The sequence below is a fragment of the Rhodococcus sp. Leaf225 genome (assembly GCF_001426145.1).
GTDB lineage: Bacteria > Actinomycetota > Actinomycetes > Mycobacteriales > Mycobacteriaceae > Rhodococcoides.
On record NZ_LMRN01000009.1, the window covers coordinates 170,766 to 217,825 of the forward strand.

48 protein-coding genes (1 of these 48 only partly in view) are annotated in these 47,060 nt (G+C 68.3%); 16 read left to right on the plus strand and 32 right to left on the minus strand.

The window, feature by feature from the left end; translation table 11 throughout:
* On the minus strand, positions 1–476 hold the beginning of the coding sequence (locus ASG69_RS05150) for a glycosyltransferase 87 family protein (RefSeq protein ID WP_056440943.1). It extends 934 nt beyond the left edge of the window; only the first 476 of its 1,410 coding nucleotides appear in the window; the start codon lies at positions 474–476; the stop codon falls past the left edge of the window.
* A 171-nt stretch (positions 477–647) separates the two neighbouring features.
* On the opposite strand from ASG69_RS05150, the gene rpsF reads away from it, so the two are divergent.
* From rpsF to dnaB, 6 genes are all read left to right on the plus strand, one after another.
* Complete coding sequence (gene rpsF / locus ASG69_RS05155) at positions 648–935, plus strand: 30S ribosomal protein S6 (protein WP_027506019.1); 288 nt, start codon at positions 648–650, stop codon at positions 933–935.
* 79 nt (positions 936–1,014) lie between these two features.
* Positions 1,015–1,566 (plus strand): single-stranded DNA-binding protein, encoded by a 552-nt coding sequence (locus tag ASG69_RS05160; RefSeq protein ID WP_027506020.1) that lies wholly within the window; start codon positions 1,015–1,017, stop codon positions 1,564–1,566.
* Between the two features lie 47 nt (positions 1,567–1,613).
* A complete protein-coding gene (gene rpsR / locus ASG69_RS05165) occupies positions 1,614–1,856 on the plus strand; it encodes a 30S ribosomal protein S18 (protein WP_027506021.1) in 243 nt (80 codons plus the stop codon).
* Between the two features lie 14 nt (positions 1,857–1,870).
* Positions 1,871–2,323: a 50S ribosomal protein L9 gene (gene rplI / locus ASG69_RS05170; protein WP_027506022.1), complete on the plus strand. Its 453-nt coding sequence runs from the start codon at positions 1,871–1,873 to the stop codon at positions 2,321–2,323.
* 338 nt (positions 2,324–2,661) lie between these two features.
* Positions 2,662–4,935, plus strand: a complete 2,274-nt coding sequence (locus ASG69_RS05175) for a SulP family inorganic anion transporter (protein ID WP_056440945.1) — start codon at positions 2,662–2,664, stop codon at positions 4,933–4,935.
* A 570-nt stretch (positions 4,936–5,505) separates the two neighbouring features.
* Positions 5,506–6,894 carry a replicative DNA helicase gene (dnaB, locus tag ASG69_RS05180; RefSeq protein ID WP_056440948.1) on the plus strand — a complete coding sequence of 463 codons (1,389 nt, stop codon included), beginning with the start codon at positions 5,506–5,508 and terminating at the stop codon, positions 6,892–6,894.
* A gap of 51 nt (positions 6,895–6,945) precedes the next feature.
* On the opposite strand, the gene ASG69_RS05185 is transcribed toward dnaB, so the two are convergent.
* Positions 6,946–7,488 (minus strand): YceI family protein, encoded by a 543-nt coding sequence (locus tag ASG69_RS05185; protein WP_056440951.1) that lies wholly within the window; start codon positions 7,486–7,488, stop codon positions 6,946–6,948.
* A gap of 41 nt (positions 7,489–7,529) precedes the next feature.
* On the opposite strand from ASG69_RS05185, the gene ASG69_RS05190 reads away from it, so the two are divergent.
* Entirely contained in the window at positions 7,530–8,237 is a 708-nt protein-coding gene (locus ASG69_RS05190; protein WP_200933783.1) for a YoaK family protein, read from the plus strand.
* Between the two features lie 6 nt (positions 8,238–8,243).
* Here the strand turns inward: ASG69_RS05190 and ASG69_RS05195 are convergent, their stop codons facing one another.
* Positions 8,244–9,659: a GGDEF domain-containing protein gene (locus tag ASG69_RS05195; protein ID WP_162246738.1), complete on the minus strand. Its 1,416-nt coding sequence runs from the start codon at positions 9,657–9,659 to the stop codon at positions 8,244–8,246.
* Between the two features lie 242 nt (positions 9,660–9,901).
* Here ASG69_RS05195 and yczE point away from each other — a divergent pair, with 242 nt between their 5' ends.
* Positions 9,902–10,597, plus strand: a complete 696-nt coding sequence (gene yczE / locus ASG69_RS05200; protein ID WP_082544270.1) for a membrane protein YczE — start codon at positions 9,902–9,904, stop codon at positions 10,595–10,597.
* Here yczE and ASG69_RS05205 read toward each other — a convergent pair.
* Positions 10,540–10,932: a hypothetical protein gene (locus ASG69_RS05205; protein WP_027506026.1), complete on the minus strand. Its 393-nt coding sequence runs from the start codon at positions 10,930–10,932 to the stop codon at positions 10,540–10,542. The two genes, yczE and ASG69_RS05205, sit on opposite strands and share 58 nt — an antisense overlap.
* A 135-nt stretch (positions 10,933–11,067) precedes the next feature.
* Between ASG69_RS05205 and ASG69_RS05210 the strand changes: the two genes are divergently transcribed.
* Positions 11,068–11,769, plus strand: a complete 702-nt coding sequence (locus ASG69_RS05210) for a type 1 glutamine amidotransferase domain-containing protein (RefSeq protein WP_056440961.1) — start codon at positions 11,068–11,070, stop codon at positions 11,767–11,769.
* Between the two features lie 134 nt (positions 11,770–11,903).
* Here the strand turns inward: ASG69_RS05210 and nuoN are convergent, their stop codons facing one another.
* The 17 genes from nuoN to ASG69_RS05295 all read right to left on the minus strand — a co-directional run bounded on the left by nuoN (position 11,904) and on the right by ASG69_RS05295 (position 29,301).
* Positions 11,904–13,433: an NADH-quinone oxidoreductase subunit NuoN gene (nuoN, locus tag ASG69_RS05215; RefSeq protein ID WP_056440964.1), complete on the minus strand. Its 1,530-nt coding sequence runs from the start codon at positions 13,431–13,433 to the stop codon at positions 11,904–11,906.
* Positions 13,430–14,977: an NADH-quinone oxidoreductase subunit M gene (locus ASG69_RS05220; RefSeq protein ID WP_056440967.1), complete on the minus strand. Its 1,548-nt coding sequence runs from the start codon at positions 14,975–14,977 to the stop codon at positions 13,430–13,432. Before ASG69_RS05220 ends, nuoN begins: the two co-directional genes overlap by 4 nt.
* Positions 14,974–16,860 carry an NADH-quinone oxidoreductase subunit L gene (gene nuoL, locus ASG69_RS05225; protein WP_056440970.1) on the minus strand — a complete coding sequence of 629 codons (1,887 nt, stop codon included), beginning with the start codon at positions 16,858–16,860 and terminating at the stop codon, positions 14,974–14,976. The genes ASG69_RS05220 and nuoL overlap by 4 nt, the downstream gene beginning before the upstream one ends.
* A gap of 1 nt (position 16,861) precedes the next feature.
* Positions 16,862–17,161, minus strand: coding sequence for an NADH-quinone oxidoreductase subunit NuoK (gene nuoK, locus ASG69_RS05230; RefSeq protein ID WP_056440973.1), 300 nt, complete (start codon positions 17,159–17,161; stop codon positions 16,862–16,864).
* Positions 17,158–17,856, minus strand: coding sequence for an NADH-quinone oxidoreductase subunit J (locus ASG69_RS05235; RefSeq protein ID WP_051613412.1), 699 nt, complete (start codon positions 17,854–17,856; stop codon positions 17,158–17,160). The genes nuoK and ASG69_RS05235 overlap by 4 nt, the downstream gene beginning before the upstream one ends.
* Positions 17,853–18,377 carry an NADH-quinone oxidoreductase subunit NuoI gene (gene nuoI / locus ASG69_RS05240; protein ID WP_027506032.1) on the minus strand — a complete coding sequence of 175 codons (525 nt, stop codon included), beginning with the start codon at positions 18,375–18,377 and terminating at the stop codon, positions 17,853–17,855. Before nuoI ends, ASG69_RS05235 begins: the two co-directional genes overlap by 4 nt.
* Complete coding sequence (nuoH, locus tag ASG69_RS05245; RefSeq protein ID WP_056440976.1) at positions 18,370–19,644, minus strand: NADH-quinone oxidoreductase subunit NuoH; 1,275 nt, start codon at positions 19,642–19,644, stop codon at positions 18,370–18,372. The genes nuoI and nuoH overlap by 8 nt, the downstream gene beginning before the upstream one ends.
* Complete coding sequence (locus ASG69_RS05250) at positions 19,641–22,016, minus strand: NADH-quinone oxidoreductase subunit G (RefSeq protein ID WP_056440979.1); 2,376 nt, start codon at positions 22,014–22,016, stop codon at positions 19,641–19,643. Before ASG69_RS05250 ends, nuoH begins: the two co-directional genes overlap by 4 nt.
* Positions 22,013–23,329 carry an NADH-quinone oxidoreductase subunit NuoF gene (gene nuoF, locus ASG69_RS05255; protein ID WP_056440982.1) on the minus strand — a complete coding sequence of 439 codons (1,317 nt, stop codon included), beginning with the start codon at positions 23,327–23,329 and terminating at the stop codon, positions 22,013–22,015. Before nuoF ends, ASG69_RS05250 begins: the two co-directional genes overlap by 4 nt.
* Positions 23,326–24,174: an NADH-quinone oxidoreductase subunit NuoE gene (gene nuoE / locus ASG69_RS05260; RefSeq protein WP_082544271.1), complete on the minus strand. Its 849-nt coding sequence runs from the start codon at positions 24,172–24,174 to the stop codon at positions 23,326–23,328. Before nuoE ends, nuoF begins: the two co-directional genes overlap by 4 nt.
* Positions 24,171–25,481 carry an NADH dehydrogenase (quinone) subunit D gene (gene nuoD, locus ASG69_RS05265; RefSeq protein WP_056440985.1) on the minus strand — a complete coding sequence of 437 codons (1,311 nt, stop codon included), beginning with the start codon at positions 25,479–25,481 and terminating at the stop codon, positions 24,171–24,173. The genes nuoE and nuoD overlap by 4 nt, the downstream gene beginning before the upstream one ends.
* Positions 25,481–26,128 (minus strand): NADH-quinone oxidoreductase subunit C, encoded by a 648-nt coding sequence (locus ASG69_RS05270; RefSeq protein WP_056440988.1) that lies wholly within the window; start codon positions 26,126–26,128, stop codon positions 25,481–25,483. The genes nuoD and ASG69_RS05270 overlap by 1 nt, the downstream gene beginning before the upstream one ends.
* Entirely contained in the window at positions 26,125–26,679 is a 555-nt protein-coding gene (locus ASG69_RS05275) for a NuoB/complex I 20 kDa subunit family protein (protein ID WP_027506037.1), read from the minus strand. The genes ASG69_RS05270 and ASG69_RS05275 overlap by 4 nt, the downstream gene beginning before the upstream one ends.
* A 27-nt stretch (positions 26,680–26,706) precedes the next feature.
* Positions 26,707–27,066: an NADH-quinone oxidoreductase subunit A gene (locus ASG69_RS05280; RefSeq protein ID WP_027506038.1), complete on the minus strand. Its 360-nt coding sequence runs from the start codon at positions 27,064–27,066 to the stop codon at positions 26,707–26,709.
* 178 nt (positions 27,067–27,244) lie between these two features.
* Positions 27,245–27,637 (minus strand): Rv3143 family two-component system response regulator, encoded by a 393-nt coding sequence (locus tag ASG69_RS05285; protein WP_056440992.1) that lies wholly within the window; start codon positions 27,635–27,637, stop codon positions 27,245–27,247.
* Positions 27,638–27,724: 87 nt separating this feature from the next.
* Complete coding sequence (locus tag ASG69_RS05290) at positions 27,725–28,354, minus strand: MSMEG_1061 family FMN-dependent PPOX-type flavoprotein (RefSeq protein ID WP_027506040.1); 630 nt, start codon at positions 28,352–28,354, stop codon at positions 27,725–27,727.
* The gene (locus ASG69_RS05295) at positions 28,351–29,301 is read right to left on the minus strand and encodes a ring-cleaving dioxygenase (RefSeq protein ID WP_056440995.1); all 951 of its coding nucleotides are present in this window, start codon (positions 29,299–29,301) and stop codon (positions 28,351–28,353) included. The genes ASG69_RS05290 and ASG69_RS05295 overlap by 4 nt, the downstream gene beginning before the upstream one ends.
* Before the next feature lie 48 nt (positions 29,302–29,349).
* Here ASG69_RS05295 and ASG69_RS05300 point away from each other — a divergent pair, with 48 nt between their 5' ends.
* Positions 29,350–30,264, plus strand: coding sequence for a DUF5996 family protein (locus ASG69_RS05300; RefSeq protein ID WP_027506042.1), 915 nt, complete (start codon positions 29,350–29,352; stop codon positions 30,262–30,264).
* Here the strand turns inward: ASG69_RS05300 and ASG69_RS05305 are convergent.
* From ASG69_RS05305 to ASG69_RS05330, 6 genes are all read right to left on the minus strand, one after another.
* Positions 30,240–31,034: an SDR family NAD(P)-dependent oxidoreductase gene (locus ASG69_RS05305; protein WP_027506043.1), complete on the minus strand. Its 795-nt coding sequence runs from the start codon at positions 31,032–31,034 to the stop codon at positions 30,240–30,242. The genes ASG69_RS05300 and ASG69_RS05305 overlap by 25 nt on opposite strands.
* A gap of 14 nt (positions 31,035–31,048) precedes the next feature.
* Positions 31,049–31,486 carry a GNAT family N-acetyltransferase gene (locus ASG69_RS05310; protein WP_027506044.1) on the minus strand — a complete coding sequence of 146 codons (438 nt, stop codon included), beginning with the start codon at positions 31,484–31,486 and terminating at the stop codon, positions 31,049–31,051.
* A gap of 7 nt (positions 31,487–31,493) precedes the next feature.
* Entirely contained in the window at positions 31,494–32,735 is a 1,242-nt protein-coding gene (locus ASG69_RS05315; protein ID WP_056440998.1) for a dihydrolipoamide acetyltransferase family protein, read from the minus strand.
* A gap of 148 nt (positions 32,736–32,883) precedes the next feature.
* Positions 32,884–33,726: an SGNH/GDSL hydrolase family protein gene (locus ASG69_RS05320; RefSeq protein ID WP_082544272.1), complete on the minus strand. Its 843-nt coding sequence runs from the start codon at positions 33,724–33,726 to the stop codon at positions 32,884–32,886.
* Between the two features lie 10 nt (positions 33,727–33,736).
* Entirely contained in the window at positions 33,737–34,540 is an 804-nt protein-coding gene (locus ASG69_RS05325) for a hypothetical protein (RefSeq protein ID WP_200933801.1), read from the minus strand.
* Positions 34,540–35,625 (minus strand): PLP-dependent cysteine synthase family protein, encoded by a 1,086-nt coding sequence (locus ASG69_RS05330; protein ID WP_200933788.1) that lies wholly within the window; start codon positions 35,623–35,625, stop codon positions 34,540–34,542. Before ASG69_RS05330 ends, ASG69_RS05325 begins: the two co-directional genes overlap by 1 nt.
* A 90-nt stretch (positions 35,626–35,715) precedes the next feature.
* Between ASG69_RS05330 and ASG69_RS05335 the strand changes: the two genes are divergently transcribed.
* Positions 35,716–36,756, plus strand: a complete 1,041-nt coding sequence (locus ASG69_RS05335; RefSeq protein WP_056441001.1) for a type III polyketide synthase — start codon at positions 35,716–35,718, stop codon at positions 36,754–36,756.
* A gap of 34 nt (positions 36,757–36,790) precedes the next feature.
* Here ASG69_RS05335 and ASG69_RS05340 read toward each other — a convergent pair whose 3' ends face one another.
* Positions 36,791–38,410: an AMP-binding protein gene (locus ASG69_RS05340; RefSeq protein WP_056441004.1), complete on the minus strand. Its 1,620-nt coding sequence runs from the start codon at positions 38,408–38,410 to the stop codon at positions 36,791–36,793.
* Between the two features lie 146 nt (positions 38,411–38,556).
* Between ASG69_RS05340 and ASG69_RS05345 the strand changes: the two genes are divergently transcribed.
* Positions 38,557–39,795 carry an APC family permease gene (locus ASG69_RS05345; protein WP_056442162.1) on the plus strand — a complete coding sequence of 413 codons (1,239 nt, stop codon included), beginning with the start codon at positions 38,557–38,559 and terminating at the stop codon, positions 39,793–39,795.
* Between the two features lie 19 nt (positions 39,796–39,814).
* Here the strand turns inward: ASG69_RS05345 and ASG69_RS05350 are convergent, their stop codons facing one another.
* Positions 39,815–40,183, minus strand: coding sequence for a histone-like nucleoid-structuring protein Lsr2 (locus tag ASG69_RS05350; protein ID WP_027506050.1), 369 nt, complete (start codon positions 40,181–40,183; stop codon positions 39,815–39,817).
* A gap of 292 nt (positions 40,184–40,475) precedes the next feature.
* Here ASG69_RS05350 and ASG69_RS05355 point away from each other — a divergent pair, with 292 nt between their 5' ends.
* Both ASG69_RS05355 and ASG69_RS05360 read left to right on the plus strand, forming a co-directional pair.
* Positions 40,476–41,468, plus strand: coding sequence for an LLM class flavin-dependent oxidoreductase (locus ASG69_RS05355; protein WP_027506051.1), 993 nt, complete (start codon positions 40,476–40,478; stop codon positions 41,466–41,468).
* Positions 41,469–41,575: 107 nt separating this feature from the next.
* A complete protein-coding gene (locus ASG69_RS05360; RefSeq protein WP_027506052.1) occupies positions 41,576–42,001 on the plus strand; it encodes a VOC family protein in 426 nt (141 codons plus the stop codon).
* A gap of 21 nt (positions 42,002–42,022) precedes the next feature.
* On the opposite strand, the gene ASG69_RS05365 is transcribed toward ASG69_RS05360, so the two are convergent.
* A complete protein-coding gene (locus ASG69_RS05365) occupies positions 42,023–43,003 on the minus strand; it encodes a sigma-70 family RNA polymerase sigma factor (protein ID WP_056441007.1) in 981 nt (326 codons plus the stop codon).
* Between the two features lie 91 nt (positions 43,004–43,094).
* On the opposite strand from ASG69_RS05365, the gene ASG69_RS05370 reads away from it, so the two are divergent.
* Positions 43,095–43,505 (plus strand): DoxX family protein, encoded by a 411-nt coding sequence (locus ASG69_RS05370; RefSeq protein WP_027506054.1) that lies wholly within the window; start codon positions 43,095–43,097, stop codon positions 43,503–43,505.
* Position 43,506: 1 nt separating this feature from the next.
* On the opposite strand, the gene ASG69_RS05375 is transcribed toward ASG69_RS05370, so the two are convergent.
* Together ASG69_RS05375 and ASG69_RS05380 are read right to left on the minus strand one after the other, a co-directional pair.
* Positions 43,507–45,741, minus strand: a complete 2,235-nt coding sequence (locus ASG69_RS05375) for a heavy metal translocating P-type ATPase (protein WP_268788543.1) — start codon at positions 45,739–45,741, stop codon at positions 43,507–43,509.
* The gene (locus ASG69_RS05380) at positions 45,738–45,947 is read right to left on the minus strand and encodes a heavy-metal-associated domain-containing protein (RefSeq protein ID WP_027506056.1); all 210 of its coding nucleotides are present in this window, start codon (positions 45,945–45,947) and stop codon (positions 45,738–45,740) included. The genes ASG69_RS05375 and ASG69_RS05380 overlap by 4 nt, the downstream gene beginning before the upstream one ends.
* Positions 45,948–46,095: 148 nt before the next feature.
* Between ASG69_RS05380 and ASG69_RS05385 the strand changes: the two genes are divergently transcribed.
* Positions 46,096–47,019, plus strand: coding sequence for a phosphodiesterase (locus ASG69_RS05385; RefSeq protein WP_056441010.1), 924 nt, complete (start codon positions 46,096–46,098; stop codon positions 47,017–47,019).
* Positions 47,020–47,060 lie beyond the last annotated feature (41 nt).

Below are 47,060 nucleotides of genomic sequence, written 5' to 3' on the forward strand. Positions count from 1 at the left end.
TAGAGAACCAGCGCGGGGCCGGCCGACCAGAGCAGCGCGACGCGGCCGCCGAGGCGTCCGAGCATCCAGGCGGTCACCGCGCCGAACGGTGCGAGCAGGAGCGCCGAGTAGAGGAGGAACTGGGCGTCGGTGTGGCTCGCCAGACCGCCGACCCACATGAGGAGTCCGCTGAGCACCGGGTACTCGACGGTTCCGCCGGTGAGTGTGCCGTCGGCGGAGATTCCCCCGGTCAGGTAGGGGAACAGGTGCTGATCGATGCCGCGGTCGAGCCACAGGAACTGGATGTCGGAGTAGCAGACGGACGAGTCCTTGATGCGGTCGAACGCCAGACTGCGTCCGGTCTCGTCGAAGGGTGCTCCCGCGCACCGCGCCTTGTTGACGTAGCCGAGCACCATCGTGATCACCGAGATCGCGGTGACGGCGGCCGCCGTGGCGACCCCGGCGCGGCCGGAGATCGTCGCGCGGCCGGTGGTCATGAGGACAAGAGTAGGTGCCCCGGACCTCGCGCCGTGCTGTCCGCACCGTCGATCCGCCGATTTCGTGGTGAGCCGCGGTCCAGGTACCCTGGACCGGTTGCTGACGCAACGACCCTCCTGTCACGGATCGTCCGTGACCGTTTCACAGTCCATAGGAGGTGATGAGGTCTTATGCGTCATTACGAACTGATGGTCATCCTCGACCCCAATCTCGACGAGCGCACGGTCGCCCCGTCGCTGGATACGTTCCTGAACGTCATCCGCAAGGACGGCGGCAAGGTCGACAAGGTCGACGTGTGGGGAAAGCGCCGTCTCGCCTACGAGATCGAGAAGCACGCCGAAGGCATCTACGCGGTGATCGACATCAACGCGGAGCCCGCCACGGTGTCGGAGCTCGATCGCCAGCTCGGCCTGAACGAATCGGTGCTGCGCACCAAGGTTCTGCGCCGCGGCAAGTGATCCCTCGTGTCACCGTCTCGCCCTAGGCTGACGGCAACCGAGAAGATCATGCGCTGACAAGGCACGAGAAAGAGGAATCATGGCAGGCGAAACCGTCATCACCGTCGTCGGGAACCTGACGGCCGATCCCGAACTCCGATTCACCCCCGCAGGTGCAGCGGTCGCGAACTTCACCGTCGCGTCCACGCCCCGCACGTTCGATCGTCAGTCCAACGAATGGAAGGACGGCGACGCACTCTTCATGCGCTGCAACATCTGGCGCGAGGCTGCGGAGAACGTCGCGGAGTCGCTCACCCGCGGTGCGCGAGTCGTCGTGACGGGTCGGTTGCGGCAGCGTTCCTACGAGACGCGTGAAGGCGAGAAGCGCACTGTCGTCGAACTCGAGGTCGACGAGGTCGGTCCCTCCCTGCGGTACGCGACGGCCAAGGTCAACAAGGTCAGTCGTGGCAGCGGCGGAGGCGGCGGCAACAGCGGCGGCGGGTTCGGTGGTTCCTCCGGTGGATCGGGTGGCTCGTCGAGCCGTTCGTCCGGTGGCAGCTCGGGCGGTGACGATCCGTGGGGCAGTGCCCCGCAGGCATCGGGATCGTTCGGTGGCTCCCGTGGCGGCGGCGACGACGAACCGCCGTTCTGATCCGGTACGCACCACACATGCAGTGAATCAAGATTCGGAGATTGTCCATGCCTAAACCGCCGTTGCGCGACAAGGTGATCAAGAAGAAGGTCTGTGCCTTCTGCAAGGAAAAGAACACGTCCATCGACTACAAGGACACGACGTTGCTGCGTAAGTACGTCAGCGACCGCGGCAAGATCCGCGCTCGTCGTGTCACCGGCAACTGCGTCCAGCACCAGCGGGACATCGCCATCGCAGTCAAGAACTCGCGTGAGGTAGCACTGCTGCCCTACGCCGCGACTGCGCGATAAGGGGAAAGGTAACCATGAAGCTCATCCTCACCGCTGATGTCGACAACCTCGGCGCACCCGGAGACACCGTCGAGGTCAAGGACGGCTACGGACGTAACTTCCTGCTGCCCCGTGGACTGGCCATTGCGGCCACCCGCGGAGCACAGAAGCAGGTCGAGGGCATCCGTCGTGCCCAGGAAGCTCGCGCCGTGCGCGGGCTGGACCATGCCAACGAGCTCAAGCAGGCCATCGAGGGCCTGACGTCCGTGACGCTGTCGGTGCGAACCGGCGGCTCGGGCAAGCTCTTCGGTGCGGTCACCGCAGCCGACGTCGCCGCTGCCGTCAAGAGCGCCGGTGGCCCGGTGCTCGACAAGCGCAGCATCGAACTGCCGAAGTCGCACGTGAAGTCCACCGGAACGCACCGCATCACCGTGGCGCTGCACCCCGATGTGACGGCGTCGTTCGACCTCGAGGTCACCGCCTCGTAAGCATCACCGACACGCAGTACCGAATGCCCCGGCCGATTCTCGGCCGGGGCATTCTGCGTTTTCGTTCGTTCTTTTCCTGCCTGTCTCGGCCGTCCTCCGGCGTGGGCGAGGTGGTGATTCTGTACGCGGTGAGTGTTTCCGGGTGGGTCCACTGGCACCGTCCCCAAACCTCGGAGCAGACGCGGCCCGAGCACCGTCCGACGCCGAGGGTGCGCCGAAACCTTTACGTACTCTTCGAGATGTCTTGACCAACGATGCGCCCCGAGGAGAGACCGGGCGTTCTGCACCGACGAAACCGCACAGACCCACACCATCCGTGTCCGCCTGGAGGCTTCACCGTGACTGCACAACTCGATCGCTCGTCCCCCGCCGAACCACCCGTACCCGCCCCGAGCCCCACACCGCGCGACCGGCTGGCGAGCGTCGCCCGGTACGACGTGCCCGCGTCTCTGGTGGTGTTCCTGGTGGCGGTACCGCTCTCCATCGGAATCGCGGTGGCCTCCGGCGCTCCCGTCATGGCGGGCCTCATCGCGGCCGTCATCGGCGGCATCCTCGCCGGTGCGCTGGGTGGGTCCCCGCTGCAGGTGAGCGGGCCGGCCGCCGGCCTGACCGTGGTGGTGGCCGAGTTGGTGAACCAGTTCGGTTGGCGCATCACGTGTCTCATCACGGTGTTCGCCGGTGTGCTGCAGGTGGTGCTGGGTCTGAGCCGTATCGCCCGCCAGGCGCTCGCCATCTCGCCGGTGGTGGTGCACGCGATGCTGGCCGGTATCGGTATCACCATCGCGCTGCAGCAGATCCATGTGCTGCTCGGTGGGGAGAGCCGGAGTTCCGCCGTCGCCAACATCACGTCTCTGCCTTCGTCGATCCTGAACGCCGAGGCGGCGCCGGTCGCCATCGGCGGCGTGGTCGTTGCGCTGATGCTGCTGTGGCCGCGCATCACCGGCCCACTCGGTAAGGTCCCCGGCCCGCTGGTGGCCGTGGTCGCGGGAACCGGTCTCTCACTGGCCTTCTCGATGAACGTCGAACGAATCGATCTGCCCGGCAACCTGATCGAGGCCGTGGAGTTGCCGGCATTCCCGGACGGGCAGTGGGCAGCGTTCGCGACCGGTGTGCTGACCATCGCGTTGATCGCGAGCGTCGAGAGTCTGCTCTCCGCCGTCGCCATCGACAAGATGCACTCGGGCAGACGCACCAACTTCGATCGCGAACTCATGGGTCAGGGCGCCGCCAACATGGTGTCCGGTGTCGCCGGCGGACTGCCCGTCACCGGCGTCATCGTGCGCAGCGCCACCAACGTCCGATCCGGCGCCCGATCCCCCGCTTCGGCTGTGCTGCACGGTGTCTGGGTTCTCATCTTCTCGGTCCTGTTCATCGGTGTGGTCGAGCTGGTCCCCTACGCCGCACTGGCAGGTCTGCTCGTCATGATCGGTGTGCAGCTGGTCAAGCTCGCGGACATCCGCTCGGCGACGAGGACCGGCGACGTGGTGGTGTACGCGGCGACGGTCGTCGGTGTCGTCACCCTCAATCTGCTCGAGGGTGTGCTGATCGGGCTCGCCATCTCCGTCCTGCTGGTGTTGCGCCGCGTGCTGTGGGCACGGGTGCGTGCCGAGCAGCTCACCGAGGACTCCTGGCGCGTCGTGGTGGAGGGATCGCTCAGCTTCCTGTCGCTTCCTCGCCTCACGCGGGTTCTGCAGTCCGTTCCTGCCGGCCGATCCGTGACGATCGAGCTGACCGTCGACTTCCTCGACCACGCGGTGTACGACGCGCTGCACGAGTGGACGAAGCAGTACGAGGCGACGGGCGGCACCGTCGTCGTCGACGAGGTCGGCGCCGTGGACATGGCGTCGGCCACGGCCGGGCCACCGAGACGCATGCCCCACATGCTGTCCGCGCGCACGTTCATGCCGTGGTCGCAGTGGCAGACCGTCGACAGCCACTCCGGGCCGTTCACCGCCGATGCCGTCACCCCGGCGGCGCTCCGGCCGGTCCTGGCCGGTGTCGAGGAATACCACCGTCGCAGCGCGTCGTCCATGCGCCCGCACCTCGAGAAGCTGAGCGAGTTCCAGGACCCGGACACGTTCTTCCTGAGTTGTGTCGACTCGCGCGTGCTGCCGAACACGATCACCAGCGCCGGACCCGGAGACCTCTTCACCGTCCGCAACATGGGCAATCTGATCCCGGTCGGTGATCCGGACACGTCGCTCGAGGCCGCTCTGGAGTACGGCGTGAACACGCTCGCCATCAGTTCAGTCGTGGTCTGCGGCCACTCCGGCTGTGGAGCCATGCGGGGGCTGCTCGCGGACGCCCACGACGCCGACGGGGTGGTGGGTGAGTGGCTCTCGCACGGCCGGGCGAGCCTCAGTGCGTTCCGGAGTGGCCACCCCGTCGCGCGGGATGCCGCGGAGCTGGGGTTCTCGAAGATCGACCAGCTCGCCATGGTGAACGTGGCAGTACAACTGCAGACCCTGTCGCGTCACGCCGTGGTGGGCAAGGCGGTCGCCGAGGGGAGGCTCAAGGTGGTCGGACTCTTCTTCGACATTCCCACGGCGCGGGTCGTGCTCGTCGACGCGGCCTCGGTCACCGAGCTCGATCAGGAGCTTGCGCAGAACTGACCAGGGCTCCACGGGGCGCCGCGATGCACTGCATCGCGGCGCCCCGTCGCGTGTCCGGCGGCTGTTATCCGGACCGGATCAGAATTACTCGGCGGTTTCACCGGCGGATACCGACATGTGACCCAGGTCATGTTGATAACTCCAGCCACGGAGACCTGACACGCCCGACATGTCAAGTCGGCAGGACACGCCGAGTGCGGATTCATCCACAGAGAGAAAAATTGAGAAATCGCTCTGACGTGCACTGATGGGCTGTGTGATCTTGTTGCTGCACAGGTTCTGCACAGGTGGTCAACACGACTCGCCTGCGTTGTCCACACCCCGTCCACAGATTGCTCAACAGGCCCGTTTGGTGCTGGCGGACCGAGCACCTAACGTCCCTCCGGCACACCATCGACGGGCCTCGTCGACCGCCGGACAGCCGCTCGCGCACGCGCGTGCAGTCACGTGTTCGGACCGTGTCGGAGGCCGGGGGTACAACGTGGTGAGCACGGACTCGGCCGACACGGCCGAGGACGGACGAGATCTCCGGGGGCGAGCTTCGGTCGAGCGAGAGGGCGGCGAACTTCTGTGGCAGTCGTGGACGATCGGGGAACGAACGACTACCAGGGGCCGTCCGAGGCGCCCGGTGAGGACTTCGGTCGTCAGCCCCCTCAGGACATGGCTGCCGAGCAGTCCGTTCTGGGCGGCATGCTGCTCAGCAAGGACGCCATCGCGGACGTCCTGGAGGTTCTGCGTCCCGGCGACTTCTACCGCCCGGCCCACCAGATGGTCTACGACGCCATCCTCGATCTGTACGGCCGCGGCGACCCCGCCGACCCGGTCACCGTCTCCGCGGAGCTCGAACGGCGCGGCGAGCTCAAGCGCATCGGCGGCCCGCCCTACCTCGTCACGCTGACGCAGACGGTCCCCACGGCGGCCAACGCGTCGTTCTACGCCGAGATCGTCGTCGAGAAGGCGATCCTGCGTCGCCTCGTCGAGGCCGGTACGCGCATCGTCCAGTTCGGCTACGCGGGCGCGGACGGTCAGGACGTGTCCGAAGTCGTCGACCGGGCTCAGGCCGAGGTGTACGAGGTCACCGAGCGTCGTACCGCGGAGGACTTCGTCCAACTCGAAGAGCTGCTGCAGCCCACGATGGACGAGATCGACTCCATCGCCAGCCGCGGCGGCATGTCGAACGGTGTCCCCACCGGCTTCACCGAGCTCGACGAGGTGACCAACGGTCTGCACCCGGGCCAGATGATCATCGTCGCGGCGAGGCCTGGTGTCGGGAAATCAACTCTCGGAATGGATTTCATGCGCTCGTGCTCCATCAAGCACGGCATGGCCAGCGTCATGTTCTCGCTCGAGATGAGCCGCACCGAGATCGTCATGCGTCTCCTCTCCGCCGAGGCCAAGATCAAGCTCGGCGACATGCGCTCGGGAAAGATGACGGACGACGACTGGACCCGCCTCGCCCGCAGGATGAGCGAGATCAGCGAGGCACCACTCTTCGTCGACGACTCCCCCAACCTCACCATGATGGAGATCCGCGCCAAGGCGCGGCGACTCAAGCAGCGACACGATCTCAAGCTCATCGTCATCGACTACCTGCAGCTGATGTCGTCCGGCAAGAAGGTGGAGTCGCGTCAGCAGGAGGTCTCGGACTTCTCGCGATCGCTGAAGCTGTTGGCCAAGGAGCTCATGGTTCCGGTGGTCGCCATCTGTCAGCTCAACCGTGGTCCCGAGCAGCGCACGGACAAGAAGCCGATGGTCTCGGACCTTCGTGAGTCCGGCTCGCTCGAGCAGGACGCCGACATGGTCATCCTGCTCTACCGTCCGGATGCGACCGAGCGCGACGATCCCCGCGGCGGCGAAGCCGACCTGATCCTCGGCAAGCACCGCAACGGACCCACGGCCACCATCACTGTGGCGCACCAGCTGCACCTGTCGCGCTTCGTCGACATGGCGCGCGGCTAGTCCGCCGAGGCCGGCCAGGAGATCGAGGCCGGCTGGGAGATCGGGGCAGGGCTACGAGATCGAGGCGGAGAAGGACACGTCGACGTCGTCGACGACCTTCATCGATCCGAGCAGCTGGGAGTAGGGCTTCACGCCGAAGTCCGTCTGCGTCACCACCGCGTCGAAGGCGACGTGCGTGGTCCCGTCGGAGGTGGAGACCGAAAGGTCGACGGTGTGCTCGCGTGTCACGCCGTGGATCGTCAGCGTGCCGTCGAGACGGTAGCCGTCCTTCGTCGACTCGACGGTGGTCGCGTCGTAGCGGATCTCGGGATGGTCCGACGCGTCCAGCGTGCCGAGGGCGTTGGACCGCGCGAGCATCTTCTCGGGGCCGAACATCGGTGTGACGCCGCCCTCGCCACTGACGACCTCCATGGAGTCGACGCGCACCCGAACCGTGACGGCCATCGGAGCGCCGTCCGACTCGTCGACGGTGACGCTCCAGTCGCGGAACGCGATGGTCAGCCGGTGCCCCATCTTCGACGCTCGACCGGTCACCCCGGTGTGGACGTTCAGCGTGCCGTCCGCCGCGGTCAGGGTCCTGCTCGAGGTGGTCATCACCCGACTGTATCCGCGCTGCTGGGGCAGAATGCGTGGCCGTGACCACACATGGCTTCTCGGACTACGTCGCGCATCCCCGCCACGGGCCGCTACCGATGATCCTGCTGGCCGTCACGGTCGTCACCGGTGCGATCGACGCGCTCAGCCTGCTGGCTCTCGGTCGAGTGTTCGTGGCCAACATGACGGGCAACGTCGTGTTCATCGGTTTCGCACTGGGCGGGGCGCCCGGTTTCTCGTTGTGGGGCTCGGTGCTCGCCCTGGTCGGATTCCTGGTGGGCGCGATGGTCGGTGGAACACTGATCACGCGAGCCGGTGGTCGACGAGATCATCTGCTGCGCAACGCACTCGGGGTCGAGTTCGTCCTCGCGCTCACGTCGCTGATCGCTGCGATTCTCATGGTGGACGGTCCCGGCCGCGGATACGTCATCGTCGTGCTGCTCGCGCTGGGCCTGGGGCTGCAGAATGCGGCGGTGCGGCATCTCGCCGTCCCGGACATGACCACCACCGTGCTGACAATGGCCCTCACCGGCATCGGGTCCGATCTCCGGAAACGGGACGGGGCGGCTGTACTGCGTCGGCTCTCCTCCGTCGTCGCCATGTTCCTCGGTGCGATCCTGGGCACCGTGGTGGTGTTGCATTCGGGTGTGGTGGCGACACTGGTGCTCGTGGCCGCGTTGTTCGCGGTGATCCTCGTGGTCGTGTGGGCGGTGGGGCGCCGCGAGCAACCATGGCAGGTCGCCGCCTGACGTCGGTCAGTCGAGGCTGACCGCGACCACCGTGTTCCGGCCGCGTCGCTTCGCGTCGTACAGCGCATGATCCGCGGACACGAGCAGCGGCGAGACGGACTGCGGGGCGTAGCTCGTCCAGGCCAACCCGATGCTCACCGTCGCCGTGCGCGACGAGAGGACGTGCAGCCGTTCGTGATCGCGGCGGATCGAGTCGGCGATGGAGGCGGCGTCCTCCTGATCCGCGTGCGGGAGGAGGATCGCGAACTCCTCACCGCCCATGCGCCCGGCGATCGCGTCGTCCGGTAGGGCACCGAGGATGCAGGCGGCGCTGCGGACCAACGCGATGTCGCCCACGGCGTGGCCGAGCGTGTCGTTGATGGACTTGAAGTGGTCGAGGTCGAGCATGAGCAGCGCGACCGGCCGCGAGTCGGTGATCAGGGTGTCGAGGCGCTGCTGGCTCCGTCGCAGGAAGGCGGCGCGGGAGAGGACGCCGGTGAGACTGTCGTACTCGAGGGCCTCGCGGAGCTTGTTCTGCACGGCCATCCGGTCCAGCGACACGGCGGCGACCAGCAGCGGTCCGAGTGCGACCAACGCGACGGACAGCACCGCGGAGGCGCCGTCCTGGCCGTCCGCGCCCAGCAGCCCACCGGTCTGGAGTTCCCCGCGTCCGAGGAAGAGCAGCGTCCACGCGGACCACAGTGCGGTGAGCAGCGCGGTGCCGAAGATGGGGATGCGGGTGGCGCACCAGAGGAGCGCGGGCAGCGGCAGCGCGAGCAGCAACGGGCCCTGGACGATGAGACCGGCCAGCATCAGCAGGACGGTCAGCGCGATCGGTGCCGTCTCACCCGTGATCAGGCGCCGGAGCGAGGCGGGGCCGGTGCGGCGGCGCGGCGTCGACGCGCGGAAGGACAGTAGGACGGGGACGATCAGCAGGTAGCTCGTGAGCTCGGATCCGAACCAGCTCAGAGCCTCGACGGCGGGTGCGTGCGGTCCCAGCCGGCCGCTCGAGAGGGTGGCGACGGTCGTCGACAGGAGGGCGGCGGCGACGATGCCGAGGCACATTCTGGCGAAGTCCGCGGATCCCGCGAGGGTCATCGGCTCGGGGTGCCGCCGCCGGATCACCAGCGTGCCTCCGAGGACCCCGACGATGTTCGCGACATTGAACGCGAGCGCAGCGTAGACGTCGGTACCCGAGACGAGGTCCGCGGTGACGAGGGCGAGCAGCGCTGCGACGGCCGCCGGCGCGGTGAAGGTGCGGGGCCAGCGTACGAAGACGCTCAGCGCCACCGCGTTGGCCACCCACACCGAGGCGAGAAGTCCCGGTGGCCGCGAATGGATTCCGATGATCGCCGCGATAAGGACGGCGGCGGTCAGGAGGGCGATGTCGGTCGCGGCGCGCGCGGCCGGACTGCGCGTGTCCGGCTCGGGTGTCGCAGGCAAGGTCGTCCTTCGCATGGACGGGAACCCCCTGTGACATCTCAGTCGTCCCCAACGGCTTCGTTGTTATCGAGTGCAGTATCTACTACCGCAACCGCACGTGGCGACCGATGCGACAGACTGCTCACTCGCGCTGAGGCGCCGCGCTCGCCCACGTCTCCGGTTCCGGTACGGGGACCGATATTCAGTCCACTGCCGGTCGGTGGACTGGACTCGAGCAGCGGACGGGCGGACAGACTCGAGACATGAACGCCCGCGACCTCGCACTCCGGACCACCCTGCTCGTGGGTGGCCTCACGCTCTACGGCACGTCGATGGCCATGATGATCACCGGTGGTCTCGGGCTCAACCCGTGGGACGTGTTCCACCAGGGGCTGGCCGCACGGCTCCCGATCAGTTTCGGGGCGATCACGGCGGTGACCGGCGTGATGGTGCTGCTGCTGTGGATCCCGTTGCGTCAGCGGCCGGGCATCGGAACCGTCGCGAACATCGTCATCATCGCGGTGAGCGTCGACCTCGCGCTGGACTGGCTACCCGAAGTCGCCTCGATCCCGTCACGCGCAGCGCTGCTCACCGGAGGGATCGTCCTCAACGGTCTCGCCACGGCGGCCTACATCTCGGCCGGCCTGGGCGCGGGTCCGCGCGACGGCCTGATGACAGGACTCGTCGCGCGGACCGGACTGTCCGTGCGCCTGGTGCGCACGGCCATCGAACTGGCGGTGCTGGGAACCGGATGGCTCCTCGGCGGCACGGCCGGTGTGGGGACGGTGCTGTACGCGCTTTCGATCGGGCCGCTGGTGCACTTCTTCCTCGGCGTGATGCCCCAGAAGTTCACGGCCCAGAAGTTCACGGCCCGGAAGTGCGCGGTGCGAGCAGGAGGAGATCACTCCTCGGTGGAGAGCTCCGAACCGGCCGACAGGATCCCGACCGAGACACCGTAGGGAAGGAAGCGGACCTTGCGATTCGGATCCACGTTGTCCCGGTGGGCACGCAGAGCATCGAGTTCGGTCGCGAAGACCTGATCGACGCTCGCCGACCCGTCGGAGTCGACGGAGTAGACGGCCCACACCCCGTCGCCCTTCTGACCCGTGGTCTCCGGCTCCGGGGTGGACTTGGTAGCGGCGGGCGTGAACATGCCGACCCACGGAGCGCCTCCGCCCGACTGATCGGCCATCTTCATGGCCTGGCCCAGCATGTCCCGCAGGCCCTCGCCCGCTTCGCGAGCGACGCGCTCGAAGTCCTCGGGATCGAAACCGAACTGTCCTTTACCGCTCATGGTGTACCTCGCAGAGTGTGGTGTGACGGGCTTTACTCCCCCAACGACCGGTGAGCTTCATCCGTTCCCGGGTCAGTACGGCGCGGACGGGTACACCATGACAGCAAGTACCCCTCGACGAACGGACATCACCGCATGACGAAGCTTCTGTACGTGGTCACCGGATCGGATCACTGGACGCTGAAGGACGGAACCGCGCACCCCACCGGGTACTGGGCGGAGGAGCTCGTCGAGTCGCACCGGACCTTCACCGAGGCCGGCTGGGACATCGTCGTCGCGACGCCCGGTGGTGTGACCCCGACCGTCGACGAGGGATCGCTGGCCGTCGAGGCGAACGGCGGCGACGAGGCGAAGGTCGCCGATCTGAAGTCGTACCTGGAGTCGGTGAAGGACGTGCTCGCGTCACCCGCGCGCCTCGAGGACCAGACAGCGTCGTCCTTCGACGCGGTCTTCGTCCCCGGTGGCCACGGTCCGATGGAGGACCTCGCGGTGTCGGACGACTTCGGCGCCCTGGTCACCGAGTTCCTCGACTCGGGCAAGATCGTGTCGGCCGTGTGCCACGCACCCGCCGCGCTGCTGTCGGCGAAGCGCGACGACGGCAGCTGGCCCTTCTCCGGCTACCAGCTCACGGGCTTCACCAACCAGGAGGAGGAGCAGGCCGGACTGGCCGACAAGGCGCCCTGGCTGCTCGAGACCCGTCTGCGTGAGGGTGGAGCGAGCTTCTCGGCGGCGGATGCCTGGTCGCCCCACGTCATCGTCGATCGCACCGTCTACACCGGCCAGAACCCGGCATCGACCAAGGCATTGGCGGATCGGCTCGTCGCTGCTCTGAGCTGACGGCACCCTCGCTGACTCCCGGCGACCGCTGACCCTCCCTGCCGCCCCCGCGAGTACGTCCACACTGTCGCGATTCCACGCCGATTCACGACGCTTCGGACGTACTCGCCGGGAGCGGGCGGGGGGGAAGGGGGTCAGACCATCGCGGCTGCAGCCCGCTCGGCGAGGTCGAGCAGCGGTTGCGGGAAGACCCCGAGCACCACGGTGGCGACGGCCGAGACGGCGACGGCCACGGTCGCGCCCGTTCCGTGGGTGATCGTCGCCGAGGGTCCCTCCGGTTCGGTGAAGAACAGCACCACGATGACGCGGATGTAGAACGACGCGGCGATGGCACTGCTGACGACGCCGACGATCACCAGCACGGCACCGCCGTCCTCGAGTGCGGCCTGGAAGACGGCGAACTTGCTCGTGAAGCCGCTCGTCAGCGGGATGCCGGCGAAGGCGAGCAGGAACAGCGCGAAGGCCGCTGCGGTCAGGGGCGACGATCGTCCGAGGCCCGCCCACCGGGACAGTTCGGTGACCTCGCCGCCCTGATCCCGCACGAGGGACACCACGGCGAAGGCGCCGAGTGTGCTGAAGGCGTAGGCCGCGAGATAGAACAGCGTGGCGGACACGCCCGCAGCTCCCGAGGAGACACCCGTGAGGATGAAGCCCGCGTGGGCGATCGACGAGTACGCCAGCATCCGCGTGACGTCGGTCTGCGTCACCGCGATCACGGCTCCCACGAGCATGGTGACGATGGCGACGGCCCACAGCATCGGCCGCCACGCGTCCTGGAGATCGGGCACGCCCACGACGAGAATGCGCAGCAGCGCGCCGAAGGCCGCCACCTTCGTGGCCGAGGCCATGAACGCGGTCACGGGCGTGGGTGCGCCCTGGTACACGTCGGGGATCCACGAATGAAACGGCACCGCACCGACTTTGAACAGCAGGCCGACGGCCACGAGACCGACCCCCAGCACGCCGAGAACCTGGTCCCCGTCGGCCACGTCGGCGATGTCGTCGAGTCGGACGCTGCCCGCGTAGCCGTAGAGCAGCGCCGTGCCGAACAGGAAGAAGGCCGACGAGAACGCTCCGAGGAGGAAGTACTTGAGCGACGCCTCCTGGGACAGCAGACGCCGACGACGCGCGAGACCGCACAGCAGGTACAGCGGGAGCGAGAGCACCTCCAGCGCGACGAACATGCTCAGCAGATCGTTCGAGGCCGGCAACACCATCATGCCGCCGACGGCGAACAGGGTGAGCGGGTAGATCTCGGTACGGGTGACCCGGGCAGTGACGGCACGGGCCTCGGCGACCGTGCCCGGCACCGTGGACGCCGCGGGCGTGAAGGCATCGACCGCAGCCACTTCGGGATGGTCGGACGAGCGATGCGCCATCAGTACGACCGACGCCGCGGACACCGCGACGATGACCCCCTGCAGGAACAGTGTGGGCCCGTCCACGGCCACCGACCCCACCGCGGCGACGGTGCTGGTTCCGGCCAGCGCGACGACGGCGGCGAACGCTGCCGCGAGTGCGCCGAGGGCGAGCACGAGATGGATGACGCGGCGCCGATCGGCGGGAACGAACGCCTCGACCAGGACGCCGATCACCGCGGCCGCCAGCACGATGATCATGGGCGACAGCAGGCTGTACTCGAGGGACGGGGTGTCGATGGTCATGGCGCGGCCACTCCTGTCTCGAGTTGCTCGACCGATGTGCGTTCGACGGCCGGCGTGAGGATGTCCAGCGCGGGTCTCGGGTACACGCCCAGCGCGATGACGATCACGAGAAGTGGAGCGACGACGGCGATCTCGCGCGGCACGAGATCGCGGATCCGTTCCGAGCCGGCGGCGACGGGCCCGGTCATCACCCGTTGATACAGCCACAGCACGTAGATCGCCGAGAGCACCAGCGCCGATGCCGCGATCACCGCCGCGACGCCGTAGCGCGGGAACGTTCCCACGAGGACCAGAAATTCGCTGACGAACGGGGCGAGTCCGGGAAGCGACAGAGTGGCCAGTCCGGCGACGAGGAACGTGCCGGCGAGCACGGGCGCCACCTTCTGCACACCCCCGTGGTCGGCGATGAGCGCGCTCCCGCGCCGGGTGACGAGGAACCCTGCGACGAGGAACAGTGCGGCCGTAGCGATTCCGTGGTTCACCATGTACAGCGCGGACCCCGCCTGCGACTGGCTCGTCATGGCGAAGATGCCGAGGATGATGAACCCGAAGTGCGAGATGGAGGTGTACGCGATGAGGCGCATGATGTCGGTCGCGCCGATCGCCAGCACCGCGCCGTAGACGATCCCGACGACGGCGAGCGTGATCACCGCCGGCGCGAAGGTCGCCGACGACTCCGGGAACAGCTGCAGGCAGTACCGCAGCATCCCGAAGGTGCCCACCTTGTCGACGACGGCCATCATCAGCACCGCGGTCGCCGGGGTGCTCTCGGTCGCCGCGCCGGGCAACCAGGTGTGCAGCGGCCACAGCGGCGCCTTCACGGCGAAGGCCACGAGGAATCCCAGGAACAGCGCGTTCAGCACGCCGGGCGAGGCGCCGAGTTCGCCGGCCGCCGCGGCGTCCGCGATGGCGCGCAGGTCGAACGTGCCCGCCGAGAAGGGACTCGCATCCGAGGCGGTGACGACGTACAGGCCGATGACGGCCGCCAGCATGACGAGCCCGCCCGCGAGGTTGTAGAGCAGGAAGGTCACCGCGGCGGAACGCGCTCGTCCGGCATCACGGCCGAAGCCGCCGATGAGGAAGTACATCGGCACGAGCATGGCCTCGAAGAAGAGGTAGAAGAGCAGGATGTCGAGGGAGACGAACGAGACCATGACCATCGACTCGACGACGAGGATCAACGCGACGTAGGTGTGGGTGCGGCGTGAGCGCGACGCGGGCGGGGTGTCGTTCCACCCGGCCAGCAGGAGGATCGGGACCAGGACCGCGGTCAGCAGTACGAGAGTCAGTGCGATGCCGTCGATCCCGAGTGTGTAGCCCGCACCGAAGCTGGGGATCCACTCGCGCTCCTCCACGAACTGGTATCCCGGCGCGCCCGCCTCGAACCCGATCGCACACAGCACGGCGAGGATCAGCACGACGCACGATGTCGTGAGTCCCACCGCGCGGGCGGCCGGAGACCGGGTGGGCGGCACGGCGATCACTGCCAGCGCTCCGATCAGCGGGAGGAGCCAGAGCGCGCTCAGCACGGGAAGGTCGGTCATCGCGTCACTCCCAGTGCCACGGTCAGGGCGACGACCACCAGGACGGCCCCGGCGAACATCGAGAGGGCGTACGACCGGACGAACCCGTTCTGCCACCGGCGCAGTCGTGTGGAGGACTCCCGGACCGCGGTGGCAACGGCACTCACCACTCCCTCGACGCCGACGCGGTCGGCGGTGACCACCGCGGCGGTCGCCCGCTGACCCGGCCGCATGAAGACGGCCTCGTTCACCGAGTCCCCGTACAGATCTCGGCGGGCGGCCGCGGTGAGGACCGACCCCGTGGGTGCGGTCACCGGGATCGCCGATCGGCCGTACATGCGCACGGCCACGCCCACCCCCGAGGCGACGGTCACCAGCACCGCGAGGGTGACGGCCCACGCGGGTACGAGGTGTGCGGGGTCGTGTTCACCGACGACCGGGGCGAGCCATCCCTCCAATCGGGCGCCGATCGCGAGAAGCGCACCGGCACCGACGGATCCGACGGCCAGCACGATCATCGGGCCGGTCATGCTCGCGGGTGCCTCGTGCGGGTGGACTCCGCTCCGCCACCGCCGCTCGCCGAAGAACGTGAGGATCATGACCCGCGTCATGTAGAACGCTGTCAGTCCCGCGCCGACCAAGGTGGCCGCGCCGAGCGCCGCACCCTTCGCACCGCCGGCGTCGATCGCGGCCTCGATGATGCCGTCCTTCGAGAAGAACCCCGAGAACGGTGGGACACCGATGATGGCGAGATAGGCCAGCCCGAACGTCACGTAGGTGATCGGCAAGACGGTGCGCAGTCCGCCGTACCGCCGCATGTCCGTCTCGTCGTTCGTCGCGTGCATCACGGACCCCGCGCCGAGGAACAGGCCGGCCTTGAAGAATCCGTGCGTGAGCAGGTGCAGGATCGCGACCGCGTACCCGGCGGGGCCGAGACCGGCCGCGAGCACCATGTACCCGATCTGGCTCATCGTCGACGCTGCCAGAGCCTTCTTGATGTCGTCCTTCGCGCAGCCGATGACGGCCCCGAAGAGCAGCGTCACGGCGCCGACCAGCACGACGACGTTCTGGGCGGCCGGGGACGCCTCGAAGACGGGCCCGGACCGGACGATGAGGTACACACCGGCGGTGACCATCGTCGCGGCGTGGATGAGCGCCGAGACGGGCGTCGGGCCCTCCATCGCGTCGCCCAGCCACGATTGCAGCGGCACCTGCGCCGACTTGCCGCACGCGGCGAGCAGGAGGACGAGGCCGAGGGCGGTCGCGGTGCCATCGCCCATGCCGTCGACCCCGGCGAACACGTCGTCGTACGAGACGGATCCGACGGACGAGATCATGATCATCAGCGCGACGGCCAGTCCGATGTCGCCGACACGATTGACGACGAACGCCTTGCGTGCGGCCGAGGCCGCCGACGGCCGGGTGGACCAGAACCCGATCAACAGGTACGACGCGAGGCCCACGCCCTCCCATCCGACGTACAGGCCGAGGAAGTTGTCCGCCATGACCAGCAGCAGCATCGCGGCCACGAAGAGATTGAGGTACGCGAAGAATCGGCGGCGCGCGGGATCGTCCCGCATGTACCCGATCGAGTACACGTGGATGAGGGTTCCGACGCCGGTGATGAGCAGGACGAAGCACACCGACAGCTGGTCGAGGCGGAGACCGAACTCGATCTGCAGCGACTCGACCGGAACGTAGGTGAAGACCGTCTGCGAGAGCGCGCGGTCCTCCGCTGCCCGCCCGGCCATGTCGACCAAGGCGACGACGGCCAGCGCGAACGACGCGAGCATCGCCGCGCACGCGAGGAGGTGGCCCCACGCATCGCTCCGGCGTCCACCCAGCAGCAGCACGACGGCTCCGGCGAGGGGAATGAGCGGCAGCAGAACCAGAGTCGTCGCCATGTCAGTACTTCAACAGACTGTCGTCGTCGACCGAGACGGATCGACGAGAGCGGAAGATCGCCATGATGACGGCCAGACCCACCACCACCTCGGCGGCGGCGACAACCATCGTGAAGAACGCGAAGACCTGTCCGTCCAGTCCGCCGTGCATCCGCGAGAACGTCACGAAGGCCAGGTTCGCGGCGTTGAGCATCAGCTCGATGCACATGAAGACGACGATGGCGTTGCGGCGCAGGAGGACACCGGCGGCGCCGATGGTGAACAGGGCCGCGGACAGGTACAGGTAGTACTCCGGGTTCATCGGCTCGGCCCGTCGCGGAACTGCCGACTGACCGACGACTCGGCGTCGCTGCCGTCGGGGAGACGAGCGGGCCGGTCCACACCGTTGTGGCGTGCGTAGACACCCGGACTCGGCAGCGGTGTCACGCGGTCTCCGAAGCGGAACCTGTCCTGCGACAGCTCCTTCTGGGTTCTGGTCCGGCCGACGGCGTCCCGGTGGGTCAGCACCATGGCACCGATCGTGGCAGTGATGAGCAGCGCTCCGGTGAGCTCGAAGGCCCACACGTAGCGCACGAACACCAGCTCGGCGAGCCCCTCGACGTTCGCCGGCGACTGCGCGGTGAAGCCGCGGAAGTCGCTCAGCGCGGCATTGCCGAGCCCCCCGATCAGCAGGACACCGAATCCGAGACCCACGACGATGGCCGCGATGCGGTGCCCCCGTAGCGATTCGACGAGCGAGTCCGACGAGTCCACCCCCACGAGCATGAGTACGAAGAGGAAGAGCATCATTACGGCGCCGGTGTAGACCACGATCTGGACGACACCGAGGAAGACGGCACCCTGGACGATGTAGAAGATCGCGAGCACCACCATCGTCGATGCCAGGAACAGAGCCGAGTACACGGCTTTCGCCGACGCCACGACGCCCAGCGCGCCGATGAGAGCGAGCGGGGCGAGGATCCAGAAGGCGATGGCCTCGGAGGTCGAGACGATCATCGGTCCGCCTCCCGCCGGGCGATGACGGCCCCGCGGTAGTAGTCCTCGTCGGTGGCGCCGTCGGCCATGGCGTGCGGGGGCGCGTCCATCCCCTCGGCGAGCGAGGCCAACAGATCGGTCTTCTCGTAGATCAGATCGGCGCGGTTGTCGTCGGCCATCTCGTACTCGTTGGTCATGGTCAGGGCGCGGGTGGGGCACGCCTCGATGCACAGACCGCACCCGATGCACCGCAGGTAGTTGATCTGGTAGACGCGCCCGTACCGTTCGCCGGGCGAGTACCGCTCGGTCTCCGTGTTGTCGGCGCCCTCGACGTAGATGGCGTCGGCGGGGCACGCCCACGCGCACAGTTCGCAGCCGATGCACTTCTCCAGGCCGTCCGCGTAGCGATTCAGCTGGTGACGGCCGTGGTACCGCGTCGCCGTCGGTACCTTCTCCTCCGGATACGACTCGGTCTCCGGCTTCTTGAACATGGTGGCGAAGGTGACGCCGAAACCCGCGACAGGTCCCAGGAATTCAGGCATCGGTCGTCTCCTTGGTGATGGGTCGAGGGCGTGCCGGACCGGGTGAGCGGTCCGGCATCGGAGGCACGGGGAACCCGCCCGCCGCGGCATCGACCCCCTGCTGGTCCGCCGTCGCACCGGAGTGGGTCCGTTCCAGGCGCCCACGCCGTAGCGTCCGGGCGAGCACGGCGATCAGGGCGGCGGTGTAGACCAGTGACACCACCACGGTGACCGGCCGGACGTGCGGGGAGTCGAGGAGGAGGACGCGCACGGCCGCGATGACCATGATCCACAGCAGCGCAGCGGGAATGAGCACCTTCCACCCGAAGTTCATGAACTGGTCGTAGCGCAGGCGTGGCAGGGTGCTGCGGAGCCAGACGAAGACGAACAGGAAGCCCCACACCTTGATCGTGAACCAGAGAACGGGCCACCAGCCCTGATTGGCGCCGTCCCACAGGCTGATCGGGAAGGGGGCGCGCCAGCCGCCGAGAAAAAGCGTGGTCGCGAGCGCCGAGACGGTGACCATGTTCACGTACTCCGCGAGCATGAACATGGCGAACCGGAGCGAGGAGTACTCGGTGTGGAATCCGCCGACCAGTTCGCCCTCCGCCTCGGGGAGATCGAACGGCGCACGGTTGGTCTCGCCCACCATCGAGGTGATGTAGACGAGGAACGACGGCAGCAGCATCACGACGAACCACAGGCGCTCCTGCGAGGCGACGATGCCGGACGTCGACATGGTGCCCGCGTAGAGGAACACGGCCGCGAAGCTCAGGCCCATGGCCACCTCGTACGAGATCACCTGCGCGGTCGAGCGCAGTGCTCCCAGAAGCGGATACGTGGAACCGGACGACCACCCGGCCAGGACGATGCCGTACACACCGATCGAGGTCACGGCCAGGATGTAGAGCACCGCGACGGGCATGTCGGTCAGCTGGAGCGGGGTGATGTGCCCGAACACCGACACGGTGGGGCCGAACGGGATCACGGCGAAGGCCATGAAGGCGGGGACGACCGAGATGATCGGTGCCAGCAGGTAGATCGGACGGTCCACGCCCCTCGGGACGATCCCCTCCTTCAGGGCGAGCTTCACACCGTCGGCGAGGCTCTGCAGGATGCCCCACGGCCCGACCCTGTTGGGGCCGATGCGCATCTGCATCCAGGCCATGACCTTGCGCTCGGCGTAGATCGCGATGAGCGGTGTCAGCACGAGGAAGCCGAAGACGGCGAGCGACTTGGCGACGACCAGCCACAGTGGGTCGATCCCGAAGACGGAGAGGTCGGTCATGACGGTGCTCCTGCCGAGAGACGCACGGCGGCACCGGGTGCGACGTGGAGGGTCGCACTCACTCGGGACGGTGCCGAGTTCCACGGCAGCCACACCACGTGGTCCGGCATGGCGGTGACGCGGAGCGGCAGCGTGATCGACCCCGAGTCGGTGGAGACGGTCAGTGGCTCACCGTCGGACACCCCGGTGTCGGCCGCGGTCGCGGGCGACAGCCGGGCGACGGGGGTCCGCGCCGTGCCGGCGAGATCGGTCTCCCCGTCCTGCATCCGCCCGGCGTCGAGCAGCATCCGCCAGCCGGCCAGTACGGCGGTTCCTGCGCCGAGGGCGGTCGGTGCCGCGCTGCCGCGGTCCGGAACGTCGGGGGATCCGGGTGCCGACCCGGCCGCGTCGAGTTCGCGGCGTGCCGCGTCGGCGTCCGGCAGTCCGAGGCGGTGACCCATCTCGGTGGCGATCGCGTCGAGGACCCGCAGGTCGGCCATCATGGACGGCGTCGGGAGTGCTGCTCCGAACGTGCGCCGGCGGCCTTCCCAGGTGGTGAACGATCCGGCTTTCTGCGCGACGGCGGCGACCGGGAACACGACGTCGGCCCGGTCGGTCACCTCACTGCTGCGCAGGTCCAGTGCGACGACGAAGGGGGCTCGGTCGAGCGCGGCGCGGGCCGCGTCGGGATCGGTGAGGTCGTCGAGCTCGACACCTGCCACGACGAGCGCGCGGAGGTCGGCGCCGAGGATGCCGACCGTGTCCCGGCCCGGTGTCGCCGGCAGATCGTCGACACCCCACGCCGCGGCCACCGCGTGCCGAGCCGCGGAGTCGTCCACCCGGCGACCTCCGTGCAGGAGGGTGGGGAACGCACCCGAGTCGAGAGCGCCGCGGTCACCGGCACGGCGGGGGATCCACGCGACGCGGGCGCCGGTGGTGTCGGCGGTGCGCGCGACCGCGGCGAGGGTGCCGGGGCTCGACGCCGCCCGCTCGCCGACGAGGATCACCGCGCCCGGCACGCGCAGCTGCTCGAGCACGTCCGGGTCCGCCAGCCCCGCGGCCTCCGTCCCCGGCGCCGTGAGACGCACGTCGGCTCTCAGCTTCGTGCTGCCGGGCGACGCGAAGGGCGCCAGTGTCAGTACGCGAGTGTGTCCCCCGCGCACTGCCTTCCGCAGGCGGAGGAAGACGATGGGGCTCTCCTCCTCCGGTTCGAAGGACACGAGGACGACGATCGGTGCGGCCTCGAGTGCGGCGTACGTGACGTCGATCCCGCGGCCGGCCACCCGAGCGGACAGGAAGTCGGTCTCCTCCTCGGACGTCGGGCGGGCCCGGAAGTCGATGTCGTTCGTATCCAGCGCGATCCGCGCGAACTTGCTGTAGGCGTACGCGTCCTCGACGGTGAGACGGCCACCGGTGAGCACGCCGGCGTGTCCGCGAGCCTCCGCCAGACCGCGGGCGGCCACCGCCAGGGCCTCCGACCACGACGCGGGCTCGAGGGTGGTTCCGCGTCGGACCAGCGGGGTGTCGAGGCGATCGGGCAGCGTGCCGTACGCGAACGCCCAGCGGCCCTTGTCGCAGCTCCATTCCTCGTTGACCTCGGGATCGTCGCCGGCCAACCGACGCAACACCTTTCCGCGGCGATGGTCCGTGCGCTGGGCGCACCCACTGGAGCAGTGCTCGCAGACGCTGGGAGTCGACACTAGGTCGAAGGGCCGCGCGCGGAATCGGTAGGCGGTGTTGGTGAGTGCACCCACCGGGCAGATCTGCACGGTGTTGCCGGAGAAGTACGACTCGAACGGCTCGGCGCCGTAGATGCCGACCTGTTGCAGCGCACCGCGTTCGAGCAGATCGATGAACGGGTCACCGGCGATCTGCTCGGAGAAGCGCGTGCACCGGGCGCAGAGGACGCACCGCTCCCGGTCGAGCAGGACCTCGGTCGACAGGGGGATCGGCTTGGGATACGTGCGTTTGGTCTCCGTGAAGCGCGACTCGGTGCGGCCGGTGGACATGGCCTGGTTCTGCAGCGGGCACTCGCCACCCTTGTCGCACACCGGGCAGTCGAGCGGATGGTTGATCAGGAGCAGTTCCATCACTCCGCGCTGCGCCTTCTCGGCGATCTCCGAGCTGTGCTGCGTCCGGATCACCATGCCGTCGGACACCGTGGTGGTGCACGACGCCAAGGGCTTGCGTTGGCCCTCGACGTCGACCAGGCACTGCCGGCACGCGCCGACCGGGTCGAGCAGCGGGTGGTCGCAGAACCGCGGGATCTGCACACCGAGCATCTCGGCCGCCCGGATGACCAGGGTGCCTTTCGGGACCGACATCGGGACGCCGTCGAGGGTGATGCCCACCGTCGTCTCGGCGCGCGCGCCGTCGTTCTGCACCGCGGTCATGTCAGTTGTCCTGCCATCAGGGTGGAGAGGTGCGGATCGAAGGGGCATCCACCCTGCTCCACGTGCGCCACGTACTCGTCCCGGAAGTGGGCGATCGACGAGACGATGGGGCTGGCCGCCCCGTCTCCCAACGCGCAGAACGACTTTCCCAGGATGCTGTCGGCGACGTCGAGCAGCTTCTGCAGGTCACCCTCCGATCCGGTGCCGTTCTCGAGGCGCGCGAGTATCTGCACCAGCCAGTAGGTGCCCTCGCGGCACGGGGTGCACTTCCCGCACGATTCGTGCGCGTAGAACTCGCTCCAGCGACGGACCGCGCGGACCACGCACGTCGTCTCGTCGAAGATCTGGAGTGCTTTCGTGCCGAGCATCGATCCCGCGGCACTCACGCCCTCGTAGTCGAGCGGGACGTCGAGGTGCTCGGCCGTGAAGATCGGGGTGGAGGATCCGCCGGGTGTCCAGAACTTCAGCGTGTGCCCGGCGCGGACACCGCCCGCGTGCTCGAGCAACTCGCGCAACGTGATGCCGAGCGGCGCCTCGTACTGTCCGGGGCGGGTGACGTGGCCGGAGAGCGAGTACAGCGTGAAGCCGGGTGACTTCTCACTGCCCATCGAGCGGAACCATTGCGTCCCGCTCGCCAGGACCGTCGGCACACTCGCGATGGACTCGACGTTGTTGACGACGGTGGGGCTCGCGTAGAGGCCCGCCACGGCGGGGAACGGTGGCCGCAGCCGGGGCTGGCCGCGGCGCCCCTCGAGGGAGTCGAGCAGTGCGGTCTCCTCGCCGCAGATGTAGGCGCCCGCCCCCGCATGGACGACGAGGTCCAGATCGAACCCGGAGCCCTGGATGTCCGTGCCCAGATACCCCGCGGCGTAGGCCTCGGCGACCGCGGCCTGCAGCCGCCGCAGCACCGGCACCACCTCACCGCGGAGGTAGACGAACGCGTGCGACGAGCGGATGGCGTACGCCGCGATCACGATGCCCTCGACCAGCGCGTGGGGTGTGGCCATCAGCAGCGGCATGTCCTTGCACGTGCCCGGCTCCGACTCGTCGGCGTTCACCACCAGGTAGTGCGGCACGGTCTGGTTCGCGGGTGTCGGGCCGTCCTGGGGGATGAAGCTCCACTTCGTGCCGGTGGGGAAGCCGGCGCCGCCGCGACCACGCAGGCCGGAGTCCTTGACCGTGCCGATCACCTCGTCGGGTGTCATCGCCAGGGCTGCGGCGAGACCGTCGTACCCGCCGTGGCGGCGGTAGGTGTCCAGAGTCCAGGACTCGGGCTCGTCCCAGTAGCGGCTCAGAACCGGGGTGAGTGTCACGGCCGGGCCTCCTTCGCTGCAGTGCCGTCCGGGCGGGGCACATCGGCCGACGGGGCGGGCGCGGGCTTGTCCGGGGTGGAGTCCGTCGGTGGCTCGGCTGCCGCCGCCGCGTCGGGTTCCGCGTGATCGGGGGCGCGCATGTCCTTCTCCCGCGCGACACGCAGGCCTGCCAGCGTCGCCTCGCCTGCGGTCGGTGCGTCGAGCGCGCCGGGCCGGGTGTCAGGGAAGCCCGCCAGGATGCGCGAGGTCTCGCGGAAGGTGCACAGGGTCGCACCGCGCGTCGGGGTGACCGGGCGCCCGGCGCGGAGTTCGTCGACCAGCGTGCGCGCCGACTCGGGAGTCTGGTTGTCGAAGAACTCCCAGTTCACCATCACCACCGGTGCGTAGTCGCAGGCGGCGTTGCACTCGATGTGTTCGAGCGTCACGGTGCCGTCCGTGACGCCGTCGAGGTGGTCGACGAGGGCCTCGTGAATGGCGTCCCCGCCCATCACGGCGCAGAGAGTGTTGGTGCACACGCCGACGAGGTAGTCGCCTGTCGGCTCGCGGCGGTACATCGAGTAGAACGTCGCCACCGCCGCGACCTCGGCACCCGTGAGGTCGAGTGTGTGCGAACAGAAGTCGATCGCGGCGGGGGTGAGGTACCCGTCCTCGGCCTGGAGCAGATGAAGGATCGGGATGATCGCGGACCGGGCGCGCGGGTAGCGGGCCACGATGGTGGCGGCGTCCGCCTCGAGGCGAGCCAGCACGTCCTCGGGGTAGGTCCGCCGGGCGCCTGGTCGCACGAGTTGGACGCGTTCCTCCGGACGGGGTCCGAAGGGTATCGCCACCGGTTCCCGTGCGCTCATCGGTCCACCCCACCCATCACGGGATCGATGCTCGCCACGGACGCGATCACGTCGGACACCATGCCGCCCTCGCACATCGCCGCGACGGCCTGCAGATTGGTGAACGACGGGTCCCGGAAGTGCACACGGTAGGGCCGGGATCCACCGTCGGAGACCATGTGCACACCCAGCTCGCCGCGGGGTGACTCCACCGCGACGTAGACCTGTCCCTCGGGCACGCGGATGCCCTCGGTGACGAGCTTGAAATGGTGGATCAGCGATTCCATCGATCCGTCCATGATCTTCTGCACGTGCTCGCGGGAGTTGCCCAGTCCGTCGGGGCCCGAGACCAGGTCCGCAGGCCACGCGATCTTCTTGTCCGACACCATCACGGGCCCCGGCGCCAGTCGGTCGAGGCACTGTTCGACGATCTTCAGCGACTCGCTCATCTCGTCGACACGGATGAGATACCGCGCGTAGCAGTCACTCTCCTGTTCGGTGATCACGTCGAACTCGTAGGTCTCGTAGCCGCAGTAGGGCTCCGCGCGACGGAGATCGTGGGGCAAGCCCGTGGCACGCAGCACCGGACCGGTGATCCCGAGTGCCATGCACCCGGTGAGATCGAGGTACCCGATGCCGCGGGTCCGACCCTTCCAGATGGGGTTGTCGTCCAGCATCGCGCTCATGTCGCGCAGGCGGATCGGCAACAGGTGCAGCAGGTCCCGGATCTTCGGCACGGCGTCGTCGGGCAGGTCCATCGCCAGCCCGCCCGGCCGGACGAACGCGTGATTCATCCGCAGGCCCGTGATCGTCTCGAAGATGTCGAGGATCAGTTCACGTTCCCGGAATCCGAAGAGCATGGCGGTGACCGCGCCGAGCTCCATGCCGCCGGTGGCCAGAGCGACCAGGTGCGAGGAGATGCGGTTGAGTTCCATCAGCAACACCCGGATCACGGTCGCGCGTTCCGGCACGTCGTCGGTGATGCCGAGCAGCTTCTCCACGCCGAGGCAGTACGCCGTCTCGTTGAAGAAGGGCGACAGGTAGTCCATCCGCGTCACGTAGGTGACGCCCTGCGTCCAGTTCCGGTACTCGAGGTTCTTCTCGATACCGGTGTGCAGGTAGCCGATTCCGCACCGCGCCTCGGTGACGGTCTCCCCCTCGATCTCGAGGATGAGGCGGAGGACCCCGTGCGTGGAGGGGTGCTGCGGTCCCATGTTGACGACGATGCGCTCCTCACCGGCGGTGCCGGCCAGGTCGACGATCTCGTCCCAGTCCTGGCCCGACGCGGTGTAGACGGTCGGCGTGGTGTGATCCTTCTCGAGTGTCATCAGTTGTACGACCTGCGCTGATCGGGGGGCGCGATCCGCGCGCCCTTGAACTCCACCGGGATGCCGCCCAGCGGGTAGTCCTTGCGTTGCGGGTGCCCCACCCAGTCGTCGGGCATCTCGATGCGTGTCAGGGACGGGTGCCCGTCGAACTCGATGCCGAAGAAGTCGTACGTCTCGCGCTCGTGCCAGTCGGTGGTGGGGTAGATGCCGCACAGCGACGGAATGTGCGGGTCGGACTCCGGCACTGACACTTCGAGACGCAACCGACGACCGTGCGTGATGGACTGCAGATGGTAGACGGCGTGCAGCTCGCGTCCGGTCTCGCCGGGCTGGTGGACGCCACTGACGCCGAGACACAGTTCGAAGCGGAGTGCCTGATCGTCGCGTAGCGCGGACGCGACAGCGGGCAGGTGCGTACGCGCGATGTGCAGAGTCAGCTCACCGCGGTGGAGCACGGCACGCTCGACGGCGTCGTCCCAACGTTCGTCCCGAGCCGCGAGCGCCGACTCCAGTGCGTCCGCCACGACGTCGTGGTCCCCACCGAACGGTCGACTCGCGTTGTCGTGTCGGGGTTTCGGCGGCGCCAGTCGGCCGTAACCCGACGTGTCGCCCGAACCGCGCACTCCGAACATGCCCCGCGCTCTCATCGCAGCAGCGTCTTCGCGTCGATGACGGACGGAGAACTCAGCGCGGCCTTCTCGGTCTCGGCGATGGCCCTCTCGCGGTCGACGCCCAGCGGCATCGCCTGGATCGACGCGTGCAACTGCAGGATGGCGTTGATCAGCATCTCGGGCCGCGGCGGACAACCGGGCAGATAGATGTCGACCGGTACCACGTGGTCGACGCCCTGCACGATGGCGTAGTTGTTGAACATTCCTCCCGAGGACGCGCAGACACCCATCGCCAGAACCCATTTCGGCTCGGCCATCTGGTCGTACACCTGCCGGAGCACCGGTGCCATCTTCTGGCTCACCCGTCCCGCGACGATCATGAGATCGGCCTGGCGGGGGGAGGCGCGGAAGGCCTCCATACCGAACCGGGCGAGATCGAACCGGCCGGACGTCGTCGACATCATCTCGATCGCACAGCACGCCAGTCCGAAGGTCGCGGGCCACAGAGACCCCTTGCGGGCGAAGCCGGCGAGGCCTTCGACAGTGGTCAGCAGGAAGCCGCTCGGCAGCTTCTCTTCCAATCCCATGCGATCACTTCTTCCACGGCGAGTGGATCAGTCCCAGCTGAGACCTCCACGACGCCACTCGTATGCGTAGGCGACGGAAACGTTGACGATGAACAGGGCCATCGCGGCGAGACCGAACACACCCAGTGCCTCGAAGTGCACAGCCCACGGGTACAGGAACACGATCTCGATGTCGAAGATGATGAAAAGCATTGCGGTGAGGTAGAACTTGACCGGAAAGCGACCGCCGCCGATGTGCTGCGGGGTGGGCTCGACGCCACATTCGTACGCGTCGAGCTTGGCGCGGTTGTATCGCTTCGGTCCCACTTCCGATGCCACGAGGACCGAGAACAGCGCGAAGGCGACCGCGATCGCGCCGAGAACGAGGACCGGCACATATGCGTTCATGCCACTCGAACTCCTGCCCGTGTCGTGGGTTCCGACCGGAACCGCCCTACGCCTCGAGGTGATCTGTGCCACACAGTAGGACTTTTTCGTCGCGATGGGTCCGGTTTGGTGACTCGGGCTCACAATCGTCGCGAATCGGTGATCCCCCGGCGTCAGAGATCGGAGATCCGGCGGGGCCTCAGGCAGGGTCGCGGAGCAGTCCCACCACGGCGCGGCCGAGTTCGAGTGGGTCGATCGGGTGCGACACCGACGCGTCGGCACGCGACCAGGTGGCCAACCACGCGTCGTCGGGGCGGCCGGTGAGCACGAGAAGTGGTGGACACGGGTCGATCTCGTCGCGCAGTTGCTTCGCGAGGCCCATCCCGCCGACGGGAGCGCTCTCACCGTCGAGGATCACGAGATCGACACCGCCGCGATCCAGGTGCTCGATCACGACGGGCGCCGTCGCCACGTCGAGATACTCGATCTCGGGCAGGTCGGGGTGCGGGCGACGGCCCAGCGCCTGGTGGACGAGCGCCCGCGTGGACGCGTGGCTGCTGTAGATCAGCACCGACAACGTTGCGTCCGCCACGGGTGGGACGTTACCCAGTGCGCTTCGCGCCCGTGCGCCTTTTGCGTATGCCTGGATGCGCAAAAGACGCACAGGCGCGGAGCGCATCTACGACCGGTACAGCGACTCCTCGTATGCCGGCCCGTAGTACGCCCGCAGTTCCTCGAGCGATTCCGGCGAGTCGGGGATCAGCGTCTTGGAGATCTCTGCGACCGTCGGCAGCACCGACGGATTCCAGGTGTCCGGCTCCCACAGCCGTGACCGCAGGAACGCCTTGGCGCAGTGATGGAAGACCTGCTCGATGTCGACGACGAGCGCGAGGATCGGGCGGTGTCCCTTGACCACGAGGTCGTCGAAGAACGGCGCGTCGGAGATCAACCGCGCGCGGCCGTTGATGCGCAGCGTGTCCCCGCGTCCGGGAACCAGGAAGTCGAGACCCACGAACGGGTTGCTCAGCACGTTGCGGTACCCGTCCATCCGCTTGTTGCCGGGCCGTTCCGCCAGCGCGATGGTGGCGTCGTCGAGGACGTGCACCAGCGAGCCGGGCGGGTCTCCCTTCGGCGAGACGTCGCACCGTCCGGTCTCGTCGGCGGTGGCCACCAGGCAGAACGGCGAGGCCGCGAGGAAGTCGCGGTCGAGCGGATGCAGCCGGGGGCGATCCTTGTGGGCGGCGCGGAAGCTCGGCGTGCCGAACATCGCCGTCAGCGTCTCGCCGTCGGTCACCTGTGTCCACGTCACGACGCGTCACCCACCGGGAGTGCCGGGAGATTCTGCTCGATCTGCTCCCGCGTCGGCTCGAGCCACGGCGGCAGCTTCAACGAGCGCCCGAGTTCGAGCAGTGGCTCGTCGACGTCGAATCCCGGCGCCTCGGTCGCGATCTCGAACAGCACGCCGCCCGGCTCCCGGAAGTAGATCGACTGGAAGTACTGCCGGTCCAGGATCTCGGTGACGTGCGCTCCGCTGTCGACCAGCTCGGTGCGCCAGGCGGTGAGCGTCTCGTGGTCGGGCGCACGGAAGGCGACGTGGTGAACGGTGCCGCCTGCCTGCAGACCACGGTCGCTGCGGTCGGTGACGACGTCGACCAGCGCGCCCGCGCCGCCCGCGGCCATGGCGAACCGCGCGCTCGCGGCACCGTCCGCGGCGACGGTCATGCTCATCCGGTCGGTGAGCAGCTCGGCTGTCGCGTCGAGTGTCGTCTCGGTGAGGGTGACCGAGTGCAGTCCGCGCACCGCGTGTTCGGTGGGCACCGATGCCACGCCGTCCCAGCCGGAGCGGGTGTCCCCGTCGGAGGCGATCAGGTCGAGGACCATGCCGTCGTGGTCGTACAGGCGCAGGACCTCGTCGTCGCCGCGGGTCACCGGCGCCTCGACGCGCACGTTCAGCTCCCGGAGCCGGTCGTGCCAGAAGGACAGCGACGAGCCCGGAACGCTGAACGCTGTCGAGGTCGCGAGTCCGGTTCCCTGTCGTCCGCGCTCGACGTCCTTCCACGGGAAGAAGGTGATGAGCGACGACGGGCTACCGCGGAAGTCCCCGTAATACAGGTGGTAGGTGCCGGGGTCGTCGAAGTTGACGGTCTGCTTCACCAACCGCAGGCCGAGCACGCGCGTGTAGAACTCCACGTTCCGGCCGGGGTCCGACGCGATGGCGGTGACGTGGTGAAGACCGAGAGGGGCGAGTGTCGTCATGGGACCATCGTCCTACGTGTGCGCCGATATCTCCGTGAAAGGGATGCAGTGACCGATACGAACGATGCCTGGCCGGAACTCGTCGTGGACTCGTGGCAGGACACCCGCGACACCGTGCACATGTGGACGCAGATCGTCGGCAAGGTGCGCATGGCTCTGGCGCCACCGCTCAACCACTGGTGGGGCGTGACGTCCTACGTCGATGCGTCCGGACTCACCACCTCGCTCATGCCGTACCGCGGCGGCGGAGTCGAGATCCGCTTCGACTTCCTCCGACACCGGCTGACCATCGAGACCACGTGGGGCGACGCACGCGAGATGGAGTTGCGGCCGCGCACGGTCGCGGACTTCCACGACGAGTTCTTCGCCCACCTCGAGGCGCTCGGGGTCCACGTCTCGATCATGGGCTCCCCCGTCGAGGTCGACCCGTCGATTCCGTTCGCCGAGGACACCGTGCATGCCAGCTACGACGCCGAAGCGATGACGCGATACTGGCGCTCGCTGGTGTCGGCTCATCGGGTGTTCTCCGCGTTCCGCGGCGGGTTCCGCGGGAAGTCCAGTCCGTCCCACTTCTTCTGGGGGGCCTTCGACCTGGCGGTGACCCGGTTCTCGGGTCGCCCCGCGGCGCAGCATCCGGGCGGGGTGCCCAACTGCCCCGACTGGGTGATGCACGAGGCCTACAACGAGGAGGTGTCGAGCGCCGGGTACTGGCCCGGCGGGGCGTCGGAGGGCATCTTCTACTCGTACGCCTACCCGCAACCCGACGGCTTCGACACCGCGGTCGTCGAGCCGGCGCAGGCGTACTTCGATCGCGATCTCGGCGAGTTCGTGCTCCCCTACTCGGCGGTGCGTGAGGCCGAGGACGGCGATGCCCTGCTGCGGGAGTTCCTCGAGAGCACTGCACGCATCGCCGCGGACCTCGCGGAGTGGCCCGACGGTCAGGGCAGGATCGAGTCCACGTAGCCGCCGTCGACGCGCAGTGCGCCGCCCGTGGTGGCCGACGCGAGAGGTGAACTGAGGTAGACCACCATGTTGGCGATCTCCTCGGGCTCGATGAGTCGCTGGATCAGGCTCTGCGGGCGGTACTTCACCATGAACTCGTGCTGCGCCTCGTCCCACGGCAACTCGTCGCCCACCAGATCGCGGACGAAGGTCTCGACACCTCCCGTGTGTGTCGGTCCGGCGATGACGGAGTTGACGGTCACGCCCGAGCCGGCCGCCTCCTTCGCGAAGCCGCGCGACACCGCGAGCAGCGCGGTCTTGGACATGCCGTAGTGGATCATCTCGGCCGGAATCACGACGGCCGAGTCGCTGGCGATCGACAGGACCCGTCCCCAGCCCCGGTCCTTCATACCCGGAAGGTAGGCGCGGATCAGACGCACGGCGGCGAGGACGTTGACCTCGAAATAGCGGCGCCACTCGTCGTCGTCGATCTCCAGAGCCGGTGTGGCGCCGAAGATTCCGAGATTGTTCACCAGGACGTCGACATCGGGGTGTGCCTGCACCAGGGCGCGTGTGCCGTCCTCCGTGCTGACGTCCGCCGGGGCCGCGACGACCGTCGCGTCGGGTACCTCCGCGGTGAGACGGTCGAGTGCCGCACCGACGGACGCGTCGGACCGGCCGTTGATCAGCACGGTCGCTCCCGCTCGGGCGAGGCCGACGGCGATGGCGTAGCCGATGCCCTGCGTGGAACCCGTGACGAGGGCTGTCCGGCCGCTCAGATCGATCTGCATGTGTCCTCCTGGTGTCAGGTACGGGTCAGCAGCATCGGCAGGTGGTCTATTCCTGCCTCCAGATAGTTCGGCCCGGTGCGCACGAAGCCGAGGCGCACGTACCACTCCTCAAGGTAGGCCTGGGCGGAGATCGCGACGTCGGTGCCCGCGAACTCGATCGCCGCCCGCACCAGGTCGGCGGCCAGCCCGCGTCCGCGTGCCGCCGACGCCGTGGCGACGCGGCCGATGTGGGCCGGCACCTCGTCCTGCAACACCCGCAGTGTCGCGAGCACGTCGCCGTTCGGCTCCTCCGACCAGAACAAGGTGGTCGTGGGTTCGAGATCGCGCCCGTCGATCTCCTGCTCGCCGACGATGCCCTGCTCGTGAATGAACACCTCGGTGCGCAACTGCAGGACGCGGTACAGCGCAACGGGATCGACGTCTCGAACGGTGGCGTGATGGATGCTGGTCACCGCACCACTATCCCAGGGCCGCGAACCCCACCGGATCCGAGAGCAGGGTCGCGACGGTGGACAGGAACTTGGAGCCCTGTTCGCCGTCGACGAGCCGGTGGTCGAACGACAGACTGAGGGTCGTGACGTGTCGCAGCGCGATCTCCCCGCGGTACTCCCACGGCTGACGCCGGACGGCCCCGAAGCACAGGATGGCGGCCTCGCCGGGCGTGAGGATCGGGGTGCCCGAATCGATACCGAACACGCCGATGTTGGTGATCGTGATGGTCCCGTCGGCGAGCTCCGCCGGACCGGTCTTCCCCTCCTTGGCGACGGCGGTCAGCGCGGACAGTGACGAGCACAGGTCGCGGAATCCGAGGGTCTGCGCGTTCTTGATGTTGGGAACCATCAGCCCGCGCGGTGTCGCCGCGGCGATACCGAGGTTCACGTACTTCTTGGTGACGATCTCGTTCGCCGCCTCGTCCCACGACGAGTTGAGGCTCGGGTGCTCCCGGACGGCGATGAGCAGGGCCTTCGCGACGAGAGCGAGCGGCGTCACGCGGACACCGGCCAGCAGTGGGCTCGCCTTCAGCTCGTCGAGCAACTCCATCATCGGTGTGACGTCGACGGTGACGAACTCGGTGACGTGCGGCGCGGTGAACGCGCTGCGCACCATGGCCTCGGCGGTGTGCTTGCGGACGCCCTTGATCGGCGTGCGCTCCTCGTCCGCGTGCGGCGCGGAGGAGACGGCCAGGTCGTCGCGGGTCACGTTGCCGTGCGGTCCCGTCGGGGCCACGGTCGCGAGGTCGATACCGCGCTCACGCGCTTCCTTGCGTACCGGCGGCGCGGCCAGGGGCCGACGACTCGATGTCTCCTCCGCGACGCCGTAGCCGACGAGGACGGGCGTCCGCGTCGGCGCGGCCCCGACCGTCTCGGACTCCGTCTTCTCGACCGACGGCTCGGGACGCGCGTCGGCTGCCGCCTCGTCGGCGGTGTCGGGCGAGGCCGGACCGGTCGTCGACGGACCCGCCACCTCGATGTCGAGGAACGGTGCGCCCACGTCGATGGTGGTGCCCTCCTCGGCGTGCCGCGCCACGACCACGCCGGCATAGGGAGACGGCAGTTCGACGGACGCCTTCGCGGTCTCGACCTCGGCGATGGTCTGGTTGAGCGTGATGGTGTCGCCGACGTCGACCGACCAGGTGAGCAGCTCGGCGTCGGCGAGCCCCTCGCCGAGGTCCGGCAGCAGGAATGTCTTGACCGTGGACATGGCGGATGCTCCTCGTGAGTGCACTCGTGAACGCTGTGTGTCAGATCACACAATCACCACGCCGCACAGTGCGCAAGAGACGGTCGACCGAGTGAGCACGATGACCAACGGCGGCGGTCGAGCGAGGCAGTCGGTCGTGCACCGTGCGTCAGCGCAGTGCGGCCACGATCTCGCGCGCGGTGTTCTGGTGACTCGCCGCCGTGGGGTGCAGCGGCACCACCGCGTCCGGAGACGTCGGCACCGCGCCGACCATCCAGCTGTCGGCGGCGCACACGTCGTGGTCACGGGTGGTCGGCGCGAGGTCGACGAACGTGGCGTCGTGCGCGACGGCGGCGCGACTCATCACCGAGTTGAGCTGATCGATGCGGGCCTGTAGGTAGGTCGCGTCCGCGGGCCGCACGGGCTGCGAGTCGAGGCAGCCGCCGGGCCGGATGCCGGTGGGATACCCGACCATCACCACCTGCGCGGCCGGCGCCCGGCGGGCGATCTCGTCGAGGATCGTGTCGTACGTCGCGGCGAACGCGTCGATACGGTCGCGGTAGGTGTCCGGACGATCGGAGCACGATGGCGTCAGAGGAGCCGGGAGCACGCTGATACAGCCCGCCGCGAGCTGAACCAACTGGATGTCGTTGCCGCCGATTCCCAGGGTGACGAGCGTGGTGTCCGGACCGAGCGCGTCGAACTGCGGTGCGGCGACTCCGCCGCCGAGCCCGGTCTGCGGTCCCGCGAGGTTCTCGCTCTCCGCGGCGCCGCACGTCACGTCGCGCACCGTGTCGATGCCGAGTTCGCGAGCGACGAGCGTGGGGTAGTTCACCGCGGACCGGCCGCAGATCCCGGACGGTGTCTGCGGTGCGATTCCGCTGCCGGCGGAGAACGAATCTCCTAGCGCGACATACGCACCGGGTGCCGGCGCGGCGGCCGCGGGAGCGGCGGACAGAGTGCTCGCGGCGGCGGCAGCCGCCACTGCGACGACGAGTCGGCGTGTCGACATGCGCGCAGTCCTAGTCGGCGTCGTTCGATGCTTCCGACTCCGCGACGTCGGGTGCGTTCTCTCGCGTCGCCATACCGCCGGCGCCGCCCTGATCGGCGGGTCCGGGTCGGCCGCCCTTGGGCTCGTCGGTGGAGTCGTTCGTCGTCGTCTTCTCGGCCATGGACTCAGCGTAAACGGCCGTGGCGCCGTCGGACCTCGAAAGGTCGGGACCGGGTGCGCGCATCCCCACCGCCGCCAGTTCGAGCGCCGCGAGCGAGCGGACCACGTCGGGGTCGCCCGCGCGCCAGGCGCCGGCAGGATCGGGATGGATGTGCGTCAGTTCCGTCAGCGGTCGCCGTGCGAGAGCACGCAGCGCGAAGAGGTCGAGGTCGGCGCCGGACCGGAGCAGCGCCGCCGCGGCGGTGGCCTGCCGGGCGAAGCGGATCCGCCGCGGGAGCCACAGGAGCCACAGGAGCGCGACGATGGGGAGCAGGGCGACGGTGACACCGAGGAACGACGCCAGCGCCTCGACCGCCGCGACCTGCGCCTCACCTGCGCCGCGCAGTGCGGCGCCGGCGTCCCCGGCCCGGTCGAACGGTGTGCGGACGTCGTCACCGATGAGTGGGACGGAGGACACCCGTTCGCCCGCGGACCGGAGGTTGTTCTCCAGTCCGCTTCCGGCGTCGGCGATCTCGCGTCCGGGCGCCGCCAACGCCATCACCGCGTCGTGCAGCGCCAGGCCCACCCGGATCCAGACCACGGTCCACACCGCGACCACCACGTCGGCGACCACCTGGCGGGTCCGGCGGGCGGGCAGCTCCGAGTAGAGGGTCATCACACGGACTCCGACCAGACGCCTGTCGCGAGGAAGTGGTCGATGCTGGCGCGGTGTGCGTCGAGGTTCATGCCGTGGCTCGTCACCCAGGTGTCGTCGTAGTAGGTGCCCTCGTAGCGCTCTCCCCCGTCGCACAGCAGCGTGACGATGCTCCCCTGCTCTCCGCGAGCCTTCATGTCCGCTGCCAACCGGAACGCGCCGACGAGGTTGGTCCCGGTCGATCCACCGGCGTGCAGGCCCGTCACCTGGTCGAGCATGCGGACGGCCGCCACCGAGGCGGCGTCGGGGATCTGCACCATGTGCTCGATGACGGCGGGGACGAACGACGGCTCGACGCGGGGCCGACCGATTCCCTCGATGCGCGATCCGGTGCCGACGGCGTCACGGGTGTCGTCGCGCCACGCCTCGAAGAACGCGGATCCCTCGGGGTCGACGACACACACCCGGGTGGGCACGCGCCGGTAGCGGCAGTACCGGCCGATGGTCGCGCTGGTGCCACCGGTGCCGGCGCCGACCACCACCCAGGTGGGGACGGGGAACCGTTCGAGGGCCATCTGATCGAAGATGGAGGCGGCGATGCTGTTGTTGCCGCGCCAGTCGGTGACCACCGACGCATTGGTGAACTGGTCGAGATACAGCCAGTCCTTCTGCGCACCCAGTTCCTCCGCGACGTCGTACACGGCACCCGAGTGCTCGACGAGGCGACAGATGCCGCCGTAGCGCTCGATCAGCGCGATCTTCGTCGGGCTGGTGGTGGCCGGCATGACCGCGACGAACTCGAGGCCGATGAGCCGGGCGAAGTACGCCTCCGACACGGCGGTCGACCCGGACGACGCCTCGACGAGCGTGGTGCGGGGCCCGATGTCCCCGTTGGCCAGGCCGAAGAGGAAGAGCGACCGTGCGAGCCGATGCTTGAGCGATCCGGTGGGGTGGACCGACTCGTCCTTGAGGTAGAGATCGATGCCCCACTCGGCCGGCAGTGGGAAGGGATGCAGATGAGTGTCCGCGCTGCGGTTCGCGTCGGCCTCGACGATGCGCAGCGCGTTCTCCACCCAGGAACGGTCCTCGATTCTCATGACGGTCATTCTGTCCGACGCGCGGCCCCGCTCGGTGGTTGACTGCGGTGGTCAGGGGGAACTCGACCCGTCGAGCCCCCACCTTCACGAGAGGCACCTGTGACGACCGCATACATCAATGCCATCTCGACCGCCGTTCCCGAGCACGACGTCCACGACGACTTCGTCGCCTACGCCGACAGCACGTTCACGCTGCGACGGAAGCAATTGCTGTTCCGCCGCATGGCGGATCGCGCGCAGATCTCGCACCGGTGGTCCGCGTTCCCGTCCATCGCCAGTTTCTACGGCGACGATCCCAACGCCGTCGACACGCAGGCGCGGATGCAGGAGTTCGAGCGCACCGCTCCCGGACTCGCCGTTCGTGCCGTGGACGGGCTCGGCCTCGGCGACGCGGCAGCGGACATCACCCATCTCATCGTCCTGACATGTACCGGGTTCTACACTCCGGGAATCGATTTCGAGATCATGAAGCAGTGCGGCGTGCCCACCACGGCAGAGCGCACCCAGGTCGGTTTCATGGGCTGCTTCGCCGGCATCAACGGTCTCAAGCTCGCCCACCACATCGTGCGCTCCGAGCCCGCCGCGAAGGTGCTCGTGGTCAGCGTCGAACTGTGCTCGCTGCACATGCAGCAGACCGACGATCTCGAGACGATGCTGTCGTTCCTGGTGTTCGGCGACGGCGCCGCGGCCGTGCTGGTCACTGCCGAGTCCACCGGTCTGGCCATGGACTCCTTCCAGGCCCTCATGATCGAGGACTCCCGCGACCTCATCACCTGGCGCATCGGCGGCATGGGGTTCGACATGGTGCTCTCCGGCAAGGTGCCGGGCTCGTTGTCACGCGCGTTGGACGAGACCACGATGAAGACGGTGCTCTCGGGGGCGGAGACGTCGTCGATCGACCTGTGGGCCGTGCATCCCGGTGGTCGCTCGATCCTCGACGCGGTGGAGGGCGCGCTGCACCTCGACGCAGACGCTCTGACGTCGTCGCGCCGCGTGCTCGAGAACTACGGCAACATGTCGTCGGCCACCGTGCTGTTCGTGCTCGCGGACATGCTCGAGCGGGGTGACACCGGGTCGGGATGCGCGATGGCGTTCGGACCCGGACTCACCGCCGAGACCATGCTGTTCCACGCAGCCTGATCACCCCAGCCGTTCGATCGACCCAGCCGTTCCGTCAATCCAGCAGGCGCGTGGCTTCCTCGCGTAGTTCGATCTTGCGGATCTTGCCGGTCACGGTCATGGGAAAGGCATCCATGACGCGCAGGTAGCGCGGGATCTTGTATCGCGCGATGCGGCCGTCGCAGTAGGCCCGGAGATCGTCGACGGTCATGGCCGCGGCGCCCTCACGCAGACGGACGCAGGCCATCAGTTCCTCGCCGTACTTGTCGTCGGGCACACCGATGACCTGTGCGTCCAGGATGTCGGGGTGGGAGTACAGGAACTCCTCGATCTCACGGGGGTAGATGTTCTCGCCGCCGCGGATCACCATGTCCTTGATGCGCCCGGTGATGGCGACGTAGCCGTCGTCGTCCATGGTGCCGATGTCGCCCGTGTGCATCCAGCGCTCGGAATCGAGTGCCTCGGCGGTCTTCTCGGGGTCGTCCCAGTAACCGAGCATCACGGAGTACCCCCGTGTGCACAGTTCACCGGGCTCTCCGCGGGGAACCGTCTCCCCGGTGACGGGGTCGACGATCTTCACCTCGAGATGCGGTCCGACTCGTCCGACCGTGGACACGCGCTGCTCGATCGTGTCGTCGGAGCGGGTCTGCAGTGACACCGGGGACGTCTCGGTCATCCCGTAACAGATGGAGACCTCCGCCATTCCCATGACGTCGATGACCTGCTTCATCACCTCGGTGGGACAGGGTGATCCGGCCATGATGCCCGTGCGCAGCGACCGAAGATCGTGCTCCGCCAGGTCGGGAACGGCCAGTTCCGCGATGAACATGGTGGGAACTCCGTAGAGCGAGGTGCACCGCTCGGCGGAGACCGCGGCCAGTGTCGCTGCCGGATCGAACGACGGTCCCGGGATCACCATGGTCGAACCGTGCGAGGTGCAGGCGAGGTTTCCCATCACCATCCCGAAGCAGTGATAGAACGGCACGGGAATGCAGACACGGTCCGCCTCGGTGTAATGGCAGAGTTCGCCGACGAAGTAGCCGTTGTTCAGGATGTTGCGGTGGCTCAGCGTCGCGCCCTTGGGGAATCCCGTGGTGCCGGAGGTGTACTGGATGTTGATGGCGTCGTCGGGACCGAGTTCGGCACTGCGCCGGTCGAGTTCGTCCACATCGACGGACTCACCGTCGGTGACGAGGTCGCTCCAGTCGTCGGTGCGGAGGTACACGACGTGGGCCAGATCGGTGCACTCGCCGCGCACGGCGTCGATCATCGAGGCGTAGTCCGAGGTGCCGTGCGCCCGGACCGCCACCAGCATGGTGGCGCCGGACTGGTCGAGCACGTACTGCAGCTCGTGCGCACGGTAGGCAGGGTTGATGGTCACCAGCACCGCGCCGATCTTCGCGGTGGCGTACTGGACGATGGTCCACTCCGGGCAGTTCGGTGCCCAGATCCCCACGCGATCCCCGCGACGGATTCCGCGCGCGAGCAGGCCGCGGGCGAGATCGTCGACGTCGGATCGCAACTCGTCGTACGTCCACCGGCGACCGGACGCGACGTCCACGAGAGCGTCCGACGAGCCCACCCGCGCGGCGGTGCGATCGAAGTTCCGTCCGATCGTCTCGTCGAGCAGCGGCGTGTCGGTCGGGCCGGACGAGTAGGAAGTCTGCGGTGACAAAGTCGCTCCTCGAGGCTCGGGTACCTCCGCGACGCTAATCCATGGGACGGCCGCCCGTCTGCGGTTTCCCCGATTTCGGTTAATCGTGATTCATCGAAGTGGCGTGTTTCCGTTCGGCGTTCACCGGGGGTCCCTATGCTTCGTCGATGCCGCTGCAACGACGACTGACCACGCGCGACGCCGTCGTCATTGGCGTGGGGTCGATGGTCGGCGCCGGGGTGTTCTCCGCCTTCGGCCCGGCCGCGGCGGCCGCGGGTGGCGGGCTGCTGGTCGGGCTCGCCGTCGCCGCCGTCGTGGCGTTCTGCAACGCGACGTCGACTGCCCAGCTCGCCGCGGTGCACCCCACGTCCGGCGGCGCCTACGCGTACGGGCGAGCGCGACTCGGTGACCGGTGGGGCTTCCTGGCGGGCTGGAGTTTCGTGGTCGGCAAGACCGCGAGTTGTGCCGCCATGGCCCTGACGTTCGGCGCGTACGCGTGGCCCGAGCACACACGGGCGCTCGCCGTGATCGCGGTGGTGGCGCTGGCGGCGGTCAACTGCCTGGGCATCACCCGCACCGCGTCGGTCACGCGCGTGCTCGTGGCGGTGGTGCTCGTCGTGCTCGTCGCGGCACTGATCGTCGGTGCGACGGGCTCGTCCACCGTGACGGGCGCCGAGTTCTCGGCGACCTCGGGTCCGGTGGGCGTTCTGCAGTCCGCGGGGATCCTGTTCTTCGCCTTCGCAGGGTACGCGCGCATCGCGACACTCGGAGAGGAGGTGCGGGACCCGGCGCGCACCATCCCCCGCGCCGTGGTCGGCGCCCTCGCGTGCGCGGTCGTGATCTACGCGGCCGTCGCAGTGATGCTGCTGCACGTTCTCGGGGCGGACGCACTCGCGCGCTCGACGGCTCCGGTGGCCGCTGCGATGGACGCGGTCGGGGCACACTGGGCGGGCCCGGTGGTGCGCGTCGGGGCATCGGCCGCGGCTCTCGGAGCCCTGCTGGGACTGATCGCGGGGATCGGCCGCACCACGATGGCGATGGCGCGGGAAGGGGACATGCCGCGATACCTCGCGCACGTCGACGAGCGCCGCTCGGTTCCGCGCGCCGCGGAGATCACCGTGGCCGCCGTGGTGGTGGTCGTGGTTCTCACGCTCGACGTGCGGAACGCGATCGGATTCTCATCGTTCGGAGTTCTCGTCTATTACGCCGTGGCCAATGCCGCGGCATTCACGCAGACCGGTTCCGATCGCCGGTGGCCGCGGGCACTGCAGATGCTCGGGCTCTGCGGCTGCGTCCTGCTGGCGGTCACACTGCCCGCGGCGGCGGTGGTGGTCGGAATCGGGGTCCTGTCGGCAGGGTCGGCCGGACGGTGGATGCTGCAGCGCCGGCGCGCATTGCGGTCATGACATCGCTACTGCCTTGACGTCACTGGGCGGAGTTGTACGCCTCTTCGACCTCGGCCGGAATACGTCCGCGGCTCGAGACCGTGTACCCGTTCTGATTCGCCCACTCGCGAATGGCTCTGGTCTGCAGAGGATCTCGCGGAGACGAGCCGACCTGCGTCGCCGTTCCGGTCGCCTTCTTCGCCGTTGCCTTCTTGCCACGTGACGACACCTTCGTGGCGTGCTCGGCCCAGTAATCGAGTTGCTTGCGGAACTCCTTGGCATTCTTCACACCGAGATCGATCTCGTACTCCACACCGTCGACCGAGAAACCGATGGTCTCCCCTTTACCCGATTTGATGGGTGCGCCGTCGATATCGTCGACCAATTCCACGAAGACCTGTTTCGCCATGACGCTGTGGTTCCTTTCGATGATGAGTTCCCCGACCGAACCGGACATGGATTCATCGAGCCGTCGTCGACTCGTCGTTCCGACCACCATCGCGGTTCTTCCGCCAGAGTTTATCCATCTCGAAGCCCGATTAGCGAGTCACCGCCAATTCCGGTTCGATGTCGTGTACTCGTGCCGGTCCTTCGATACCGCACGGTTCGGTCGTTCGAGGTCACGCGGCTCGGGAAATATTCTCCGCCGGGCGGGCGTTCGCACCTGAGAAGTCTTCTTTTTCTCGAAAGGGTGAACGCACGTGGCCGTACCACTGTCCGTACTCGATCTCGCACAGGTCGGCGAGGGTGAAACTCCTCGAAGCAGTTTCGATGCCAGTGTCGCGTTGGCCCGCCTCGCGGAGGAGAGCGGATATCGGCGAGTCTGGTACGCGGAGCACCACAACATGCCCTCCATCGCGTCCTCGGCGACGTCGGTCCTCATCGCACACGTGGCCGCGCACACCTCGTCCATTCGCCTCGGATCGGGTGGAGTGATGTTGCCTAACCATTCTCCGCTGACCATTGCCGAGCAATTCGGAACGCTGGCCACACTCCATCCGGACCGTATCGATCTCGGTCTCGGCAGAGCGCCGGGATCCGATCAGACCACCATGCGTGCGCTGCGACGTGACCCGTCGTCGGCCGATTCCTTCCCGCAGGACGTTCTCGAACTCCAGGGCTACCTGTCGGGTTCGAGTCGGGTTCCGGGAGTGCAGGCAGTGCCGGGCGCGGGAACCGATGTGCCGCTCTACATTCTGGGATCCTCGCTCTTCGGTGCGCAGCTCGCAGCACATCTCGGCCTTCCGTATGCCAACGCGTCGCACTTCTCTCCCGACTCGCTCGAGGAGGCCGTGGCCGTCTATCGGGACACGTTCCAGCCGTCCGCACAGCTCGCCGAGCCCTACGTCATCGCCGCCGTCAACGCGACGGTCGCACCGACGTCCGCTCGCGCGCACGAGCTGTTCACGGCCGGTCTGCGTCGCCGGGTGGTGCAGATGGTGGGACGCGGCCGTTCCTTCTCCGAGGAGGAGGTGGACATGATCATGGACTCTCCCGCGGGCCGACAGATTCAGGGAATGGTGAAGTACTCGGCCGTCGGAACGCCGGCGGAGGCGTCGGACTACATCGATCGTTTCGCCGCGCACGCCCGGGCGGACGAGGTCATCGTCGCCAGCGGTATCGACGACACCGACGAGCGACTGCTCTCCTACCGCCTGCTCGCCGAGCAGCATCTGCACGCCACCGCGGCCTGACGCCGCACGACCGACACCGCCCGCGCGATGACTTTTCCGCCCGGGCGGGGTCGGTAGTGGTGAGTGGCCCTGACGCCGGGGCCGACGACACCACACCAGGAGACACCATGTCCGGCATGATCTTCGTCAACACCTTCGTCCAGGACGTCGCCGCGAGCCGCGCGTTCTTCACGTCGCTGGGATTCTCTTTCAACGACACCTTCAGCGACGAGAACACCGCGTGCCTGATCGTCAACGAGCAGGCCGTCGTGATGCTGCTGAACGTCCCGCGCTTCAAGGACTTCATCCGCGACGACGTCGCGGACCTCTCCACCTCGCGCGAGATGCTGCTGGCCGTGTCGGCCGACAGCAAGGAGGCCGTCGACGCCATGGCCGACGCGGCGCTCGCCGCGGGCGGCAGTGACTGGATGGATCCGCAGGACCACGGCTTCATGTACGGGAGGTCGTTCCGCGACCTCGACGGTCACGTGTGGGAAGTGACCTGGATGGACCCGGCCGTCGCCTCGGGCGAGGCCACGCCTCCCGACATGTGAGCCGCGGCTGGTGACCCGGGCTCAGCCCGGGTACACCGGTGGCAGGCCGAACCGATCGAACAGCGTGAGATCGAAGAAGCACGCCACATGCGCGACGCGGGCGTCGATGATCTCGAGGACGTGCAGCTGGAACGGACGGTGTACCCCGTCCTCTCCGAGCATGTAGAGGCCGAAGGCCGGCTGCCCGTTGGCGGTGGTCGCCATCATCCGCATCGACTCGGGGCCGGTCGCGGGACACTTCGTCGAGATGAGGGCGCCGATGTCGGCCGGGCCGCGGTACCACCCGGTGAACGGCGGCATCTCCCAGACAGCCTCTGCGGCGAAAAGTTTCACGATGCCGTCGATGTCGTACGTCTCGAATCCCTCGACGTAGCGTCGCAGCAACTCTCGCGTCTCCGGCGACTCCGGCTCGGACACGGAGTTCTCGTCGGGCATGATCGCCTCGATCTGGCCGCGCGCACGTTGCAGCAGGCTGTTGACTGCAGCAGTGGAGGTGCCGAGCAGTTCGGCCACCTCGGACGCCTTCCACTGCAACACCTCTCGGAGTACGAGGACGGCTCGCTGCCGGGCGGACAGATGCTGTAACGCGGCCACGAACGCGAGCCGCACCGATTCACGCGAGCCGATCAGCGATGCCGGGTCGTCGTCCACCGGATCGCCGAACGGCGGCGCCGGCTCGAGCCACGCGATCTCGTGGCGCTCGACCAGCTCGTCCGACGGATCGGACGACGGCGTACCCAGCCCCGACGGCATCGGTCGGCGCTTGCGGCCCTCGAGCGAGGTGAGGCAGGTGTTCGTGGCGATGCGGTAGAGCCACGTGCGCAGCGACGAGTCGCCCTTGAAGTTCGCGTACCCCTTCCACCCTCGGACCAGGGTGTCCTGCACCAGATCCTCCGCGTCGTGGATGGATCCGGTCATGCGGTAACAGTGCGCGAGGAGCTCGCGGCGGTACGGTTCCGCGAGAGTCATGAAGTCGTTGCCGAGCTCCTGCGTCGCAGTCATGCGAGGAGGATAGTCCTCGCAGGGACGACTCGCCGAGGAAAATTTCGGGGCTTCGTGATGAGTTTCCGTGGCGCACGCGGTCGACAGTCACATGACCACACACCTCACCCGCGCCACCACCACCGCACCGTCCCGCGGAGCCGTTCGAGCAGGATGGATCGTCAGCGCGCTGGTGGTCGTCTTCATGCTGTTCGACGCCGTGATCCATCTGCTGAACCTGGACGTCGTGAAGGACGCGTCCGCCGAACTCGGACTCCCCGTCGACATGGCCCCGAAGATCGGCGTCGTCTGCCTCGTGATCGTGACCCTGTACGTGATTCCGCGGACCGCGCCGCTGGGTGCCGTCCTGTTGACCGGCTACCTCGGTGGAGCGGTGATCACGAACTGGCGCACCGACCAGCCACTCGTCAGCACGGTGTTCTTCGCGATCTACGTCGGCATCGCCGCGTGGCTCGGACTCTGGCTGCGTGACGGCCGAGTCCGAGCCTTGCTCGCAGGCTGAGTCACACCACCGAGGACCGGAAGGATCGGAGCCGCAGGCTGTTGGTGACGACGAAGACCGACGACAGCGCCATCGCGGCACCGGCCAGCATGGGGTTGAGCAGTCCGGCGGCCGCGAGCGGGATCGCCGCGACGTTGTAGGCGAAGGCCCAGAAGAGATTGACCTTGATGGTGCGGAGGGTCGCGCGCGAGAGGCGCACCGCGTCGACCGCGACGCGCAGATCTCCCCGCACCAGCGTGAGGTCGCCGGCCTCGATCGCGACGTCGGTGCCCGTGCCCATCGAGAGTCCGAGGTCCGACGTCGCCAGTGCCGCAGCATCGTTGACGCCGTCACCGACCATGGCGACGACCTTGCCCGACGCCTGCAGCTCGCGGATCGCGTCCACCTTCTGCTCCGGCAGCACACCGGCGACGACGGTGTCGATACCGACCGAGGCGGCCACCGTGCGGGCTGCGGACTCGTTGTCACCGGTGAGCATGATCGGGTCGAGACCCAGTGCGCGGAGCTCCGAGACCGCCTGCGCGGACGTCTCCTTCACGGTGTCGGAGACCGCGATGACGGCGCGGGCCTCGTCGTCCCACCCGACGACCACCGCGGTGGCCCCGGTGGCCTCGGCGTCCTCGAAGGCCGTCTGCAGAGCACTGGGCAGTGCGCCGCCCACCAGACCGGGGCGTCCGACGACCACGCGGTGGCCGTCGACCGTCGCGGTGACACCGCGTCCCGCCGTGGTGGTGAAGTCGGTGGCGGCGACGGGCTCTCCGTGCGCGGTCCGGTACGCGTCGACGATCGCGCGGGCGACCGGGTGCTCGGAACCGGACTCCGCCGCCGCGGCGAACCGCAGCGCGTCGTCGCGAGCGTCTCCCACGACGGACTGCACGCTCATGACACCGCTGGTGATGGTGCCCGTCTTGTCCAGCACGATGGTGTTCACGCGCCGGGTGCGCTCGAGCACCTCGGGTCCCTTGATGAGGACGCCGAGTTGGGCGCCGCGTCCGGTGCCCACCATCAGGGCTGTCGGAGTGGCCAGGCCCAGCGCGCACGGGCACGCGATGATGAGGACCGCGACGGATGCGGTGAACGCGGCGGACCAGCTGCCGCTGACGAGGACCCAGCCCAGCAGGGTGGCCAGGGCGAGACCGATCACGACGGGGACGAAGACGCCCGAGATGCGGTCGGCCAGGCGCTGCGCCTCGGCCTTGCCGTTCTGCGCGTCCTCCACGATGCGGGCCATGCGCGCGAGCTGCGTGTCCGCGCCCACGCGGTCGGCGACGACGGTGAGCGCGCCACCCACGTTGACGGTCCCGCCCGTGACCGTGGCGCCCGGACCGACCTCCACGGGGATGGACTCACCGGAGATCATCGAGGCGTCGACGGCGGACGTGCCGCTCTCGACGGTGCCGTCGGCGGCGATCTTCTCGCCCGGCCTGACGACGATGCGGTCTCCGACCACGAGCTCGTCGGCGGGCACGCTGACCTCACTGCCGTTGCGCAGCACGGTCGCGTTCCTGGAGCCGACCTCGAGCAACGCACGCAGAGCGGCGCCGGCGCTGCGCTTGGACCGCGCTTCCAGATACCGACCCGCGAGCAGGAACGTCGTGACGCCGGCCGCCGCCTCGAGATAGATGTTCGCGCTGCCGTCGCCACGCGAGACGGTGAACTCGAAGGCGTGTCGCATGCCGGGCATGCCCGCGTGGCCGAAGAAGAGCGCGTACAGCGACCAGCCGAAGGCGGCCAGCGTGCCCACCGACACGAGCGTGTCCATGGTGGTCGCGCCGTGCCGCGCAGTGGTGAAGGCGGCGCGGTGGAACGGCAGTCCGCCCCACACGACGACGGGCGCGGCGAGGGTGAGCGAGAGCCACTGCCAGTTGTCGAACTGCAGCGGCGGAATCATCGCCATCGCGATGACGGGAACGGACAGCAGCGTCGACACGAGCAGACGCGTGCGCAGGGGATCGGACTCGGCTGCGGCGGCATCGGACTCGGCTGCGGGAGGGCCGGCCGGTCGGTGCGGTTCGTGCACGGTCGCTGTGTAGCCGGCCTTCTCGACGGTGCCGATGAGGTCCCCGGTCTCGACGGTCGCGTCCGTGGCGATGCTCGCCTTCTCGGTGGCGTAGTTGACCGTCGCGGTCACACCGTCGAGGCGGTTGAGCTTCTTCTCGATGCGGTTGGCGCACGACGCGCAGGTCATGCCGCCGATGTCGAGCTGGATGTTCGCGGCCTTCTCCCCGGTGGTCACGGCTGAGCCAGCTCGTACCCGGCCTCGTCCACCGCGGTTGCGAGGGCAGCGTCGTCGACAGGTGTGTCGGACTCGACATCGACGCGTCCGGACTCGAGGTCGACGTGGACCGAGGTGACTCCCTGCAGGGCGCTCACCTCCTCCGTCACCGCTGCGACGCAGTGCTGGCAGGTCATTCCGACGACGGTGACAGTCTTCGTGGTCATGAGAACTACCATACCCCCCTACGGTATGCCGTCAACCCCGTGTCGCCCGGCGTTCGGCGGCTCGACACCTCCTGTGGTTAGGGTGGACGAGCCCGGTACACACAGGGTGACCGAGCTCCGATCCGGGAGCACTGGGAAGCGAGAACTCATGGAGCCAGTCGAGCAGACCTGGCGCACCGCCGAGCATCCACGGCCGGACCATTTCCTCCTGCACATCAGTGACACGCACCTGGTCGGCGCCGGCGAGTTGTACGACGCGGTCGACAGCGAGGCGCGTCTTCGCCAGATCTTCGCGGAGCTCGAGGCGACGGGTGCCCGGCCGGAGGCTCTGGTGTTCACGGGTGATCTCGCGGACAAGGGCGAGCCCGACGCGTACGACTCGTTGCGCGCGCTGGTCGATCCGGTCGCCGCAGCCCTGGGGTCCGAGGTGATCTGGGCGATGGGCAACCACGACGACCGAGCGGCGTTCCGTCGCGGCCTGCTCGACGAGCGCGGATCGACCGAGCCCGTGGACAGGGTCTACGACATCGGTGGGCTGCGAGTCATCACGTTGGACTCGACCGTCCCCGGCCACCACTACGGCCAGATCTCCGAGGAACAGTTGCTCTGGCTCGCAGCAGAACTGGCGATGCCGGCGCCGGACGGCACAGTGCTCGCGCTGCACCATCCGCCGGTTCCCTGCGTGCAAGATCTCGCGGTGTTGGTGGAACTCCGCGACCAGGACTCGCTCGCGGAGGTGCTCGCGGGCAGCGACGTGCGGGCGATCCTCGCGGGCCACCTGCACTACTCCACGTCCGCGACCTTCGCCGGAATCCCGGTGTCGGTGGCGTCGGCCACCTGCTACACGCAGGACCTCAACGTTCCGGTGGGTGCGCAACGCGGGCGCGACGGGGCGCAGGCCTACAACTTGGTGCATCTGTACCAGGACACGGTGGTCCACTCGGTGGTGCCCATCGGGACGGGCGACACCGTCGGCACCTACGTGTCGGCCGACGAGGCCGCCCAGCGCCTGCACGATGCCGGCGTCGTCATCGCCGACGCTCCCCAGAAGGCGATCAGCCGGCAGTCGTAGCTGTGGCGATCAGCCGGCAGTCGTAGCTGTGGCGATCAGCC

Coding starts and splice junctions, on each gene's coding strand:
- rpsF (WP_027506019.1), top strand. CDS start 648: ATGCGTCATTACGAACTGATGGTCATCCTCGACCCCAATCTCGACGAG.
- ASG69_RS05160 (WP_027506020.1), top strand. CDS start 1,015: ATGGCAGGCGAAACCGTCATCACCGTCGTCGGGAACCTGACGGCCGAT.
- rpsR (WP_027506021.1), top strand. CDS start 1,614: ATGCCTAAACCGCCGTTGCGCGACAAGGTGATCAAGAAGAAGGTCTGT.
- rplI (WP_027506022.1), top strand. CDS start 1,871: ATGAAGCTCATCCTCACCGCTGATGTCGACAACCTCGGCGCACCCGGA.
- ASG69_RS05185 (WP_056440951.1), bottom strand. CDS start 7,488: ATGACCACCTCGAGCAGGACCCTGACCGCGGCGGACGGCACGCTGAAC.
- yczE (WP_082544270.1), top strand. CDS start 9,902: ATGAACGCCCGCGACCTCGCACTCCGGACCACCCTGCTCGTGGGTGGC.
- ASG69_RS05205 (WP_027506026.1), bottom strand. CDS start 10,932: ATGAGCGGTAAAGGACAGTTCGGTTTCGATCCCGAGGACTTCGAGCGC.
- ASG69_RS05210 (WP_056440961.1), top strand. CDS start 11,068: ATGACGAAGCTTCTGTACGTGGTCACCGGATCGGATCACTGGACGCTG.
- nuoN (WP_056440964.1), bottom strand. CDS start 13,433: ATGACCATCGACACCCCGTCCCTCGAGTACAGCCTGCTGTCGCCCATG.
- ASG69_RS05220 (WP_056440967.1), bottom strand. CDS start 14,977: ATGACCGACCTTCCCGTGCTGAGCGCGCTCTGGCTCCTCCCGCTGATC.
- nuoL (WP_056440970.1), bottom strand. CDS start 16,860: ATGGCGACGACTCTGGTTCTGCTGCCGCTCATTCCCCTCGCCGGAGCC.
- nuoK (WP_056440973.1), bottom strand. CDS start 17,161: ATGAACCCGGAGTACTACCTGTACCTGTCCGCGGCCCTGTTCACCATC.
- ASG69_RS05235 (WP_051613412.1), bottom strand. CDS start 17,856: ATGATCGTCTCGACCTCCGAGGCCATCGCCTTCTGGATCCTCGCCCCG.
- nuoI (WP_027506032.1), bottom strand. CDS start 18,377: ATGCCTGAATTCCTGGGACCTGTCGCGGGTTTCGGCGTCACCTTCGCC.
- nuoH (WP_056440976.1), bottom strand. CDS start 19,644: ATGACCGACCTCTCCGTCTTCGGGATCGACCCACTGTGGCTGGTCGTC.
- ASG69_RS05250 (WP_056440979.1), bottom strand. CDS start 22,016: ATGACCGCGGTGCAGAACGACGGCGCGCGCGCCGAGACGACGGTGGGC.
- nuoE (WP_082544271.1), bottom strand. CDS start 24,174: ATGAGCGCACGGGAACCGGTGGCGATACCCTTCGGACCCCGTCCGGAG.
- nuoD (WP_056440985.1), bottom strand. CDS start 25,481: ATGACACTCGAGAAGGATCACACCACGCCGACCGTCTACACCGCGTCG.
- ASG69_RS05270 (WP_056440988.1), bottom strand. CDS start 26,128: ATGAGAGCGCGGGGCATGTTCGGAGTGCGCGGTTCGGGCGACACGTCG.
- ASG69_RS05275 (WP_027506037.1), bottom strand. CDS start 26,679: ATGGGATTGGAAGAGAAGCTGCCGAGCGGCTTCCTGCTGACCACTGTC.
- ASG69_RS05280 (WP_027506038.1), bottom strand. CDS start 27,066: ATGAACGCATATGTGCCGGTCCTCGTTCTCGGCGCGATCGCGGTCGCC.
- ASG69_RS05295 (WP_056440995.1), bottom strand. CDS start 29,301: ATGACGACACTCGCCCCTCTCGGTCTTCACCACGTCACCGCCATCGCG.
- ASG69_RS05305 (WP_027506043.1), bottom strand. CDS start 31,034: ATGCAGATCGATCTGAGCGGCCGGACAGCCCTCGTCACGGGTTCCACG.
- ASG69_RS05315 (WP_056440998.1), bottom strand. CDS start 32,735: ATGTCCACGGTCAAGACATTCCTGCTGCCGGACCTCGGCGAGGGGCTC.
- ASG69_RS05320 (WP_082544272.1), bottom strand. CDS start 33,726: ATGTCGACACGCCGACTCGTCGTCGCAGTGGCGGCTGCCGCCGCCGCG.
- ASG69_RS05325 (WP_200933801.1), bottom strand. CDS start 34,540: ATGACCCTCTACTCGGAGCTGCCCGCCCGCCGGACCCGCCAGGTGGTC.
- ASG69_RS05330 (WP_200933788.1), bottom strand. CDS start 35,625: ATGACCGTCATGAGAATCGAGGACCGTTCCTGGGTGGAGAACGCGCTG.
- ASG69_RS05345 (WP_056442162.1), top strand. CDS start 38,557: ATGCCGCTGCAACGACGACTGACCACGCGCGACGCCGTCGTCATTGGC.
- ASG69_RS05350 (WP_027506050.1), bottom strand. CDS start 40,183: ATGGCGAAACAGGTCTTCGTGGAATTGGTCGACGATATCGACGGCGCA.
- ASG69_RS05360 (WP_027506052.1), top strand. CDS start 41,576: ATGTCCGGCATGATCTTCGTCAACACCTTCGTCCAGGACGTCGCCGCG.
- ASG69_RS05365 (WP_056441007.1), bottom strand. CDS start 43,003: ATGACTGCGACGCAGGAGCTCGGCAACGACTTCATGACTCTCGCGGAA.
- ASG69_RS05370 (WP_027506054.1), top strand. CDS start 43,095: ATGACCACACACCTCACCCGCGCCACCACCACCGCACCGTCCCGCGGA.
- ASG69_RS05380 (WP_027506056.1), bottom strand. CDS start 45,947: ATGACCACGAAGACTGTCACCGTCGTCGGAATGACCTGCCAGCACTGC.
- ASG69_RS05385 (WP_056441010.1), top strand. CDS start 46,096: ATGGAGCCAGTCGAGCAGACCTGGCGCACCGCCGAGCATCCACGGCCG.